Source organism: Pseudoalteromonas sp. TB51 (genome assembly GCF_000498055.1).
Lineage (GTDB): Bacteria > Pseudomonadota > Gammaproteobacteria > Enterobacterales > Alteromonadaceae > Pseudoalteromonas > Pseudoalteromonas atlantica.
Genome location: NZ_AUTO01000281.1, coordinates 1 through 51,605 on the forward strand (window position 1 = coordinate 1; position 51,605 = coordinate 51,605).

At 41.4% G+C, this 51,605-nt stretch carries 45 protein-coding genes and 2 pseudogenes; 36 read left to right on the forward strand and 11 right to left on the reverse strand.

Going from position 1 to position 51,605, the window contains the following annotated elements; translation table 11 throughout:
- The 25 genes and pseudogenes from fliI to L650_RS0116685 all read left to right on the forward strand — a co-directional run.
- Positions 1–424, forward strand: a pseudogene (fliI, locus tag L650_RS0116565) (flagellum-specific ATP synthase FliI); the annotation flags it as partial.
- Positions 424–870 (forward strand): flagellar export protein FliJ, encoded by a 447-nt coding sequence (fliJ, locus tag L650_RS0116570; protein WP_029773801.1) that lies wholly within the window; start codon positions 424–426, stop codon positions 868–870. The pseudogene fliI and the gene fliJ, both read left to right, overlap by 1 nt.
- An 89-nt stretch (positions 871–959) precedes the next feature.
- On the forward strand, positions 960–2,945 hold the full coding sequence (locus L650_RS0116575) for a flagellar hook-length control protein FliK (RefSeq protein ID WP_029773802.1): 1,986 nt from the start codon (positions 960–962) through the stop codon (positions 2,943–2,945).
- A gap of 57 nt (positions 2,946–3,002) precedes the next feature.
- Entirely contained in the window at positions 3,003–3,536 is a 534-nt protein-coding gene (fliL, locus tag L650_RS0116580; protein WP_029773803.1) for a flagellar basal body-associated protein FliL, read from the forward strand.
- Between the two features lie 9 nt (positions 3,537–3,545).
- Positions 3,546–4,637, forward strand: coding sequence for a flagellar motor switch protein FliM (gene fliM / locus L650_RS0116585; RefSeq protein WP_029773804.1), 1,092 nt, complete (start codon positions 3,546–3,548; stop codon positions 4,635–4,637).
- A gap of 20 nt (positions 4,638–4,657) precedes the next feature.
- Positions 4,658–5,056: a flagellar motor switch protein FliN gene (gene fliN / locus L650_RS0116590; protein WP_004588298.1), complete on the forward strand. Its 399-nt coding sequence runs from the start codon at positions 4,658–4,660 to the stop codon at positions 5,054–5,056.
- Positions 5,053–5,436 carry a flagellar biosynthetic protein FliO gene (gene fliO / locus L650_RS0116595; protein ID WP_029773805.1) on the forward strand — a complete coding sequence of 128 codons (384 nt, stop codon included), beginning with the start codon at positions 5,053–5,055 and terminating at the stop codon, positions 5,434–5,436. The genes fliN and fliO overlap by 4 nt, the downstream gene beginning before the upstream one ends.
- Positions 5,437–5,440: 4 nt before the next feature.
- Positions 5,441–6,184, forward strand: a complete 744-nt coding sequence (gene fliP / locus L650_RS0116600) for a flagellar type III secretion system pore protein FliP (RefSeq protein WP_029773806.1) — start codon at positions 5,441–5,443, stop codon at positions 6,182–6,184.
- Positions 6,185–6,226: 42 nt separating this feature from the next.
- Positions 6,227–6,496, forward strand: coding sequence for a flagellar biosynthesis protein FliQ (gene fliQ, locus L650_RS0116605; protein WP_004588301.1), 270 nt, complete (start codon positions 6,227–6,229; stop codon positions 6,494–6,496).
- Positions 6,497–6,498: 2 nt separating this feature from the next.
- Positions 6,499–7,278, forward strand: a complete 780-nt coding sequence (fliR, locus tag L650_RS0116610) for a flagellar biosynthetic protein FliR (RefSeq protein ID WP_029773807.1) — start codon at positions 6,499–6,501, stop codon at positions 7,276–7,278.
- Positions 7,279–7,286: 8 nt separating this feature from the next.
- Positions 7,287–8,420, forward strand: a complete 1,134-nt coding sequence (flhB, locus tag L650_RS0116615) for a flagellar biosynthesis protein FlhB (RefSeq protein ID WP_029773808.1) — start codon at positions 7,287–7,289, stop codon at positions 8,418–8,420.
- Between the two features lie 205 nt (positions 8,421–8,625).
- Positions 8,626–10,737: a flagellar biosynthesis protein FlhA gene (gene flhA, locus L650_RS0116620; RefSeq protein WP_024032312.1), complete on the forward strand. Its 2,112-nt coding sequence runs from the start codon at positions 8,626–8,628 to the stop codon at positions 10,735–10,737.
- A gap of 22 nt (positions 10,738–10,759) precedes the next feature.
- Positions 10,760–12,235: a flagellar biosynthesis protein FlhF gene (gene flhF, locus L650_RS0116625; RefSeq protein WP_029773809.1), complete on the forward strand. Its 1,476-nt coding sequence runs from the start codon at positions 10,760–10,762 to the stop codon at positions 12,233–12,235.
- Complete coding sequence (locus L650_RS0116630; RefSeq protein WP_029773810.1) at positions 12,228–13,088, forward strand: MinD/ParA family protein; 861 nt, start codon at positions 12,228–12,230, stop codon at positions 13,086–13,088. Before flhF ends, L650_RS0116630 begins: the two co-directional genes overlap by 8 nt.
- Before the next feature lie 26 nt (positions 13,089–13,114).
- Positions 13,115–13,825 carry an RNA polymerase sigma factor FliA gene (locus L650_RS0116635; RefSeq protein WP_024032309.1) on the forward strand — a complete coding sequence of 237 codons (711 nt, stop codon included), beginning with the start codon at positions 13,115–13,117 and terminating at the stop codon, positions 13,823–13,825.
- Positions 13,826–13,866: 41 nt separating this feature from the next.
- Positions 13,867–14,253 carry a chemotaxis response regulator CheY gene (gene cheY, locus L650_RS0116640; protein ID WP_085065516.1) on the forward strand — a complete coding sequence of 129 codons (387 nt, stop codon included), beginning with the start codon at positions 13,867–13,869 and terminating at the stop codon, positions 14,251–14,253.
- Positions 14,254–14,268: 15 nt separating this feature from the next.
- On the forward strand, positions 14,269–15,036 hold the full coding sequence (locus L650_RS0116645; RefSeq protein ID WP_004588309.1) for a protein phosphatase CheZ: 768 nt from the start codon (positions 14,269–14,271) through the stop codon (positions 15,034–15,036).
- Positions 15,037–15,051: 15 nt separating this feature from the next.
- Positions 15,052–17,259: a chemotaxis protein CheA gene (locus L650_RS0116650; protein ID WP_029773812.1), complete on the forward strand. Its 2,208-nt coding sequence runs from the start codon at positions 15,052–15,054 to the stop codon at positions 17,257–17,259.
- 51 nt (positions 17,260–17,310) lie between these two features.
- A complete protein-coding gene (locus L650_RS0116655; RefSeq protein WP_029773813.1) occupies positions 17,311–18,456 on the forward strand; it encodes a chemotaxis response regulator protein-glutamate methylesterase in 1,146 nt (381 codons plus the stop codon).
- Positions 18,449–19,213, forward strand: coding sequence for a flagellar motor protein (locus L650_RS0116660; RefSeq protein WP_029773814.1), 765 nt, complete (start codon positions 18,449–18,451; stop codon positions 19,211–19,213). The genes L650_RS0116655 and L650_RS0116660 overlap by 8 nt, the downstream gene beginning before the upstream one ends.
- A gap of 5 nt (positions 19,214–19,218) precedes the next feature.
- Complete coding sequence (locus L650_RS0116665) at positions 19,219–20,184, forward strand: flagellar motor protein MotB (RefSeq protein ID WP_029773815.1); 966 nt, start codon at positions 19,219–19,221, stop codon at positions 20,182–20,184.
- Between the two features lie 12 nt (positions 20,185–20,196).
- The gene (locus tag L650_RS0116670) at positions 20,197–20,967 is read left to right on the forward strand and encodes a ParA family protein (protein ID WP_004588314.1); all 771 of its coding nucleotides are present in this window, start codon (positions 20,197–20,199) and stop codon (positions 20,965–20,967) included.
- A gap of 3 nt (positions 20,968–20,970) precedes the next feature.
- The gene (locus tag L650_RS0116675; protein WP_029773816.1) at positions 20,971–21,753 is read left to right on the forward strand and encodes a chemotaxis protein CheW; all 783 of its coding nucleotides are present in this window, start codon (positions 20,971–20,973) and stop codon (positions 21,751–21,753) included.
- Between the two features lie 24 nt (positions 21,754–21,777).
- Positions 21,778–22,275: a chemotaxis protein CheW gene (locus L650_RS0116680; protein ID WP_004588316.1), complete on the forward strand. Its 498-nt coding sequence runs from the start codon at positions 21,778–21,780 to the stop codon at positions 22,273–22,275.
- A 17-nt stretch (positions 22,276–22,292) separates the two neighbouring features.
- Complete coding sequence (locus L650_RS0116685) at positions 22,293–22,694, forward strand: DUF2802 domain-containing protein (RefSeq protein WP_004588317.1); 402 nt, start codon at positions 22,293–22,295, stop codon at positions 22,692–22,694.
- Between the two features lie 82 nt (positions 22,695–22,776).
- Here L650_RS0116685 and L650_RS0116690 read toward each other — a convergent pair whose 3' ends face one another.
- Together L650_RS0116690 and L650_RS0116695 are read right to left on the reverse strand one after the other, a co-directional pair.
- Complete coding sequence (locus L650_RS0116690; protein WP_029773817.1) at positions 22,777–23,097, reverse strand: EscU/YscU/HrcU family type III secretion system export apparatus switch protein; 321 nt, start codon at positions 23,095–23,097, stop codon at positions 22,777–22,779.
- Position 23,098: 1 nt separating this feature from the next.
- A pseudogene (locus L650_RS0116695) lies at positions 23,099–25,404 on the reverse strand (flagellar hook-length control protein FliK).
- A gap of 113 nt (positions 25,405–25,517) precedes the next feature.
- Here L650_RS0116695 and ccmA point away from each other — a divergent pair.
- Genes ccmA through L650_RS0116745 form a run of 10 tightly spaced genes read left to right on the forward strand, consistent with a single transcriptional unit; the run spans position 25,518 to position 33,233 of the window.
- Positions 25,518–26,138 carry a cytochrome c biogenesis heme-transporting ATPase CcmA gene (gene ccmA / locus L650_RS0116700; RefSeq protein WP_128081071.1) on the forward strand — a complete coding sequence of 207 codons (621 nt, stop codon included), beginning with the start codon at positions 25,518–25,520 and terminating at the stop codon, positions 26,136–26,138.
- A complete protein-coding gene (gene ccmB, locus L650_RS0116705; protein ID WP_004588321.1) occupies positions 26,138–26,824 on the forward strand; it encodes a heme exporter protein CcmB in 687 nt (228 codons plus the stop codon). The genes ccmA and ccmB overlap by 1 nt, the downstream gene beginning before the upstream one ends.
- Before the next feature lies 1 nt (position 26,825).
- A complete protein-coding gene (locus tag L650_RS0116710; protein ID WP_004588322.1) occupies positions 26,826–27,563 on the forward strand; it encodes a heme ABC transporter permease in 738 nt (245 codons plus the stop codon).
- 3 nt (positions 27,564–27,566) lie between these two features.
- Positions 27,567–27,770 carry a heme exporter protein CcmD gene (gene ccmD, locus L650_RS0116715; protein ID WP_004588323.1) on the forward strand — a complete coding sequence of 68 codons (204 nt, stop codon included), beginning with the start codon at positions 27,567–27,569 and terminating at the stop codon, positions 27,768–27,770.
- Positions 27,767–28,246, forward strand: coding sequence for a cytochrome c maturation protein CcmE (gene ccmE / locus L650_RS0116720; RefSeq protein WP_004588324.1), 480 nt, complete (start codon positions 27,767–27,769; stop codon positions 28,244–28,246). The genes ccmD and ccmE overlap by 4 nt, the downstream gene beginning before the upstream one ends.
- 1 nt (position 28,247) lies before the next feature.
- Positions 28,248–30,212, forward strand: coding sequence for a heme lyase CcmF/NrfE family subunit (locus tag L650_RS0116725; RefSeq protein ID WP_029773819.1), 1,965 nt, complete (start codon positions 28,248–28,250; stop codon positions 30,210–30,212).
- On the forward strand, positions 30,212–30,781 hold the full coding sequence (locus L650_RS0116730) for a redoxin family protein (RefSeq protein WP_029773820.1): 570 nt from the start codon (positions 30,212–30,214) through the stop codon (positions 30,779–30,781). The genes L650_RS0116725 and L650_RS0116730 overlap by 1 nt, the downstream gene beginning before the upstream one ends.
- Positions 30,781–31,242: a cytochrome c-type biogenesis protein CcmH gene (locus L650_RS0116735; RefSeq protein ID WP_004588327.1), complete on the forward strand. Its 462-nt coding sequence runs from the start codon at positions 30,781–30,783 to the stop codon at positions 31,240–31,242. The genes L650_RS0116730 and L650_RS0116735 overlap by 1 nt, the downstream gene beginning before the upstream one ends.
- Complete coding sequence (gene ccmI / locus L650_RS0116740; RefSeq protein WP_029773821.1) at positions 31,242–32,492, forward strand: c-type cytochrome biogenesis protein CcmI; 1,251 nt, start codon at positions 31,242–31,244, stop codon at positions 32,490–32,492. The genes L650_RS0116735 and ccmI overlap by 1 nt, the downstream gene beginning before the upstream one ends.
- 9 nt (positions 32,493–32,501) lie before the next feature.
- A complete protein-coding gene (locus L650_RS0116745) occupies positions 32,502–33,233 on the forward strand; it encodes a VacJ family lipoprotein (protein WP_004588329.1) in 732 nt (243 codons plus the stop codon).
- 77 nt (positions 33,234–33,310) lie between these two features.
- On the opposite strand, the gene L650_RS0116750 is transcribed toward L650_RS0116745, so the two are convergent.
- Positions 33,311–34,534 (reverse strand): EAL and HDOD domain-containing protein, encoded by a 1,224-nt coding sequence (locus L650_RS0116750; RefSeq protein ID WP_029773822.1) that lies wholly within the window; start codon positions 34,532–34,534, stop codon positions 33,311–33,313.
- 334 nt (positions 34,535–34,868) lie between these two features.
- On the opposite strand from L650_RS0116750, the gene putP reads away from it, so the two are divergent.
- Positions 34,869–36,347, forward strand: a complete 1,479-nt coding sequence (putP, locus tag L650_RS0116755; protein ID WP_004588331.1) for a sodium/proline symporter PutP — start codon at positions 34,869–34,871, stop codon at positions 36,345–36,347.
- A gap of 116 nt (positions 36,348–36,463) precedes the next feature.
- Here the strand turns inward: putP and fahA are convergent, their stop codons facing one another.
- The 8 genes from fahA to L650_RS0116795 all read right to left on the reverse strand — a co-directional run.
- Positions 36,464–37,777 carry a fumarylacetoacetase gene (fahA, locus tag L650_RS0116760; RefSeq protein WP_024032298.1) on the reverse strand — a complete coding sequence of 438 codons (1,314 nt, stop codon included), beginning with the start codon at positions 37,775–37,777 and terminating at the stop codon, positions 36,464–36,466.
- Between the two features lie 130 nt (positions 37,778–37,907).
- Positions 37,908–38,954, reverse strand: a complete 1,047-nt coding sequence (hppD, locus tag L650_RS0116765; protein WP_004588333.1) for a 4-hydroxyphenylpyruvate dioxygenase — start codon at positions 38,952–38,954, stop codon at positions 37,908–37,910.
- Between the two features lie 308 nt (positions 38,955–39,262).
- Positions 39,263–42,010 (reverse strand): metallophosphoesterase, encoded by a 2,748-nt coding sequence (locus L650_RS0116770; protein WP_029773823.1) that lies wholly within the window; start codon positions 42,008–42,010, stop codon positions 39,263–39,265.
- A gap of 145 nt (positions 42,011–42,155) precedes the next feature.
- On the reverse strand, positions 42,156–43,649 hold the full coding sequence (locus L650_RS0116775; protein ID WP_029773824.1) for a peptide MFS transporter: 1,494 nt from the start codon (positions 43,647–43,649) through the stop codon (positions 42,156–42,158).
- 245 nt (positions 43,650–43,894) lie between these two features.
- Positions 43,895–47,713 carry a cellulose synthase subunit BcsC-related outer membrane protein gene (locus L650_RS0116780; RefSeq protein WP_029773825.1) on the reverse strand — a complete coding sequence of 1,273 codons (3,819 nt, stop codon included), beginning with the start codon at positions 47,711–47,713 and terminating at the stop codon, positions 43,895–43,897.
- Positions 47,704–48,831, reverse strand: coding sequence for a cellulose synthase complex periplasmic endoglucanase BcsZ (gene bcsZ, locus L650_RS0116785; protein ID WP_128081072.1), 1,128 nt, complete (start codon positions 48,829–48,831; stop codon positions 47,704–47,706). Before bcsZ ends, L650_RS0116780 begins: the two co-directional genes overlap by 10 nt.
- Positions 48,831–51,077: a cellulose biosynthesis cyclic di-GMP-binding regulatory protein BcsB gene (gene bcsB, locus L650_RS0116790; protein WP_029773827.1), complete on the reverse strand. Its 2,247-nt coding sequence runs from the start codon at positions 51,075–51,077 to the stop codon at positions 48,831–48,833. The genes bcsZ and bcsB overlap by 1 nt, the downstream gene beginning before the upstream one ends.
- Positions 51,070–51,605, reverse strand: a 536-nt coding sequence (locus tag L650_RS0116795; RefSeq protein ID WP_029773828.1) for a PilZ domain-containing protein, incomplete at its 5' end; no start/stop codon positions are given. The genes L650_RS0116795 and bcsB, both read right to left, overlap by 8 nt.

A 51,605-nucleotide genomic window follows, 5' to 3' on the forward strand; every position in this document is an offset into this window, starting at 1 on the left:
CGAAGGGCAAGGGTCTATCACTGCGTTTTTTACAGTGCTCAGTGAAGGCGATGATATGCAAGACCCAATAGCCGATGCTGCACGTGCTATTTTAGATGGGCATATTGTACTTTCGCGTGACTTAGCCGATAGCGGTCATTACCCCGCGATAGATATCGAAAAATCAATTTCTCGTGTTATGCCGCAAGTGGTGTCTGAGCCTCATATGCAGCAGGCCCGCGTATTAAAACAAGTGTATTCAATGTATCAGCAAAATAAAGATATGATCACCTTAGGTGCGTATCAAAAAGGGGCTGACCAAATGCTTGACCAAGCTATTAATATGATGCCGCGCGTTAATGCGTTTTTACAGCAAGGTATGCGTGATGTAATAAGTTACGACGATGGTTTACACGGCCTAGCTCAATTACTAGGACAAGCATAATGGCAAAAAATAAGCTCGATTTACTGCTTAAGCTCGAAAACGACAAAGAAGAAAATCTGCGCATGAGCTACTTACAAGCCAATCAAAATTTACAAGCTAACCAACAAAAGCTGCAAGGGTTAAATAACTTTAGATTAGAATACTCTCAGCAATTACATGTGAAAGGAAAGTCCGGTTTATCAAGCGCGGGCTTTGGCCAGTACCATGCCTTTATAGCAAAAATTGAAGAAGCAATTCGCCAGCAAGCCAGTACGGTAAATACTGCTAAGCAAGTTGTATCACAGCGTAAAGCTTTATGGTTAAAGCAGCAGGTAAAAGCAAAAGCCGTGGCAAAACTAATTGAAAAACAAAACCTAAAAGCAGCGGCGTTAATGGCAAAAAGTGAGCAAAAAATGCTGGACGAGTTTTCTGCTAATCAGTTTTTTCAGCGCCGTAAAAGTTTATAACTCTGGCGCGTTTATTGCTTTATTGGTAGGTGGTAATTAATTTTGGCAATGTGCGGTGGCAACTTGCCGCAGTGCTGTGTAGGTGAATTATGGCAATAAACGATATTTCAATGTTGGCAACAGCTGAAAAAGACTCTTTTTTAGCATTTAAAGACAATAACTTACCTGCAGGTAACGAATCTGGTGATGCTTTTTTAAGCCAGCTACAAGATGCAGACAAACCCCTTGTGTTGCCTGCTAATTCTGAGGCTCCTAACCAAACAGGTGCTTTATTGCCATCTGATGATAAGCAGCTAGCCAATGGCAAAAAACCGACAGATTCATCGAGTGATGACACACAAGATACGCTATTATCTGGCGACAGCGTTTTAGCACAAATAAACTCCTCGCAAGTGATTGACGTAAGTGTAAAAAAACACGGCAGTAGCGATAGTGACTTTAGCGAATTAAGTGCACAAAAGAGTGATAAAAGTGTTAGCTTTTTAGCTTCGCAATTAGGTGAAACTAATGAAGCCGATGCCATAACGACTAAAGCCGATGATACTCTTTTAACTGATAATAGTAGCAACGGCAAAAAAGGCGCGTTTACAAACGCTGAGCTTGAACCTAAAGCGACTAAGCAAAGCGCTGTAGAAAATTTAGCTCCTTCGTTAAAAAATGAGAGCCTAGCAAGTAGTGCTGCTAAAAACCCAATAGCAGAAGCAGTGCAAACACAAATCAATAAAACTAATAGCAACGCGGCTCTTGTAAATAGTGACGGTGAAGGTGCTGAAAATACAAAAGCGCCAGGCACTGCGTCAAATGCTGAAGGTGCGCTGCCTATAAGCGACGCAGACATAGAGCAATTAGCCAAAGAACTGACTCGTACATCTACGCAATCAGAGCTATCAACGACATCTAAAGTACTGAACTCATTAAGCGAAGCGCAACGTGCACAGTTAAACGAGCAAGTTAAAAACTCATTTACTGAAACCACGCCAAGTGAAGGTGATGATCGCGCAAGCGCTATTAAACAATTACTTACAGAGTTTGTTGTACAAAACGAAAAACAGACAAGTACGCGCGGTGAGCTAATTCAATCTCAGTTAAAAAGCTTAAATAGCGATGAAAAGCAGGCACTACTTAGTCAATTAAAAAGCTATGTGAGTAACGAGCAACCGACAGGTGATACGCTCAAAAAAGTAAATGAAACAATAAGCAACTTACAAACTATGCTTGATACGCAGCTTAGTGAGAGTAAAGCGCAAAGTGTCTCAAGCTCTGCAAATGCGGCTTTAAATGCACAGCAAGCTAGTAATGCTGCAATGAGTGCGAGTACACCGCAAAATAAAGCCATGATTAATGCTGAACCCCCTTCTAGTATTGAACAAGACGCTGTAATTCCAAAAGAGTTAGACACCTTAGAAGCCGAGCAGGAAAGCTTACTTAAAGAGACTAAAACAAGTACTAGTTTGCCCCGTGTAGCTCAAGTGTTTACGCTGATAACCGATGCAATGAATAACACGCAGGCACAAATAAATGCTCAGTACGACAGCGCTCGTTATGAGCAGTCTATTTTAGAGAGCCAAGCTATACAGTCGCAGCAATTACAAAGTAGTACCGCGCAGGTTAAGCAGGTGAATATAGATGCAAGTATGATGCAGGCTATTAATATTGTTAAAAGTGATGCAGCTAAAATGCTTCAAGAGCGTGTATCTTCAATGCTAAGTATTAGCAATAAAGAAGCTGAAATTCGCTTAGATCCACCAGAAATGGGTAGTATGCAAATTCGTATCAGAAGTGATGCAGAGCAAGCACAAATAAATTTTGTGGTGCAAAATCAGCAAGCTAAAGATGCACTCGAGCAATCAATGCCGCGTTTACGTGAAATGTTAGCCGAGCAGGGCATTGATTTAGGGGAAAGCTCTATTTCTTATGGGCAATCAGGTAATGAGCAAAGCGATGAAGGCGAGGGGCACTCGCAAGGTCAATCGGCTAATAAAAATACACAGCACGATAAAAATGATGAGCAAGATGGGGGTAACCCACAAAGTTCTCGACAACAAACTTCATCATCAATAGATTACTATGCCTAAGTACTGCTATTATAATAACTAAAACAAGCAAGTACCTTTGCTAAAAAAGGAATCACAATGGCCGAAGAAACAAGTTTAGAAATAGAAGAAACCGGTAAAAGCAAAAAAAAGCTGATCATAATCATAGTGGCAGTGCTGCTTGTTGTTGGCGGTGGTGCTGGCTATTTTTTTATGGCGGGCGATGATGCACCCGTTGAAACATTAGATGAAGAGACAACAAGCGCAGCACAAAGCGACTCGGCCGCTCCTTCTGGCTCTTCAGCTGAAATGGGCAGTGCGTTGTATGTTGCTATGCCAAGACCCTTCGTATTTAATGTACCTGGGTCAAGCAGAGATAGAATTGTACAAATTAAAGTGCAGTTACTTGTGCGTGGCGATGTAAATGAAGAAACCGCTAAAAAGCACATCCCTTTAATTGAAGGCACCTTATTAAGCGTGTTTTCAACCACCACCGCTGATGAGCTCAGCACAAGTGTTGGTAAAGAAACACTACGCTTTACAGCGCTTGAAAAAGTGCAAGCCGCACTAAATGATGTTGAAGGCACGAAAGTAATTGAGCGGGTATTATTTACCGGCTTTGTGATGCAATAAGGGGCTAGCGTGAGCGATTTATTATCCCAAGACGAAATTGATGCACTCTTACACGGCGTTGATGAAGTCGAAGAGGAAGATATACACGAAGGTGAAGACAGCGAAGGCAGTACACTACAGTACGACTTTTCTTCGCAAGATCGGATCGTGCGTGGTCGCATGCCGACCCTGGAAATTGTTAACGAGCGGTTTGCTCGTCATATGCGAATAAGCTTATTTAACATGATGCGCCGCACCGCAGAGGTGTCGATTAATGGCGTACAAATGATTAAATTTGGCGAATATATTCATACCTTATTTGTGCCAACAAGTTTAAATATGGTGCGTTTTAGACCGCTAAAAGGCACTGGCCTCATTACCATGGAAGCACGACTTGTGTTTATTTTGGTAGATAACTTTTTTGGTGGTGATGGACGTTACCATGCAAAAATTGAAGGCCGCGAATTTACCCCTACCGAACGCCGAATTGTGCAAATGCTACTAAAAATTATCTTTGAAGATTACAAAGAAGCATGGGCGCCAGTTATGGACGTATCGTTTGAATACCTCGATTCTGAAGTAAACCCAGCAATGGCTAATATTGTGAGCCCTACTGAGGTTGTGGTTATTAGCTCTTTTCATATTGAATTAGATGGCGGTGGTGGCGATTTTCACATCGCTTTGCCGTATTCAATGCTTGAACCCATTAGAGAGCTATTAGATGCGGGTGTACAATCGGATACAGAAGACACCGATTTGCGCTGGAGCAAAGCTTTACGCGATGAAATTATGGACGTTGAGGTGGATATGTCGACTCAACTTCTTGAGGTGGATTTGTCTCTTAAACAAATAATGGAACTTAAAGCGGGCGATATTATACCGGTAGAAATGCCAGAGCATATTACGGTATTTGTTGAGGAGTTACCTACATTTAGAGCTAAAATGGGTCGTTCTCGCGATAACGTTGCGCTACAAATTAGTGAAAAAATTAAACGCCCTGATTCAGTTAAATCTGAGCTGCATGTATTTACCAAAGGCGGCAAGAAAATTGATTCAGATGCAGAATTAGCAGAACTAGAAGATGATTTACACCTTTCTGACGGTGTAGACTTAGACTGGTAATTGATTAAAAGGTTAAAAGTATGAGCGATGATCAAGACACAATGGACGAATGGGCAGCAGCCCTAGCTGAAGCCGAAGGCGGTGATGAGAGCGCCGAAGCGCATGTAGCAGAGCTTGATGAACTAAGTGATGCTAAACATGAGCTTAGCGGTGACGAAAAGCGTAAACTCGATACAATTTTAGATATTCCTGTGACTATTTCTATGGAAGTAGGGCGCTCTAAAATAAATATTCGTAACTTACTGCAGCTAAACCAAGGCTCTGTTGTTGAACTAGACCGCGTAGCCGGAGAACCACTGGATGTATTAGTAAATGGTACGCTCATTGCCCATGGCGAAGTGGTTGTAGTGAATGATAAATTTGGTATTCGTTTAACGGATGTTATTAGCCAGGTAGAGCGGATCAAAAAATTACGATGAGCTCCCTTGCTGTTTTAACAAACTCAGTATTTACAAAGGCAGAAACGTTAACACCTACGGCCGACATTTTGTCTATGGTGTTGTCGTTGGTTGCGGTGCTAGTACTGATTGTAGTGCTGGCATTTTTTGTTAAAAAACTTAATCCAAATTTAGCTAATAGCGAAGAATTTAAAGTGGTACGAAGCTTACCGCTTGGCTCACGAGAGCGCTTAATGGTGGTTGAAATAGATAATGCACAGCATTTATTAGGGGTCACCCCGCACAGTATTAACTACTTACATAAATTAGACACGCCGTTAAGTGAAAAAGAACTGCCAGAACTTGCTAAGCGATTTAGCAAACTACTAAACCCGCAAACGAATCAAAATAAAAAGAATTAACCCTATGATAAAGTGGCTGCTGATTATTTTAGCTGTGTTATTTGTACCTGTTGCAAGCAGTGCAGAGGGCATAGACGCTCTAACCATTACAACCAATGCCGACGGGACGCAAGATTACTCTGTAACCTTGCAAGTACTGGCAATTATGACGGCGCTGAGCTTTATTCCTGCCGCCATAATTATGATGACTTCGTTTACCCGTATTATTGTTGTACTGGCTATTTTGCGCCAAGCCATTGGTTTACAATCAACACCTTCAAACCAAGTTTTATTAGGGATGTCGCTTTTTTTAAGTATTTTTATTATGGCGCCTATTTATCAGCAAGTTAACGAGCGTGCGATAGAACCTTATTTAAATGAACAAGTTACTTCGGTACAAGCATTAGAGCTTGCAAAGGAGCCCATGAAGGCCTTTATGCTCTCGCAGGTACGATTAAAAGACTTAGAAACGTTTGCCAAAATAGCAGGTTATGAGCAGCTTGATTCGCCAGAGGCCACACCGCTTATTGTGTTAATACCTGCATTTGTGACCAGTGAACTACAAACCGCCTTTATTATTGGTTTTATGTTTTTTATACCGTTTTTAATTGTGGATTTAGTGGTTGCCTCGGTATTAATGGCCATGGGTATGATGATGCTCTCGCCCATGATAGTGTCCTTGCCTTTTAAAATAATGTTATTTGTACTGGTCGATGGCTGGAGCCTAGTAATGGGCACGTTAGCTAAAAGCTTTGGACTAGGTACATAAACCATGTTTTACATTCGCACTTTTAAACATTAGGAGTACAACATGGAACCAGAAATTTTTGTTGATATTCTTAGCGATGCACTGTTTTTAGTTATTAAGCTGGTATCAGCTATTGTGGTACCTGGTTTACTTGTTGGTTTAGTGGTGGCGGTGTTCCAAGCGGCAACCTCAATTAATGAACAAACCCTAAGTTTTTTACCGCGCTTATTAATTACCATTGGAGCACTTATTGTAGGTGGGCATTGGCTTACTCAAGAGCTAATGGACTTTTTTACCCGCCTAGTGTTACTCATTCCTGAAATTGCAGGCTAATTGTGGAATTTCCTTTTTCTTTTGTTATTCAATGGTTAAGTGATTTTTTACTGCCTTTAGTTCGCATAAGCTCTATGATCATGATTATGGCGGGCTTAGGCGCACAAAACGTACCTACCCGCATTAAAATGGGATTGGCGGTAGTGGTAACGTTTTTAGTGGTGCCAGCGCTGCCTCCTGCAACATTTACTAATTTATTTTCTTTTGAAATGGTGCTGGTGGTTATTCAGCAAATGTTGATAGGTGTTGCGATAGGGTTTGCCTCTACGCTAATGCTAAATACCTTTGTGCTTGCTGGGCAAATACTGGCAATGCAAACCGGTTTGGGCTTTGCCTCTGTTATAGACCCTTCAAATGGTGCGAGTGTGCCTGCAGTTGGCCAGTTTTACTTAATTTTAGCGACCTTGTTATTTTTTGTTTTTAATGGCCATTTAATGATGATTCAAATGGTGGTGCATAGTTTTTCGGTGTTGCCTATAAACGGCCAGTGGTGGGCTGTTGATCATTACTGGGACATAGTAACGTGGGGCAGCTGGATGTTTACCACTGCACTGGTATTGGCTTTAGCCCCCCTTACGGCCATGCTCATTATTAATATTTCATTTGGTATTATGACCCGCGCAGCACCGCAATTAAACATTTTCTCAATAGGTTTTCCGTTTACATTAGTTGCCGGTTTAATTATTATTTGGGCTACCTTAGGTAATTTTGTAACCCAATTTGAATTTCAGTGGTTAAAAATGATTGAGCTAATGTGTAGCCTTGTTGGCTGTACGGTGTAGGAGGGGCAATGGCTGAAGATTCAGGACAAGAAAAAACAGAAGAACCCACCTCCAAAAAGCTCGAAGATGCTAAAAAGAAAGGTCAAATAGCACGCTCAAAAGAGCTAGGGACTATGTTTGTACTTATTTTTTCTGCAATTTCGTTGCTGTTATATGGGCCCGAAATAGGCAAAGGCTTATACAATATTATGGGTAGGATGCTGTCTTTAAATCGCAGTGAAACCTACGACACCACTAAAATGTTTGCGGTGTGGAGTGAGGTGGCCAGTGCGCTGCTGTTTCCAGTGGCGATGTTTGTTTTAATTATTGTTATTGCAGCATTTATAGGAAATACCTTACTCGGCGGCTTTAATTTTAGTTGGGAAGCTGCAGCACCTAAGCCCAGTAAAATGTCGCCAATAAAGGGTTTTAAACGCATGTTTGGCCCACAAGCAGCGATAGAGCTTGTAAAGTCTATATTAAAGTTTGCGCTGGTGGCTATTTTTGCGGTGTTTTTGATTCAAACTTTTTTTGATGAAATTTTGCATTTAAGTATTGAAAGCGCACCTAGTAATATAATTCATGCCCTTGAAATGCTCTCGTGGATGTTTTTAGGGTTGTCGTGCACTTTGGTGATTATTGCCGCAATAGATGCGCCTTATCAAAGTTATAACCACAACAAACAACTTAAAATGACCATGCAGGAGATCAAAGACGAGTACAAAAACTCAGAGGGTGATCCGCAAATTAAAGCGCGCATTAGGCAAACACAAAGGCAAATGTCGCAGCGAAGGATGATGCAAGATGTCCCCGATGCCGACGTAATTGTAACCAATCCTACTCACTATTCTGTGGCGCTAAAATACGATACTGAGCGAGCAGGTGCACCGATTGTACTTGCCAAAGGGATAGATGAAATGGCTATGCAAATTCGTAAAATAGCCAAAGGTAACGAAGTACCGATTGTAGAATCTCCTATGCTTACGCGGGCGCTTTATCATACTGCTGAAATAGGCCAACAGATCCCAGATCAGCTATTTACCGCTGTAGCGCAAGTTTTAGCCTATGTATTTCAGCTTAAACGCTTTAAAAAAGGTCGCGGAAAGCGCCCCATCCCTCTTAAGTCTAAACTGCCTATTCCGGATGATTTTAAATACGATTAGGGTAAGCTGAGCTAACCACACTTTACAGGGGCGCCTTGCCTAAATATCAACACGGGGCTGAAAATTCAAACCATAAAGCCCATACGCTCTTGTCTCTCACTTGCTTTAAATTTTGCATCAATACTCAATGAATCTATTGCTGACTCTATACTTGGAATAGTTATTGCTATTTCAGGCTAGTGTCAATTTATTGAATTGTAGAGTTATGGATTTTAAAGCGGTATTACAACAACTTAACAAAGATAAAAAAGAGTATGCCAAAGGTGTTGGCACACCGCTATTAGTACTTGCAGCGCTGGGTATGGTTATTTTACCGCTGCCACCATTTCTTCTTGATATATTATTTTCATTTAATATTGCTCTTGCCTTGGTTGTTTTACTGGTGACTGTTTACACCATGAAACCTCTCGAATTTGGCATGTTTCCGGCGGTACTGTTAATCGCTACAATTATGCGTTTAGCCCTAAATGTTGCCAGCACACGCGTGGTGCTCCTTGAGGGTCACAACGGGGGCGATGCGGCTGGTAAGGTAATTGAAGCGTTTGGCTCAGTGGTTATTGGCGGAAACTACGCGGTAGGTTTAGTGGTGTTTTTAATTTTGATCATTATAAACTTTGTAGTAATAACCAAAGGTGCAGGGCGTATTTCTGAAGTATCGGCTCGTTTCACGCTAGACGCTATGCCGGGTAAACAAATGGCGATAGATGCCGACTTAAACGCTGGCTTTATTAGTGCAGAGCAAGCACGTGAGCGCCGCAGTGAAGTAACCCGCGAAGCTGACTTTTACGGCTCTATGGATGGGGCGAGTAAGTTTGTAAAAGGCGATGCCATTGCCGGTATCGTGATATTAATTATTAATATTGTTGGCGGCTTATTTGTGGGCATGATCCAACACGACTTGAGCTTTAGCCGCGCAATGGAAGTATATACTTTACTTACCATTGGTGACGGCCTTGTGGCGCAGCTTCCTTCATTATTACTCTCTATTGGTACTGCTATTGTTGTTACTCGCCAAAACGAATCACATAACATGGGTGAGCAATTTAAAGCCCAATTAGGTAACGAAAAATCATTATTTATCGCCTCAGGTATTTTAATCATTATGGGGTTGGTTCCGGGTATGCCTCATATTGCTTTTTTAAGTTTAGGCGCACTACTTGGCTACTTAGCTTATTTTACTCAGCAGCAAAAATTAAAAGCCGCTGCTCTAGCAGCCCAAGAGGCTGAAAGTGGTGCCGTTGCCGGTACTGGCGTTGCAAACAAGCAAGAGCAAAAAGAGCTTGGATGGGACGATGTACAACAAATTGACGTTATTGGCTTAGAAGTTGGCTACAGGCTTATTCCGCTTGTTGACCAATCTCAAGGTGGTGAGCTGCTCAACCGAATTAAAGGGGTGCGTAAAAAGTTATCTCAGGAGCTTGGCTTTTTAGTACCGCCTGTACATATTCGCGATAACTTAGAGTTAGACCCTAATGCGTACCGTATTACCATGATGGGTGTTTCAAGTGGTGAAGGCGAGCTCAAACATGGCGATGAACTGGCCATCAACCCAGGGCAAGTATTTGGCCCTATTAAAGGGGTTGAAACCAAAGACCCTGCATTTGGCTTAGATGCGGTGTGGATAAAGCCTGATCAAAAAGACGAAGCACAGTCACTAGGTTACACCGTGGTTGATTCAGCCACTGTGGTCGCCACCCACATTAGCCAGTTATTAACTAACAGTGCCGCATTATTGCTAGGGCATGAGGAGGTTCAAAACCTGCTTGATATGTTAGCAAAAAGCCATCCACGTTTAGTAGAAGGGTTAGTGCCAGAAGTACTACCACTGACAACCGTTGTAAAAGTACTGCAAAATTTATTAAACGAAGGTGTGGCTATTCGTGATATGCGCTCTATTGTTCAAACCCTTGTAGAGTACGGCCCACGTAGCCAAGATGCCGATGTTTTAACAGCTGCAGTGCGTATTTCGCTGCGCCGTTTAATAGTTCAAGACGCTGTGGGAATGTCATCAGAAATCCCTGTCATAACCTTGGCGCCTGAGTTGGAACAGATGTTGCATCAGTCATTACAAAATGCAGGCGACGAAGGTGCCGGAATAGAACCAAGCCTTGCTGAGCGACTTCAAACATCATTAAACGAAGCGCATCAGAATCAAGAAATGGCCGGAGAACCTTCAATATTGCTAACGTCAGGAATGTTACGCACTGTGTTATCTCGCTTTGTTAAGTACACCATACCGGGTTTAAGGGTGATGTCTTATCAAGAGGTACCAGATGAAAGACAGATCAAGATTGTCAGCTCAGTAGGCCAACAATAAAGATTTTAACAGGGGTTGAACCATGAAGATTAAACGTTTTTTTGCCAAAGATATGCGCACCGCACTGAAAGAAGTTAAAGATGAGCTAGGTGTTGATGCCGTTATTATGTCGAACAAAAAACTCGCTAATGGTGTAGAAATTGTTGCCGCAGTAGATTACGACAAAGCAGCCCCTAAAGCCGCAGCGCAACAACAGGCAGCGCCTGCTCCGCAAAGAGCCGTGCAACAGCCTACTCATAACTTTGTAAAGCCAGAGCCTAAGCGTGCGCAACCTGAGCCACAAGCAAAAGTAGCTGATAGCTTACAAGCTTTATTAGAGCGTCAGTCGCCACGCCCTCGCTCTCCTGAGCTAGCCTCTATGTTTTCGCAATCAGGTATTGATACGTCTGAGCATTACCAAGAGCCAGCACAGCCACGTACGACAAATATGTTTGCTCGCGAAAATGAAGCGCCAAAACGCATGCAAACCCAAGCAGACAGCCTAGGCTTTGATGATTTAGATCAAGACTTTGACGATTTAGATGCGCCGGTTGCACCACGTAGCCAAACTAATAACAACGAAAGCGCCCAAATGAGCGCGATGCGTTATGAAATGAACGCAATTCGCCAGTTACTAGAACACCAAGTATCGGGTTTAATGCAGCAAGATATGGCACGTCGCGACCCTACACGTGCATGCATGATTGACCGTTTAGTTGGCATGGGAATAGATAAAGACGTTGCAGAGCAAATGGCGTGTTTTATTCCAGATGACGTATCGCGACAGCAAGGTTGGAAAGCATTATTGCAAATGGTTGAAGATCAAATGCAAACCACCAATAACGAAATTCTTCGCCAAGGGGGTGTGTATGCACTTGTTGGGCCTACTGGTGTAGGTAAAACAACCACAGTTGCTAAACTTGCCGCATTAGGCGCACAAAAGTATGGCGCCGACAAAGTTGCCCTAATCACCACTGATACATACAGAATTGGTGCGTATGAGCAGCTTGCAACGTATGGTCGTATTATTGGTTGTGGTGTTAAACAAGTAAAAGATGCCAATGAATTAGCTGAAGTTTTATATCATTTACGCAATAAGCGTCTAGTATTAATTGATACAGCGGGTATGAGCCAACGTGATTTACGCCTTACAGAGCAATTAAATACGTTAATGCGCAACCAGCGAGTAGATATACGTAGTTATTTAGTATTAAGTGCCACAGCACAAATAAATGTACTGCAAGAAACCGTAAGACATTTTAAAAAGGTTCAGCTAAGCGGTTGTATTTTCACTAAGTTAGATGAATCATTAAGTTTAGGTGAGATTATTAGTATAGCGATTCAAAATCGTCTTCCAATAGGGTATCTTACTAATGGTCAGCGTGTACCAGAAGATATTCGCGTTGCAAATGCTGAAAAACTAGTAAAAAAAGCTGAGCAATTGTATTTAAAAAGAGCAAAAGCACAACATTCAAGGCACCAAGCAGTGGCGCCAAGCACAGTAGGGATGTATGATTAACACAGTATTAGATCAAGCAAGCGGCCTGCGCAAAATGAGTCAAAACAACAACAACGGCGTAAAAGTTATCGCTGTCACTGGCGGTAAAGGAGGGGTGGGTAAAACCAACGTCTCTTTAAATACTGCTATTGCTTTAGGGCAGCAGGGTAATCGTGTATTAGTATTAGATGCCGATTTAGGCCTAGCTAATTGTGATGTAATGCTAGGACTACGTGTTGAAAAAAACTTATCTCATGTCCTTTCAGGCGAGTGCGAACTTGACGAGATTTTAGTTGAAGGCCCAGACGGTATTAAAATCGTGCCTGCTACATCAGGCTCGCAAAGTATGGTGGAGCTAACCCCATCTGAGCATGCTGGGTTAATTCGTGCCTTTAGTGAGCTTAATACCGAATTTGATATTTTAATTGTAGATACCGCCGCTGGTATTTCTGACATGGTGCTGAGTTTTTCTCGTGCAGCGCAAGATGTCATGGTGGTGGTGTGTGACGAGCCGACCTCTATTACTGATGCCTACGCGCTTATTAAAGTACTTAGCCGCGAGCATGGCGTTTATAAATTTAAAATTGTTGCAAACATGGTGCGCAGTATGCGCGAGGGCCAAGAGCTTTTTGCAAAGCTCTCTAAAGTAACAGACCGCTTTTTAGATGTGTCTATGGAGCTTGTTGCGACTATTCCATATGATGAAAATATGCGTAAATCTACGCGCAAACAAAAAGTAATTGTCGATCTTTTCCCTAATTCACCAGCAGCAGTCGCGTTTAAAACATTAGCGACAAAAGCAGTAAAATGGCCTATACCTAATCAACCTTCAGGACATTTAGAGTTTTTCATTGAGAAGCTAGTAAACGGCTGATTATGACAACATCGGTGAAAAGAGCTATGGGATATCAATCAACACAAAATTTAAATGTGATTGTTGAAAAGCACGCGTCGCTTGTCAAAAAAGTGGCGTGCCATTTAATAGCTCGTCTTCCTCCTAGCGTTCAGCTTGATGACTTAATCCAATCGGGAATGATTGGCCTTATCGAGGCCTCAAAAAACTTTGATGCCAGTAAAGGGGCAAGCTTTGAAACGTTTGCTGGTATTCGTATTCGCGGCGCTATGCTTGATGAAATGCGCAGAGGGGATTGGGCACCACGTTCGGTGCACCGCAAAAGCCGATTAGTAGCCGAAACCATCACAGAATTAGAAAATAGCTTAAATAGAGAACCAAAAGATACTGAAGTAGCTGAAAAACTTGATATTTCGCTAGAAGAATACCATCATATTTTAAATGATGTTAATTCCAGTAAAGTGCTTGGTATAGAAGACCTAGGGGTAGATGAAGATGTTATTAGCCCTGCAGGTCAAGATTTAGCGCTAGACAAACCATTTAATAATGTTAAAAATGAACGGTTTAATAATTCATTGTTAGAGGCAATAAAGTCTTTACCAGAGCGAGATGCAATGGTGCTTTCTTTGTATTACAACGATGAAATGAATTTAAAAGAAATTGGGCATATACTCGATGTAAGTGAATCGCGTGTAAGTCAGATACATGGTCAGGCGATGATTAAGCTCAAAGCAAAAATCAATGACTGGATAAACTAGTAGTAAGTAAATTATAGGTTAAGACCTCACCGGAGGATGTTTTGGATAAAAACATGAAAATTCTTGTTGTTGATGATTTCTCTACAATGAGACGTATTATAAAAAATCTGTTGCGTGACCTAGGGTTCACGAATGTTCAAGAAGCTGACGATGGTTCTACAGCATTACCTATGTTGCAAAATCAGGTTTTTGACTTTGTTGTAACCGATTGGAACATGCCAGGCATGCAGGGTATTGACTTGCTAAGAGCCATTAGAGCTGACGAAAAATTAAAACATATTCCGGTTTTAATGGTGACGGCAGAAGCTAAAAAAGAACAAATAATAGCGGCAGNAGCGCAAGCAGGTGTTAATGGCTATATTGTTAAGCCATTTACTGCTGGTACTTTGAAAACTAAATTAGAAAAAGTGTTTGAACGCTTAGGTTAATGAGAGGAGAGGCTTATGTCAGCACCAGCTGCGCCTCAAATTACTTTAGAACAAGCTCGTCAGCTCGTCGTTTTTTTAGAAAACGGTGAGCAAGATAAAGCAGATCAATTAATTTTAGATACTGCCTCTCAAGAGCAATCGCAGCTTTTTGCTGAAGTAGGTAAGTTAACACGTCAATTACACGAAGCCCTTAAAAGCTTTGAACTTGATACGCGTTTAACCGATTTAACCACTGATGCAATACCGGATGCGAAAAAGCGCTTAAACTATGTCATGGAAATGACAGAAAATGCAGCTAATAAGACAATGGATGCGGTCGAAGCAAGCCTTCCTATTGCGCAGCAGCTAGCAGATGAAATTGCACATATTAAGCCTACTTGGGATAGGCTTATGAACCGCGAGATAGAGCTGGGCGAGTTTAAAACCTTATGCCACAGCATCGACAAGTTTATGAACAGCTCTCATCATAAAACCGATGAGTTGCAAACGTTAATGACTAATGTATTAATGGCGCAGGATTTTCAAGATTTAACCGGCCAGGTTATCCGCCGTGTAATTGAATTAGTCAGAGAAGTAGAAGAAAGTTTAATCCACCTTTTAACAGCATTTGCTGCACAAGATGACAGCATTGCTGAAAGTAAAGAACAACAAGAAACAGAAGAACTGGTTGCCGCACAAACATTAGCAGGTCCTGAAGGCCCTATTATTGATAAAGAGTCGCGAAATGATGTTGTATCTGACCAAGACGAGGTCGATGACCTATTATCAAGTTTGGGCTTCTAAGAGGAGAGTAACTGCATGAGCTTTGAAGTCGATGAAGATATTTTACAAGACTTTCTTGTAGAGGCTGGAGAAATCCTAGAGCTTTTATCTGAACAGTTAGTTGAGCTAGAAAATAACCCAGAAGATACTGAGTTACTAAATGCTATTTTTAGGGGCTTTCATACCGTAAAAGGGGGAGCAGGCTTTTTAGCTATGACTGAGCTTGTCGATGCCTGTCATGGTGCTGAAAACGTATTTGATCTCTTACGCCAAGGGGTTAGAACCGTTAATTCAGAATTAATGGATGTGATTTTACAAGCACTAGATACCATTAATGAAATGTTTGCCACTATTCAAAACCGCGAACAGCCAGACCCAGCAGACCCTCAATTACTAGAAACCCTTCACAAACTTGGTCAACCGCCTACGGATGACGAGCTTACTGAAACAGCCCCCGAAGTTGTTGAACAAGAACCCGCAGCTCCCGTTAGCGCAACAGATGATGAAGACCCATTTGCATTTGATGAACTATTTGATGTGGCAGGTTCAAGCCCTTCAGCAGATAGCACGCAAATTGACGAAATTACAGAAGATGAATTTGAAAGCTTACTCGATGAGCTACACGGCAAAGGGCAAAGCCCAGTGTCGCAACCAAGTGCAGAGCCAGATTCAAGTTCAGATATAACCGATGATGAATTTGACAGTTTATTAGATGAATTACACGGTGTAGGTAGTTTTGGTCCGGTTGCAGGAGATACTTCAAGCAGTGAGCCAGAAGTAAAACACACAGCACCACCAGCGGCTGTTACAAATGATAGCGGTGATGATGAAATCAGCGATGATGAATTTGAAGCACTGCTTGATGAATTGCATGGTAAAGGTGCCGCACCAGAATCAAAAGAAGCTGACACACCTGCACCGCAGCCACCTAAGGCTGCACCTGTAGCACAAACGCCAGCAAAACCTACGCCAGCACCTGCAGTAAAACAAGCTCCGGCGGCAAAAGCCGCTGCGCCTACACCTAAAGTGGTTGAAAAACCAGCGAGTAGCGCTGCACCTAAAAAAGCTACGCCTCCACCTGCTGAAACCACAGTACGTGTTGATACAAAGCGTTTAGATCAAATAATGAATATGGTTGGCGAGTTGGTATTAGTACGAAATAGGTTGGTCAGTTTAGCGACCAATACAGACAGTGAAGCGATGGGTAAGGCGATATCAAATCTTGATGTGGTCACTGCTGATATTCAAGGTGCAGTAATGCAAACGCGAATGCAGCCTATCAAAAAAGTGTTTGGCCGATTCCCTCGCGTAGTACGTGACTTAGCCCGTAGCTTAAATAAAGAAATTGATTTACAGCTTGTAGGTGAAGAAACCGATTTAGATAAAAACTTAGTTGAGGCACTGGCCGATCCGTTGGTGCATTTAGTACGAAACTCAGTTGACCACGGAATTGAAATGCCAGCAGCGCGTGAAGCTGCGGGTAAGCCTAGAACTGGTAACGTTACATTATCGGCTTCGCAAGAAGGCGACCATATTTTGTTAACCATTAAAGATGATGGTGCAGGTATGGATGCAGAAAAACTGAAAAAAATAGCGATCAGTAAAGGCGTTATTGATCATGATCAGGCAAGTCGCTTAACAGATACAGAAGCGTATAACTTAATATTTGCACCAGGCTTTTCGACCAAAGAAGAGATATCTGATATTTCTGGTCGTGGCGTAGGCATGGATGTAGTAAAAACTAAAATTACGCAGCTTAATGGCTCTGTGAGTATACAGTCAGAGTTGGGCGTAGGGACTATTTTAGAGATAAAAGTACCATTAACACTGGCTATTTTACCTACGCTGATGGTTATTGTTGGTGAGCAAACGTTTGCGTTACCACTTGCTGGTGTGAGTGAAATATTCCACTTAGATTTAACCAAAACCAATGTGGTAGATGGTCAGCTTACAATTATTGTTCGTAAAAAAGCGATACCGCTATTTTACTTAGAGCATTGGCTAGTTAAAGGTGCTGATTGTTCTCAGCGAAAAGCGCAAGGTCATGTGGTAATTGTACAAATAGGTACTCAGCAAGTTGGCTTTGTGGTTGATTCATTAATTGGCCAAGAAGAAGTTGTTATTAAGCCTCTTGATGCGTTATTACAAGGTACGCCTGGAATGGCTGGTGCAACAATTACATCTGACGGTGGTATTGCGCTGATTCTGGATGTACCTAATATGCTTAAGCATTACGCAGGATAAAATGTAGGCATACCTGTGTATGCCTACACATAAATTTAATAAGAGAGCGCAATGGCCGTAAAAGTTTTAGTTGTTGACGATTCCAGTTTTTTTCGCCGTCGAGTAAGCGAAATTCTTGAACAAGACAGCGGTATTGAAGTAATAGGTTTTGCTGTTAACGGTAGAGAAGCCGTAGAAAAAACAGCGCAGTTACGTCCAGATATGATCACCATGGATGTAGAAATGCCTGTGCTTGATGGTATTAGCGCAGTAAAAGAAATTATGGCGAGTAACCCAACGCCAATACTTATGTTTTCTTCATTAACCCGCGACGGTGCAACCGCAACTTTAGATGCACTTGATGCCGGAGCTATGGACTTTTTACCGAAAAAGTTTGAAGACATTGCACGAAATAACGAAGATGCAATCAAGTTATTGCAAGCCAAAGTGAAGGAAATTGGTCGCAGGCGTGCACCACGCCCTGTTAGGCCATTAACATCAAGTAAGACTACTGCTCCACCTGCAAGCAAACTAGCCACAACAAGCTCTTCGCTTAAACAACCTGATAGAAGCTTTCAACGTGCTGCCCCAGTGCAGACAACAACTACACCCAGTATGCCCACGCGTGCCAGCGGTAAACATTATCAAATAGTGGCTATTGGCACTTCAACTGGCGGGCCAGTTGCTTTACAAACCATATTAACCCAATTACCTGCTAACTTTGCACACCCTATTTTGTTAATTCAGCACATGCCGGCGGCATTTACGCCTGCGTTTGCGGCACGTTTAAATAGCCTTTGCAAAATACGCGTTAAAGAAGCGCAACAAGGTGACAGGCTAGAAGCCGGCACAGCCTACTTAGCACCTGGTGGACAGCAAATGATGGTAGAGGGGCGAAGTGGTAACAAAACGTTGCGTGTATTTGAAGATAATAGTGAACGTATAAGCTACAAACCAAGCGTTGATGTGACTTTTGCAAGTGTTGCCAAAAGCTATCAAGGAGATGTACTTGCTATTGTTTTAACCGGCATGGGCGCTGATGGACGTGATGGCGCGCGAATGCTTAAGCAATCTGGCGCAACAATTTGGGCGCAAGATGAAAAAAGCTGTGTGGTATACGGTATGCCTCAAGCTATTGCCAACGCTGGGCTTGCCTCTGAGCATTTAGCGTTAAACGACGTAGCAGCAAGAATAAAAAGAGAGACTGGTTGTGGATAAGCTCTCTGTTTTAGGGTTAATCATTGCGCTGGGCGCTATAGCGATTGGTTACTCTTTAGAGGGGGGCGTTGTCACGGCGTTATTTAATGGCCCTGCACTTATTATTGTACTTGGCGGCACCTTAGGGGCTGTTATGTTGCAAACGGCGACAAGCACCTTTAAAAAAACGCTAAGCATGAGCCATTGGGTATTTTTTTCACCCCAGTACAATATTGAGCAAGCCATAGAGCAAATTAAAACGTGGTCGCATAAAGCTCGTCAGGAAGGGTACTTAGCGCTTGAAAAAGAGGCACTTAGTCACCCAGATCCTTATGCAGCAAAAGGGCTTAGCTTACTAGTAGATGGGTGTTCGGAGCAAAAGCTACGCGACACCTTAGAAATAGATTTAATGCTTGAACGAGACCGCTTACTTGAAGCAAGTAAAGTGTACGAAGCCATGGGCGGATATAGCCCAACTATAGGTATTTTAGGGGCTGTACTTGGTCTTATTCAAGCAATGTCATTTATTACCGACCCTCAAAAGCTAGGTGCAGGGGTCGCCACCGCATTTATTGCAACAATATATGGGGTGGGTTTAGCTAACTTATTATTTTTACCTATGGCCAATAAGCTTAAGCAGCGAGTAGAGCAAAAAATGCTTTACCATGAAATGATGGCCGAAGGGGTGATTGCTATAAGCCTTGGCGAAAGTCCTATAAACATAGAATTAAAGCTTGAAGCTTATCGCACAGAGCGCCCTAATGTCGTGGTAGAGTAACTTTTATGTTACGCCGGCGCTTACGTCAATCAGCTGAAAAAAATCAACATACAGAACGTTGGTTAGTCTCTTATGCTGATTACATGACCATTATGTTTGCCTTTTTTGTGGTTATGTATGCCATTGCCATAAATAAAGAAGAAAGTTTTCAAATCCTCTCAGACTCCCTAGAACAGGTTTTTGACAAATCAGCAAGGCAGCAATCGCAACAAGGTGAGGGCGTTACTGGTGAAGGGCTACTTACTGACCGTGTTACCCCAGAGCAAGAGTTATTGTACGGTGAGAGCATTCAAAAACAGGAGTCTGGCCCAGAGCTGCTAGATGGACATAGTGATACCAGCAATATAAAACAAAAACATTTAGGTAAACCACTCGATAGTTTGTTAACTAAATTACATTCAGCACTTATTGATGAAATTCGTGATGGAGAAGCAAGTTTAGAGCTCAACCAAGATTGGCTTATTATTGAGCTAAGTTCAGGAATGCTGTTCTCAAGTGGTAGCTCTGTGGCCCATGCGCGAGCTAAGCAAGTCGTAAAAATTGTAAAAGATATTATTGCCCCAGTAGATAACTACATAAGGGTAAGAGGTTACACAGATAACGAAAGTATTCGCAATGAAATGTTTCGCTCTAACTGGGAGTTGTCAGTTGCACGGGCGACCTCTATTTTAGTTGAATTAGAAACGTTAGGAATTAACCCAGCTAGAATGGCAATCGAGGGGTATGGGCAATACTCACCTTTTGCCGAAAACGACACCGCAGCGGGTCGAGCAGAGAATCGTAAAGTTGTTATTGCGCTTTCTAAGTATGGCTTAGTACAAAAAACCACCGAAAATGAAGCTGAGCCTGATGAGCAAGTGCAACAAGCTGCGCCTGAGCCAGAGGTGGAACTTCCCTCTGATGATAACTCTATTAAAATAATTCGTTTACCTCATGGTGGCATCAGAATCACCACGCGCAATGAACAGTAATTAGGACTTAATGTGAAGATTTGGACAGTAGCAAATCAAAAGGGCGGTGTAGGTAAAACCACAACGGCTGTCAGTCTTGCTGGTATTTTGGCCTTGCAAGGTAAACGCGTATTACTCATTGATACCGACCCTCACGCCTCACTAACGTACTATTTTGGTATTGATTCTGAAGATTTAGAAGTCAGTGTGTACGATATTTTTGCCCGCGGCACCTCAATGCAAAGTGAAGAAATACTTCAAGCATTGTGCCCCTCTACCATGGAAAACCTGGATATATTGCCCGCGACGATGGCTATAGCAACCCTCGATAGAAGCATGGGCAATAAAACGGGAATGGGCTTAATTTTAAAAAAAACACTTGCAAAAATTAGTGAACATTACGATTATGCGCTGCTTGATTGCCCGCCCGTTTTAGGTGTTTTAATGGTGAACGCATTAGCCGCCAGCGAACGTATTTTAGTGCCTGTGCAAACGGAGTTTTTGGCGCTCAAAGGGCTTGATAGAATGATGCGCACTATGGAATTAATGCAAAGCTCTCAAGCGAAACAGTACCAATATACTATAATCCCTACTATGTATGATAAGCGCACAAAAGCGTCGCTTGAAGCCTACAAAACGTTACAAAATACATATAAAGATAAAGTATGGCCAGGGGTGATCCCCGTTGATACAAAGTTTAGAGATGCAAGCCTTGCACAAAAGGTACCCATAGAGTTTTGCCCACGTTCGCGTGGGGTCTACGCTTATAAAGCGTTATTAGATTATTTAATTGGACAAGGTTAATGAATGAGTAAGCAATTATTTGCTAATGAAAAAGTAATGACTCAATACTTAGGGGCGCTATTATGCGAAGACGAACCTGAGGAAAACCTTGAGCCTGTAGCAAAGCTACTTGAGCAAGTACCTAGTGCCTTACAAAACGACGAAGTACTTTTAAAGCCCAAAGCGCAATTAAAAGTAACCGAGCAGCTTTATTCTGAGCAAGTAAAAGAGAGTAATAGCGAGGCTGACGCCACTATTTCGCCACCGGCACCTATTGAGCCTGAGCCAGTAGAGACACCTGAGGTGCAAACCCAGTTAAGTACAGAACCTGCCCCTTTATTACATAGCCAAGAAGATTACTTTGAAGGTGAATTTCAGGCTCTGTTTTTTGAAGTGGCTGGTTTAACATTGGCTGTTCCTTTGAAAGCGCTTGGAGGAATTCATCAATTAGGTGAAGTAAATCATTTATTTGGTAAGCCAAAGTGGTTTAAAGGCGTTATGCTTAATAGAGATGAAAAGCTAAACGTAGTTGATACTGCCCGTTGGGTAATGCCTGAAAAGTACGATGAAAAGTTAGAGGCGTCTCTTAATTATCAGTATTTAATAACCTTAGGCGATAGCAACTGGGGTTTATTGGCTGAAAAGTTAATAAATAACATTACATTGAGTAAAGAAGATGTAAAATGGCGAAAAAACAGTGGCAAACGCCCTTGGCTTGCCGGTGTTATTAAAGAAAAAATGTGTGCTTTAATAGATGTAGATAATTTAAATGCACTATTAGAAAAAGGCTTAGATAGCCGTCAGTAGTAACGACCATTACGGGGTAACAGCATGAGCGAAGATAGACTATTATCAGCGAATAAAAACGCAGATAACAACGATGAAATTTTACAGTGGGTAACGTTTAAGCTTGAAGAAGAAACGTATGGCGTCAACGTAATGCAGGTGCAAGAAATTTTACGTTATACCGAAATTGCCCCAGTACCTGGAGCACCTTCATACGTTATTGGCATTATAAATTTACGTGGTAACGTAGTCACTGTTATTGATACTCGTGCACGCTTTGGTTTGCCTGCTGCAGATGCAACTGATAACTCTCGCATTTTAATTATTGAAGCAGAAGAGCAAGTAATTGGTATTTTAGCTGATAGTGTTTCTGAAGTTGTGTATTTACGCAGCTCTGAAATAGACAGCGCCCCAAATGTTGGTACCGAAGAAAGCGCTAAGTTTATCCAAGGTGTATGTAACCGCGATAACGAATTACTTATTTTAGTCGATTTAAATAAATTACTTAGCGATGACGAATGGGATGAGTTAAGCGATATTTAAGCTTTACCACTAAAATTATGTTGTTACTCAGTATCGCAATAGCAGCGCTAGGGATAGGTTTAATATCCCTAGCGCTAATTGTTGCATTAAAAAATAAACAGTCGGCGGAGCTTAATGCGGTATCACAGCAATTAAAAGATACCTCAGAGCAAACACATATATTACGCAGTGAAGTGTCTGAGCTCAGAACAGGGCTTTTAAGTATTGGTAAGCGCGTACTTGAAGTTGAGCAACAAAATCAAGAGTTGATGCAACAACAAGCTGCCCAAAAATATGATGACCCAGACGCAAAAATATATTCTCGTGCTGTTAAAATGGTTGAGCTTGGCGCAGATTTAGATGAGGTGATACGCGAGTGCGAGCTTCCTAGGGCTGAGGCTGAACTATTATTTTCGTTACATAAACAAAAAGACGCCTAGCGTCTTTTTTGCTTTTAACTACACGTAATACCAATGTGCAGTAATACTTAATAAAGGGGGTAGGTATAATTCATCCACCTAGTTAGGCCTTTACATTTAGCTTACCTTGAAAGTCTTGCCAGCCAGGTGGGAACTGCCCACGAAGCACGTACGAAAAAGCAATCAATTCAGCAATAACATAATAAAGCTCTTTAGGTATTTCCTCTCCCAATCCTAAGTGTGAGAGTGTTTTAGCAAGTGCTTCATCTTGGTGGATCATAATGCCTTTTTGTTTTGCTGCTGCGATTATTTCATCGGCCAACTCGCCAAACCCTTTTACACTTACCGCGGGGGTACTTCCTGCTTCATACAACAGGCCAATCGCAGATTTATTATTTGCTGCTAAATTAGAGGTGTCAGTCATGTTAAACCTTAATATTTATAATGGCATGCGATTGATAAAACGCTTGATGACTAGCATCTGCGCGTTTTAAGTTTAGCTCGCCTACTTGCAAGCCATGCTGAGCTAATTTAGCCCTGAGGCTATCTAAGTGAGGGTGTGCAATTGCACTTACTTCTTGGCTAGAGGCAAGCAGCTGGCAATCGAGCGCTTTGTCCATAAGCTCAGCCACTATTTGTAATTGCCCTTGCTGTGCATAATCAAAATTTAATCTAACAAACCACACGTTTTTTTCGGTTTTATCTACACTGGCTTTTTTATATTGCCCTAAGGTTATCTCTGTTTGTCCCGCTTCAGGCGGAAGTTTCATCGGAAATAAAAACTGTGCTAGCGGGTTTGTGTCGCTTTGTTGGTTTGGCGTAGTTACTTGTACTTGGCTAAGGGTATTTTTAACTTGTAGCAGCTCTGGGGCAAGCTCTTGTATTTGTGTTAGTTGAAGTTGCTCTAATAGTTTTTCCGCGCCATTACCTACTTTAAAAGTAGGTAAAAGCACATTAAGTAGGGCATCCACGCCTGTGTGGTTATTAAACGTTAGCGAAGTACTTGGTTGGCTTATTATTGGCGCCGCTAAAATAGTAACCGCAAGTTGCTCAAGCCCTTTTGTAAAGCTACTTTGTAGTGTGTCGTTTGGCGTAGTAAGCGGTTGTAAGGTACTTAAAAGCTCTCGTTGTATGGTGGCTGGGTGCACATTAGTACTGGAGACCATTCTATTAAAAGCTTGATTCACTAAACGCGTAAGATCAGGTGTATTTTGTGTAGCTTTACTTGCTATGTCAGTAATTTGGCTACTCAACAATGTCTTAGGGTTGGAAGCACTATTTGGGCGCTCACTCTCTGTTGGCAAATTTAAAAGCGAGGTTAAAAGTTTAGCTTCTGTTGGTTGTAACTGCTGACTTACAGCTGTGTTAAAAAGCGAGTGAGACAAACTGGGTTGATTGGGAGTATTTACCTGTGAAGTTGTGGCATGTAGTGTTTTTAAACTCAGCGGCGCAGAAGCGTTGCCTTGCGTACTTACATTTGTTGGTTGGGCGCTCACTGCTTGGGGCTGAGCTGTGTTGTTTGCTGATTGCCATAACGACACACTCGCTTTTAATTGCTGGGTTATTTGCACTAAAGGAGGCAGCTGCGCAAAGTGTTTAGCTAAAAGGCTGTTAGGAGTAAAAGAATGATTAGCAACTTCTGCGGTTATATTTAGCTTGCTTAAATTAGGGTTTGTTAGCGTGTTTATTGGTGTCGGCGTTTTATTTACATCAAGCTTAGCTTGTTGAGCCTGCAAAGGTGACGTTTTACTCGCAAAGGGTTTGTTTTCAAAGTATTTAACGGCATCGTTAATTCGCGTTTTTAAATCGCTAAAGCTACTTTGTAACCATGACTTTATAGGGCTTTGTGCACTTAACTGCGGGCTTGTTTTATCAGCGGGGGGGCTGGTTGCATTTTGCTGCAGTGATAAAACCAAGTCGGTAAAGGGTTTACTAAATGAGTTATTAAGTGCGACCTGCATTTTAGGTAAGTTAGTTTTAATGAGCAGCTTATCTGCTTGATTAGTAATATTTACTGCCACGGGCTTGCTAGGCAATTCACTAAGCTGTTTATTGGTTACCGGGGNGAGCCGCTATGCTGAGGGTGCGAAATAATAGCTAATTTAGGCGTTGCTTGTAGTTGCGCGCTGGGCAGTAAGTTAGTTAATAGCTGCGAAATTTTATGCTGGCTGAGAGTTTGAGTATGGACGGTGTCAGCAAAGCGGTTAATAACATTTATTTGTGCGCCTTTATTGGTTGTATTAATAAGTACCTGTAATAGCTGCTCGGTATTTAACAGCTGTGCGGTTTCTTTGTTAATTGCAATACTGGCATTAAGGCTAGGTATCAAAAGCTGCGGTGACGGCGAAAGCTGTACATTGACTGGCAAAGGTTTACTTTGTATTTCACTACCGGTACTAACATAATTTAAAAAACGCTGCAGTTGTGATGCGTTGTTAAGTGTAATATTGGTATTGTTGGGAGTAATACTTAGCTGCTTTCCATCAGCGCTGAGCTGTATGTTAGCACTTGCTATTTTGTCTGTATTTTGTGGGGCATGCGTTATGCCTAAGCGTAGAGTTTGCCAGTGTTTATCTATTAAAACATCGAGTGTAATTGAGCCTTTTGAAAACTGAATCTTTTTAGCCGCAAGTACCTGCTCGGGTAATTGTACTAATTCGTGCGAAGTGCTCGGGGCGCTTTGGTTATTAACCAATGAATTAGATAATGTGATTTGCGTTGGATTATTCATTATTTTAAATCAAGTTTTCGCTAATTTTCGTGAATCGATTTTAAAGCAATATTCGTATTACCCTATCATTATGGTAGACTAACGCCTAATTTTTGGCATAGAGAAACGTCATCTTGTTACACATTAAGTCCGTCACCTGCATCAAGCAAGAACGTTGTTTGTTTGCGGATCTTAATTTTAGCCTAAATAGCGGTCAAATCATGCAATTAGCAGGTCCTAACGGGGCTGGCAAAACATCATTATTGCGTATTGTCGCAGGCTTTAGTGTGCCTGATGAAGGCGCTATTTTTTATAACCAGCAAGCTATTACCAAGCATTATGAAGAGTACGCCACAGACCTGCTATTTATAGGCCATAAAACCGGTGTCAATGTGCAGCTCAGCGCACTGGAAAACGTACGCCATTGGTTACACATTAACGGCTATACAAATGAGCCCGACTTATATCCAATTTTAGCTAAGCTTGGCTTAGTGGGCCTTGAAGATGTGCCGGTAAGGATGCTCTCTGCAGGGCAGCAGCGTCGTGTCGCTTTAGTGCGATTATGGTTAAGCGATGCAAAACTATGGGTGCTTGATGAACCCTTTACTGCACTTGATAAAAATGGCGTTGCTTTTTTACAAAAACGTTTTTCTGAGCACTTAAAAAGTGGTGGCGCTATTTTACTAACAACCCATCAAGATTTAACAACACAGTTTGAAAACCTACAAACGGTGACCTTGGAGTATCGTTACTGATGACTCGTCAACATTCATATTGGCTGCTGTTTAGTGCGGTATTTAGTAAAGATGTAAAGCTTGCGTTTCGCCAGCGTGCTGAAATTATCAATCCTATCTTGTTTTTTCTCATTGTTATTTCTTTATTTCCGTTAGCAATTGGCCCAGAGCCCGGTCTATTAAACAGAATGGCGCCAGGTATTATTTGGGTAGCAGCTTTGCTCTCTACCATGCTTGGACTCGATAAATTATTCAGAGACGACTATAACGATGGCTCGTTAGAGCAGTTAATTGCTTCATCGTACCCGCTATCACTCACCGTGTTGGCTAAAGTCGCGGCGCATTGGGTTGTTACCGGTTTACCATTAGTATTAATGACACCGTTATTTGCTTTATTGCTTAATTTAGAGAGCTCTGCGCTGTTAGCGACCGTATTAACATTATTATTAGGCACGCCATTATTAAGCTTTATTGGTGCAATTGGGGCTGGCCTTACTGTGGGATTACAAAAAGGCGGCATTTTAATGAGCCTATTAGTGTTGCCTTTGTATATTCCTGTTTTAATTTTTGCAACGTCAGCCATTGATACCAGTACTATGTCGCTGGATTATAGCGGGCAGCTTGCCATTCTTGGGGCCATGTTAGTAGTTGCTATTATGTGCGCACCCATCGCCATATCGTCAGCATTAAAAGTGAGTGTAAGTTAATATGTGGAAGTGGTTACATCCCTACGCAAAAGCAGAGCGCGCATATCAATTATGTAATACGTTACTGCCTTATTTTGCCGTTGTTACGGTTATAAGTATGCTTGTTGGTTGGATTTGGGGCTTAGGTTTTGCACCGGCTGATTATCAACAAAAAGACAGCTACCGTATTATTTTCATTCATGTTCCATCGGCTATTTTGTCTATGGGCGCATACTCTTCTATGGCTATAGCAGCTATTGTCGCTTTAGTGTGGCAATTACGTAACGCTGAACTTGCTGTAATTGCTATTGCCCCGGTGGGAGCTTGTGTTACAGCTATTGCCTTAATTACCGGCGCTGCATGGGGTAAACCTATGTGGGGTGCTTGGTGGGTATGGGATGCACGTTTAACCTCTGAACTTATTTTATTGTTTTTATACTTAGGCGTGCTGTCGCTTTACCATGCCTTTGAAGATAAAAAATCAGCAGGGCGCGCAGCGTCTATTTTAGCCATTGTAGGGGTAATTAATTTACCTGTTATTCACTACTCCGTAGAGTGGTGGAACACTCTGCACCAAGGCGCAACAATCACAAAGCTTGATACAAAAGCCATTGACCCAAGTATGTTTTGGCCGCTTATGGTAAATATTTTAGCGTTTGCAGCGTTTGTGGGCACTGTAACGTTAATTCGCCTTAAAAATGAAATATTACAACGTGAAAAGCATCGACCTTGGGTTCGAGCCTTGTTAAGTAAGGGGTAAATTATGCAGTTTGACTCTTTTTCTGATTTTATTGCAATGGGAGGCTACGGGTTTTACGTGTGGCTTTCATTTGGTACATGCGCCTTAATTTTGTTGGGCATTTTATTTAGCTCTTTACGTGATACAAAACGTATTATGGCCTCAGTAGAGCAGCAAGTTGCGCGCGAAGCGCGAATTAAAAAAGCGAAGCAGGAACAAATCTCATGAACCCAAGACGTAAAAAACGCCTATTGGTAATTATTGCAGTACTGTTTGGTATTGGTGCCTCTGTAGGCCTAGTGCTTTATGCGCTACAAGAAAACATAAACTTATTTTATACACCAAGCGAGCTAATAGACGGCAAAGGCCCAGATAAAGAAAAACCGCAAATAGGGCAAAAGTTGCGTATTGGCGGTATGGTTGTGCCGGGTTCTGTCATTCGTAACGAACAAAGTTTACAAGTCAGCTTTAAATTGATTGATACCGGGCCATTGGTAACAATTAAATACCAAGGCATTTTGCCTGACTTATTTCGCGAAGGCCAAGGTATTGTAGCGCAAGGTGTGCTTGTAGAACCAAACGTGATTGAAGCTTTTGAAGTACTGGCTAAGCATGATGAAGAATACATGCCAGCAGAAGTAGCAGAAGCCGTAAAAGGAATTAAACACGAAAAACCAAAATACAACCTAGATAGCGGTAGCTAATATGATCCCAGAACTTGGTTATTTTTCTTTAACGCTTGCCATGGTGCTAAGCGTTTTACTGTGTATTTTTCCGCTGTGGGGCGCGCATACCGGTAATCTTCGTTTAATGCGTGCGGCCCCGTCTTTAGCCGTTGGGCAATTTGCTTTTGTACTTCTCTCGTTTGCTGCGCTTATCTATGCCAGCTTAACAGATGACTTTACGGTATCTTATGTGGCGTACCATTCAAGTAGTACGTTGCCTTGGTATTATAAAATTACCTCTACGTGGGGTGGGCACGAAGGCGCTATTTTACTGTGGCTTGTAATGCAAGCAGGGTGGACCGCCGTGGTTGCTATGCGTTCTAAATCGCTACCTTGGGTGTTGCGTGCACGTGTTTTAGGTGTGCTTGGCTTTTTAGGTGTCGGTTTTATGATGTACACACTACTGCTTTCAAGCCCGTTTGAACGCTTACTGCCGTATTTCCCTGTTGAAGGGCGTGATTTAAATCCGCTACTACAAGACCCAGGTATGATCATTCATCCGCCATTACTGTATATGGGATATGTGGGGTTATCGGTTGCGTTTTCATTTGCTATTGCAGCACTTTTAACAGGTAAACTTGATAACACCTGGGCTAAATGGTCTCGCCCATGGACGATGACTGCTTGGGGCTTTTTAAGTTTAGGAATAACCATAGGCAGCTGGTGGGCTTACTCTGAGCTTGGCTGGGGTGGCTGGTGGTTTTGGGATCCGGTAGAAAACGCATCGCTTATGCCCTGGCTAGTCGCTACGGCTTTATTGCACTCTTTGAGCGTGACAGAAAAGCGCGGTGTATTTAAATCGTGGACTGTGCTGCTTGCCATCGCTGCATTCTCCCTAAGCTTATTAGGCACCTTTATTGTTCGCTCAGGTATTATTGTATCGGTGCATGCATTTGCCACTGACCCCGATAGAGGTTTATTTATTCTAGCCTTTTTAGGCATTGTTGTTGGCGGCGGTTTATCGTTGTATGCGCTGCGCGTATCACAAGTTAAAAGCGAAGGCCGTTACAAGTTTGTATCACGCGAAGTGGCCTTATGGCTTAACAACATCTTTTTAGTGGTAGCCACATTAATTGTTCTTTTAGGTACTTTGTTACCTATGGTGCATAAAGAAATGGGCCTAGGCAGTATTTCTATTGGCGAACCGTTCTTTAATAAAATGTTTGCCATTTTATTAGTACCATTTGCCATATTAATGGGAATAGGGCCTTTTCTTCGTTGGAAACAAAACAAGTGGGCTGTACTACAAAATAAAGTATTAATAGGTGTGTTAATAAGTGTTGTTATTACCTGTGCGTGGTTGTTCTCAAGCTACGATGTCGTAAAACCACTTACATTATTAGCCACCACATTAGGTGTATGGGTTGCAGTCTCTACTGCCATAGATTTATACGCCAAGGCGTCGGTTCACGGGACGCTAAAAGAAGGCATTAAACGTTTAGGCATTAGCTACTGGGCTATGGTGCTAGGTCACGTTGGTTTAGCATTTGTTATTGCTGGCGTAACACTTACTTCGGCGTACTCGGTGGAGCGTGATGTTTCTATGAAGCAAGGCGATATTGTCACGCTTAACCAATACGAATACCGATTTGATGGCGTTAAATCAATACGCGGCCCTAACTACAGTGGGCATGCTGGTGTAGTGTCGGTATTCAATAACGATAAGCTAGTGACTGAGTTACATGCAGAAAAACGCAAATACGATATTGGTATGCAATTTATGACCGAAGCGGCAATTGATGCCGGCTTTACTCGCGACCTATATTTAGCGCTCGGTGAGCAATTAAGTAAAGGGGCATGGTCACTGCGTATTTATCACAAACCGTTCGTGCGTTGGATGTGGATAGGCGGTGTACTTATATCGCTTGCAGGGTTTATGATTTTATTTGATAAACGCTACCGTACATCAGCAAGTACACGCAAAAAAGCGTTGGAGAATGCGTAATGAACCGTAAAATTTTAGCTTTAGCACCGTTATTAATATTTATATTTTTATGTGTATTTTTGTATCAAGGTTTGTTTGCCAACCCGCGTGAAATTCAAACCGGTCGACTAGGCCAAACGATGCCTGCGTTTAACCTGCCTGATTTAATGCAAGATGATAAGCGCTGGACAGATGAAAGCCTAAAAGGCGAAGTTTATTTACTTAATGTATGGGGGACTTGGTGCCCTACATGTTTAGTTGAACTTGGGTATTTAACCAAGCTGCGTGAGCAAGGCGTAAAAATTATTGGTTTGTACTATGTACAAGGCTACGATGCCGATTTTGATGGTCCATTTGATATGCAAGCTTTGCGTACCGATGTGAGTGATATGCTCAGCCGTGCTGGCGACCCATACCAGTTTAATATTTTAGACTTGCACCGTACCTTGTCACTTGATTTAGGTGTATCAGGTGCCCCTGAAACATTTTTAGTGGATAAAACGGGTAAAATTTTATTACACCATACAGGGGATCTAAACCCGCGCGTATGGCGTGCTAAATTTGCCCCTGTTATGCAGGAGCTAAATTAATGCGAGTGTTTTTATTAACCCTGAGCTTTTTTATAAGTATGGCAGTGTATGCCGAGCAAGATCGCTACCAGTTTGACAATAACCAACAAGCTGTGCGCTTTGAAGAGTTAACCAAAGAGCTCAGGTGCCCTAAATGTCAAAACCAAAATATTGCAGACTCTGATGCCATTGTTGCAAAAGATTTACGCGACAAGGTACTCGCGTTGGTAAAAGAAGGTAAAACAAAAGACGAAGTAATCGATTACATGATAGACAGATACGGTTATTTTGTTCATTACGATCCGCCTGTAACACCAGCCACATTAGTACTTTGGGTTTTACCTGTACTTATTGTTATTTTGGGTTTTGGTTTTATTGTAATTCGCCAGCGTAAGGCGTCAGTTAAGCAAACCTGGAACAGCGATGATGAAGCAAAACTTGCTAAGTTAATTGCAGAAAATAAACGTCAGGAGCAAAATTAATGATTTTAATGTGGGCGTGTTTTACTTTACTCACACTAATTGCACTGGCTTTTATTATGTTGCCTTTTTTAAAAAAAGAGCGCGTGCAAACCATTACTCACAATGCTAATGCAGAATTGATCAGCATTTACGAGCAGCGTTTAGTTGAGCTGCAAAACGACTTAGAAAATCAACGTATTGATGCGCAAAGCCACAGTGAATCGGTTATTGAGCTAAAACGTCGTTTATTGAACGAGCTTTCACCAGAAAAATCGCTTAATAGCAAAGGTAATAACCGTATTTTTGCTTTAACAGGCGCAGCATTTTTATTAGCCCTCACCGGTGTTTTTTACACCTTTACAGGGAGCCAGCAGCAAATAGCAGCGTGGTATGATGCAATGGATAACCTTGCAGATTATGGCGAGCGTGCGGTAATGCAAAAAGGTGAGCCTCTAACTCAAAACGAGTTGCAAGCGTTTGCTCTAGCGCTGCGCACTAAGCTTAGTGAGTCAGGCGATGACGAAGTTGCGTGGATGCTGCTTGGACGTGTGGCTATGTCGTTAAACGAATTTGATATGGCGCAGCAATCGTTTGATAAAGCCCTTCGAATGAACCCAGACAACATGCAAGTACTCATTAGCTACAGCCAAGTTTTACTGCTTGAAGGCAGTGAAGAGAACATGACGCGTGCAGCGGGTATGCTATCTAAAGTGCTAAAGGTTGAACCAACAAACCTTGATGCTATTTCTTTATTAGCGCTTATTGCCTATGAGCGCAAGGACTGGCCGCAAGCCAAAGCGGCGTTTGAAGTATTACTGGCAAGCATGGATAAAAGCGATACGCGTTATTCAATGATAGCGCAGCGTATTTCCGATATAGAGCAACAAATGCAAAATGAGGGCTCTGTAATGCCGGTCTCTGCTAATAGTGCTATTAGTGTTACGGTGAGCTTAGCGAATGAGCTTTTCGATAAGCAGCCACAGCAGGGGACTTTATTTATTTTTGCCAAGGCTGCTCAAGGCTCTCCTATGCCATTAGCGGTTGTTAAACTAAATGAATACAGCTTTCCGCTAACGGTGCAACTCACTGATGCTAATGCGATGGTTGATGGGTTAAACTTATCAAGTGCTAAAGATATTGTGATCACAGCGCGGATCTCAATCGATGAGTCAGTTATGCCAAGTAGTGGTGAGTTAGAGGGTCACTCTGAGACACTACAACGTGAAAACGTAAGTGACTACCAACTTAAAATTGATACATTAATACCTTAAGGACATTAGATGTTAAAGCATAGTTTTACTTTTTTATGTTTATTGGTGCTAGCCGGATGTGCACAAGTACCAGAAAACAAAGTTGATGAGCGCGACCCGCTACAAAGCATTAATCGTCCATTGTACGACTTTAATATGGATATTCTTGATGCTTATATTTTACGCCCTGTGGCTGTAGGGTATGTAGAAGTGACCCCTGTACCTGTACGCAATGGGATTGTTAACTTTACCGATAATATTAGTGCGCCTGTTGATATGATAAACGCAGGGCTACAAGGTAAAGCGGGCAACGCAGGCGTGAGTTTAGCGCGTTTTTTAGTTAACTCTACGGTAGGTGTGTTTGGTATTTTTGATGTTGCAAGTTCACTTGGACTTGAGCTGGTAGATGAAGACTTTGGCCAAACATTGGGCGTGTGGGGCGTTGGCGATGGCGCATATATTATGCTGCCGGCAATGGGACCAACTACAGCGCGTAACTTAACAGGCGATGTCGTTGATAACTTTGTGTTACCAGAAATCGCTCTGACTACGCCTCAAACTATTTTAGTTTTTGCGCTTAAAGCGGTTGAAGCTCGTGCTTCACTTATCCCGCAAGAAGGCCTACTTAATGACTCTCTTGACCCGTATTTGTTTGTTAAAGACATATACTTTCAGCGTCAGCTTTATGAGCTATACGACGGCAACCCACCAATCAAAGAAGAGCCTGAAGACTTTGATGAAGACTTCTTAGAAAGCTTATAAATAACAGCTATAAAAAATGCCAGCAATTGCTGGCATTTTTTATGTGTATTTTGAGCTTAAATAAGCCCTAATGTTTATTATTCTTTAACCATCAGCTGCATTTGCTCATTAACCCACGTTAAGGCGTCATGGTATGCATTGGTAACTTCTTCTCCTAAGTTTAACTGTTTAGCAATTTCGTTGGCGGCTTCCCAATCTGCGTGCTCATAAAACTTAACCAAGTTTAGATACTGAGCAAGCAGGCCTTCGTCATTCAATAGCGCAGCTTTTATCTCTGCAGACAGCGGGAGCTTTTGCATAACGCTTTCCATGGTTTCATCTAAAATAGCGTCCATAAGCGACATCATGCCAGTTAAAAAGGCCATGCCGGTATCTTTAAACTGCCCGTGTGAAATAGCAAGTAGTTCGCCAAATCGTGCACGTGTTAGCGAAAGCCTAATTAGCTCAACAGGTTTATCGGCAGAAACTTGCGCTGCAAATAACAAAGATAACAGCTTTTTAATTTCGTTAGCGCCAAGGACGATGAGTGCTTGTTTGATTGTGTTTATTTCGGCTCTGCGCGCAAACGCAGCTGAGTTTGAATAACGCAATAACTTGTATGATAGATTTACGTCACGTTCAAACACATCGGTTATCTTTTTAAGATCCATTTCAACAGATGAGGTTTCGTAAAGCAGCTCTGCTAATGCCATTTCTGATGGCGGCAGTGCTTTACTTTGTACCATTTCAGGCTTTGAAAAAAAGAACCCCTGAAAATATTCAAACCCAAGCTCAAGAGCTAAATTATAAGCTTCATAGGTTTCTACTTTTTCAGCTAAAAGCTTGACGTGTGGATAGGCTTTAATATCGTTAATTATGGTTTTTATTGCACTTTCATCAGTAGTTAAAAAGTCTATTTTTATAATATCGATAAATGGGTAAAAATGGCGCCATACTGGTTGGTGAATGTAATCATCAAGCGCTAGGGTGTAGCCTTTTTCTTTTAAATCTTTAACAATAGCCAGTAAGCGCTTACCTGGTTGCACTGTTTCAAGGATTTCTACAACGACCGTCTCTTTCCCTAACATAGTAGGGTAACCTTTAAGTAAGGTTTCTAGGGTAAAGTTAATATAGGCGGGTTTGTTGCCAGTTAAATCTTCTAAGCCAAAATTAAACTGACTCCCTTCGATTAGCTTCGTTGTTGCTTCGTCACCGTCTATGTCTGGAAATACATTATCAACGCCATCACGAAATAATAACTCGTATCCAACAAGCTCCTTTTCGCGGTCTAAAATAGGTTGGCGTGCAGCATAAAAATACATAAATAGTTCCGTACAAAATAATAATTATTAGTAATGGTTATAATATATGGCAAAACGTTCGAAATAGCATTAGGTAATTATTATTGATTTAATGAATTGTTATTAAATATTAGCTATATATGTAAATAAATTTACCGTATATCGGGTGTTTGAGGGTTAAATAGTCAATCCGGCTGTTTTTTGTTCACTTCAGTGTAACAAGTTGGAGTTATCACCTTTAAGCATGGTATAGTCAAGACGGATGGTTTTTACCCCAATAGTGTCTTTATTATAATATTTTAAGAGTCATTATTAGGATTAAAAGCCTGTTTTATACAACTTTGTGGAGGCGAATTTGGAAACAGGAATGATTATTTCACTGGCATTGTATTTTATAGTCATGCTTGGCATTGGACTTTATGCATACAAACAGTCTACAAGTGATGTTTCGGGTTATATGCTAGGTGGACGTAGCTTATCTCCAAGTGTTGCAGCATTATCTGCTGGCGCATCGGATATGAGCGGTTGGATTTTAATGGGCTTACCTGGCGCTATGTTCGTTACTGGCTTTAGTAGCACATGGATAGCAATAGGCTTGGTTATTGGTGCGTGGTTAAACTACTTTTTAGTTGCGCCTCGTTTGCGTGTTTACACTGAAAAAGCGAACGACTCAATCACAATCCCAGACTACTTCTCTAATCGTTTTAATGATAAATCAAACCTTTTACGTGTAGTTTCTGCGGTAGTAATTATTGTGTTCTTTACGCTTTATACATCATCAGGTGTTGTAGCAGGCGGTAAATTGTTTGAAAGCTCATTTGGCTTAAGTTACGAAATGGGTTTATACATCACCACTGGTGTTGTTGTTTTATATACCTTATTTGGTGGCTTCTTAGCAGTTAGCTTAACTGACTTTGTGCAAGGCTGTATTATGTTTATTGCCTTGATACTGGTACCGACCGTTGCTTACTCTTTATTAGATCAACCGCTAGAGTCAACACTTCATAGCGTAAACCCCGATATGCTTAATTGGATAGGTGCAGGCTCTGCATTAGGGATTATTTCGGCAATGGCATGGGGCTTAGGCTACTTTGGTCAACCTCATATTATTGTACGTTTTATGTCGGTGCGTAGCGTAAAAGATATGCCAACGGCTCGCCGTATTGGTATGACATGGATGATAGTTGCAGCCATTGGTGCTGTGGGTACTGGTTTATTTGGTGCCGCGTACACTTACGAAAACAACATTGTTGTTGAAGACCCAGAAACCATTTTCTTAATTCTTTCTGAGTTATTATTCCACCCATTAATTGCTGGTTTCTTATTGGCGGCTATTTTAGCTGCAATCATGAGTACAATTTCTTCGCAGTTACTTGTTAGCTCAAGTTCGTTAACTGAAGATTTTTACAAAACGTTTTTACGCAAAGAAGCAAGCGACACAGAGCTTGTTACTGTAGGACGCATTAGTGTAGCAGCAGTTGCTCTATGTGCTATTTACTTAGCGTACGATAGAGACAGCTCAATATTAAGCTTAGTAAGTAATGCATGGGCAGGTTTTGGTGCGGCATTTGGCCCACTGGTTTTATTTAGCCTGTACTGGAAACGCATGAACTTTGAAGGCGCACTAGCAGGTATGGTTGTAGGTGCTGGTACGGTTCTGTTTTGGATTTACTCACCATTTATGATTGATGGGCAAAGCTTAAGCAGTTACATGTACGAAATTGTACCAGGCTTTATTTTAGCAAGTATTGCAATTGTCGTTGTAAGCTTAGCGACGAAAGAGCCAGCGCAAAATATTACTGCGCTATTTGATGAGGTTGAAAAAGACCTTTAATCAACCCGTACTTTAGATACGAAAAAGCCACCTAGTTTAACTAGGTGGCTTTTTTATTTGCTATGTGTTGTCCTCAAATGTGTTTGCTTATTTAGGACATATCAATAACCAATAAGTTATTTAGCAGGTAATACTGTGCTTTCTACACTACCAAAGCCAATACGGGCATAGCCTGGCTTTTCGCACCAGCCGCGCATAATTACGTTATCGCCATCTTCTAAAAAGCTGCGCTGCTCACCATTACTCAGGGTTATTTTTTCTTTACCACCACGAGAAAGCTCTAATAAAGAACCCGCTTCTTCATGTGTAGGGCCTGACTGGGTGCCAGAGCCGAGCATATCACCTGGCATAAAGTTACAGCCATTTACAGTGTGATGGGTCACCATTTGCGCCACAGTCCAATATGAATGTTTGAAGCTTGAGGCAGAGACCTGCGTAGGTTGGTGGTTTTCATCACGCATTTTTTGAGTCTGAATTTTAACATCCATTTGAATATCAAATGCTCCTTGCTCGCGGTTAGCGGCAGATTCTAGGTACGGCATTGGTTGTGGATCGTTTTCATCACGTGTCCAGCTAGTTCTAAAAGGTGCAAGTGCTTCAGTGGTGACAATCCAAGGCGATACGGTTGATGCAAAGTTTTTAGCTAAAAACGGGCCTAATGGTTGGTATTCCCATGCTTGTAAATCTCGTGCTGACCAATCGTTAAATACACAAAAACCAAATACATGGTTTTCAGCGTTTTCAATGGCGATAGCATCACCCAGCGCATTGCCTTTGCCTAAGTAAATACCAAGCTCTAACTCGTAATCTAGGCGTTTACATGGGCCAAATGATGGGGTATCTGCATCGGGCGCTTTAGTTTGCCCTTTAGGGCGGTGAAATGTTTGCCCCGATACATCAATAGATGAAGAGCGGCCATGATAGCCAATCGGCACCCATTTATAGTTTGGTAAAAGCGGGTTGTCTGGTCTAAACAAGCTACCAACGGCTGTTGCATGGTAAATTGAGGTATAAAAGTCGGTGTAATCACCAATACGACACGGCAGTGAAAACTCTATATCAGCTTGAGGAATAAGGGTACTTTGCATTTCTTTTTGTTGCTGTGCGCCTTCACGCAATGCTTTTGAAAGCGCTAAGCGCAGTGCTGACCAGTATTGCCCCCCTAAACCCATAAATGTATTTAGTGTTGATTCGCTTGCTGCATCCAGGGCTGTTTTAGCATCACCGGTAAAAATGTTTAAGTGGCTCAATTTTGCTAAATCAATAACCTGATCGCCAATAGCAACCCCGCCTCTAAATTTTTCATTTGTGTTTTTAGTACGAAATTCTGCAAAAGGTAAATTTTGAATCGGGAAGTCACAGCCTTTAATATTGGCCGACTCTACCCAGCTAGTTAAATTAATGTTGTGGGTTTCGTTAATTTGGCTCATTACTTATCCTTTAGGTTTGATGTTGGGTGCATGCATTTATTTAAGCATACTTGTATCTTGCACCCTACTTTTTAAATATTAAAACGACAAAAAGCAGCGAAGATCGCTGCTTTTAATTTACTCAAAAAAGTTATAAAACGCCGCGGCGCTCTTGGTCTCGCTCAATTGACTCAAACAATGCTTGGAAATTACCTTCACCAAAACCACCATCATCTACACGTTGGATCATTTCTATAAAAATAGGTCCAAATAGGTTTTTAGAGAAAATTTGTAATAGGTAGCAGTTTTCACTTTGGCTATCGACTAATATTTGATGCTCGCGAATTTTTTCTTTATCTTCTGCAACCCACGGCACACGGTCAAAAATAGTGTCGTAATACTCAGGAATAATGTCTAAAGTAGCAATGGTCGATTTATCAAGCTTATCAAGCGAGCTAACTAAATCGTCAGTTAAAAACGCGAGATGTTGTACACCAGGGCCATTATACTCGCCTAAATACTCGTCAATTTGGTTGTTGTTATTGCCTTTACCTTCATTAATAGGAATTGAGAAGGTGCCACAGGGTGATTTTAATGCATACGATAGCAACGCTGTTTTTTGACCTTTAATATCGAAATAGCGTACTTCTGTAAAACCAAACACGTCTTTGTAAAAGTTTGCCCATGTTTCCATAGTGCCTTTGTAAACGTTATTAGTTAAGTGATCTATACGTATAAAGCCTTTATCTTCAACTACATTAGGTGATGATAAATCTTCAAAGTCAGACTCATAAATAGACCCTTTATCACCAAATTGCTCAATAAAGTAAATCAGGCTATCGCCAATACCGTAAATGGCGGGGTAAGGTAAGTCTTTATGGGTTGAGTCGGTTGCGGGTTTTGCACCACGTGCTACAGCTGTTTCAAATGCATGCTGTGCATCCTCAACGCGCCAACCCATAGAGCAAATTGCTGGGCCATGACTTTTTGCAAATTCAGCAGAAAAACCATCGCGTTCGTTATTTAGTAAAAAGTGAATGTCGTTTTGGTTGTAATAGACAATATCCTTGCCTTTAAATTTTTTTAATTTTGAAAAACCAAAATCAGTAAACACTTTATCCATGTAGTCTGCATCAGGTGTTGCGTATTCAGTAAACTCAATACCAACTAAACCTAGTGGATTATTTGCTTCACTCATTTTTATTACTCCTGCAATAAATATTGCTACTGCGATTATGTGTTGTTGTCGTGTTGAGCTAGATAATCAACTAGATTTTAAGTTTGGGGAAGAGGGGGAGCAGATTTAGCATTTGAGCAAACTGTAAATTTAATAAGACGTTTACTTAGTCAATAGGTTTATACCTTACGCTTTAGGGTAAGCGAGCATGTATTAGCTTGATGCTTTTAGTTTATTAAAGTTTAAGATATTGATATAAATAAATAAAAAAGAGGTTTTATAAAAATAAAACCTCTTTTAAAAATGTAGTTACGTAATGTTTTTTGTATTTAATTGTTTACACTTTGTGTCCGGTTGTTAAAAAAAGTGTTGCGCTGCTCGAGCCAAAGGTTAGGTTTTACGGTTGGAGCTGCTTGGTAATGGCGCTTAATAGCTTGGTTTAATACCCGTGTTGTAGGGGTAAATGTCAGCTTTGATTGTGCACTGCCTATGCTTTTAATTTCGTCTCGAGTCAGGGCGCGCCCAGCATATAAAAGTGAATTTAAATAACCTGGCTCTGTTTCATAGTTATTATCAGCAAACAGTAGTGCGGCTTGAGTAAGTGCCCAGCGACTATTTATTTCGCCATCTTCTTTAACTCCTACAAGCTCACCATCAATGTATATTTCATATGCGCCATTAACTGGAGCTGTATAAAAAACAAATGCTACGCGATGCCATGTTTCAGGCTCTGTTTGTCCAAAGTAACCACTGTCGCTAGTTGCTTGTCCGTAGCCTCCAGAGGGGTCAATAAAAATATCAGCATCATCAGTTAAGTAATCAGTGGTATTTGCTTGAATAATTGGACGATATATGTCTTTCCCTTCAATGGGCCAGTATAAGTCCATAATTATCGTGTAGTCTGACACCATCTCTTGATCGGCGTAATCACCATTAGCTTGAGTATTTAAAGTTAATAAGAGCCCTTCTGTAGGTGAATGATCAGTAAAGGCCATGACACCAGAAGGTCCATCATTTAAATCTGCAATAGAAAATGCTGTTGTTGTTTTATATTGGGTTTTATCTGCTCCCCATAGAGTATTTTCAGGATCAAAATAGCTCAGTACTGAAGGGCCATAATCTGCAGTTAAAGGGTTATTTTCATCGTCAAAATTCCACACTGTGATGTTGTTTTGCTCTTTACATGAAAATAATTGATTATCGGTATCTAGGTATAAGCATTGGCTTGTTCTAAAACGCGCATATTGATCGAGTAACCACCATGCTTCGTCAATGGCTTCTACGTTTGAAAAGGTAACACCGCTAAAAAATAGCTCAGGATTAAGTGCTGCGCCTTTAAATAAAGCAACCTGATAAGTGTTCGCAGCTTGTATATCATCTGGTTTGAGTAAAAACCAATCTGGCTGACTGGCAAACATGGTGTTTAAATCGCTACCTGTAACCGTTACGCTATATAACGAATTAAAGCCAGGAGTGTTAGAGGGCTGGCGCTCAACATAGTAGGCTTTATGAAAGTCTTCTTGTGTTAAGGTCCCTGGTGTCCACCTTGTTTGTACTAATTCTGGGTTAAGCAGGGCCGCCGTTATATCACTTGCATGGGCTGCAGCTAAAGCCGTTATTTCTGCAAGTTCCAAACTACTTGGGTAGTTTTCAGAAATAGCAATTTCTGTGTTTGCATCAGGCGCATAGCGGCCCATAATTTCATCAATTGCCAGCTTAGTTGGTTCATCACGTTCGCTGATGCTGTCAGTTTCAATGGTGCTGTAATCTATTGTTGGCGATGTATTATCTTGCAAGTTAAACGTAAGAGTAACATCGGTGATGCCTTTGGCGTAAAAATCTGGCTGAATAACCACAGCGCCGTTCTCGAGCGTATTATAACTTTCACCGCCATGAGTATGGCCGCCTAACACTAAATCAATACCGCTTACATCGGTTGCCATATCAATGTCTAAGCCTTCACCTAAATGGCTTAGCATTACCATGTAGTCAACATCGCCTTGGTATTGGTTTACTATACTTTGTGCTATTTGTTGCCACTGCCAGCTCATTTTAAATTGTTTGATAAAATCAGGTATAGGCTCATCATCTATCGGTTCGTCTAGCTCGTTCCAAGGTACTGAGGTCATACCAAATACACCTAAGGTCACACAGCCTACTTGTACTTTAGCAAAGCCTACAGCGGCAAAATCTTGTAATTGTTCGCCTTCATAGCGTGTATTACTGGCAAGTACTATGGCGTTATCATCTTGCGAGTAGCTTAATAATTTTTCTGGCCCCCATGCATAGTCGTGATTTCCTACCACACGTAAATCAAACTGCATGGCTTTAATGGCTTCTTCTGTAGCGCTACCTTGTGATAGTTGCTCAGCAACAGTGCCTTTTTCGTAGTCATCACCCCCGTTGGTAAAAAGGGTATGCGGCGTTTGTGCAAGTACTTGGTTGTAGTAGGCTTTTATGCGGCTAAAGTATTGCTCCTCATAACCGAATCGCGCATGTAGGTCGGCAACATGAACAAATCTAACCGATTGCTCTGTGGCTGTGGCATCACACGTTGGGCCTATAGCAGCAAAGGCCTCATTGCGCTGCATCATAATAGCGAAGGTTCCTAGTGTTGTTACTTGCGCACTTACAAACCCATCTGCAACAAAAGAGTTATCAATAACTTCCCAGCCATCGCCAGATTGTCTAGCAATAAATAGCTGGCCTCCTAATTGGTAATCATCAGGTATTTTTATGCTGATAGTAATTGGATCACTAAAAGAAAGCGTACTTGGGGTGAGTAGGTGTATATCTGAGATAATATTTAGTAGTGCGTTGGCATCATCTAATACTGTTTTTTCGTGTGTAAGTTCAGTGTTTTGAGAGACGGCATTGGCAGGTACAGTCAGTAAAAAGCTTCCTTCATCAAGGCTGACATCTAAACCTGTAGTTGTAGAGACGGTTAACTCGCTAGGCTCAGGCTCAACGGGATCATTAGGGTTAGTTGTAACTTGATCGTCTGAACCACCACAGGCTGATAAAAAAACAATGCTTAAGGTTAAAAATAGGGTGTGAGATAAAGTTAAAAAGCGCATGTACTGCGTCCCTGAGACTAGTTAAAAATTAATCAGCAGATGATACCAGTTTACAGCGAGGTGATATAGAAATTTGAGAAAATTTCCCCCATAGCGGCTATGGGGGAAATTATAATTAGTATTACGCGTAATTAAACGTGCAATATTATGCAGCTTTTTCTTCTAGGCCTTGTTTTTCCCATACTTTCGCTTTAAAGCTCATAAGCACTAAAACAATACCTACGCCAATGCTAAATAAGGCAATTTGTAAGTATAAGTTAGGGATTTCTTCAACGTTATTTGGATCAAAGTTACCAGCCAGTAAGCCAGCAATAATGTTACCAATTGAATAAGTTAATACAAATACACCCATCATTTGGCCTGTGTAACGACGCGGCGAAAGTTTACTTACCGCACTTAATGCTACAGGGCTTAAACAAAGCTCACCCACTGTATGTAAAAAGTAGGTTGTTACTAGCCAGTATGGCGCTACTTTTAAGCCTTCAGCTGCGTAGTGAGCGGCCATAAACATAACTAAAAAGCCAGAAGCCATAATAATTAAGCCCATTGCACATTTTACGCTGTAAGTCGGCGATACCATCTTTTTAGATAAGTTAATCCAAAGCGCGGCAAAAAATGGCGATAAAGCAATAATAAATAGTGAGTTTAAAGATTGGAACCACGTAGTCGGAATTTCAAAAGTACCTATAAGGCGATCTGTGTAATCACGGGCAAATAGGTTAAGTGATGAACCCGCTTGCTCAAAGCCAGACCAAAAACACGCAGAGGCAACACATACTAAAAATAGTGCCCACATTCTTTGTTTTTCGCCCGCTGTTAATTTACCTGTAAAGTAAATAACCCCGAAATAAATAAAGAATATAATAGTAAACACAATAGCTGTGTAGCCTGCAACAACGGTTGGGTTAATAATAATTGCGCCCGTCATTGCTGCAGCGGTCACACCAGCGGCAATAATAACAAAAGCAGCAATACCAAACCATGCACGAGATGCACCTTTAGCGCTTAATGGGTTAGCAGGCAAAGCGCTGTGCTCTGGTAGATTGTTAAGCGTGCGCTTATATTGGATTAAGCCAATAGCCATACCCACAGCAGCTGCACCAAATGCCCAGTGCCAACCTACGTTTTCCATAAAGTAACCACATACGTAGTAACCAATTAAAGAACCTAAGTTAATACCCATGTAGTATATAGCGTAACCGCCATCACGGCGCTCATCAGCATCGCTGTATAACTGGCCTACCATTGCGCTGATATTTGGTTTTAGCAAACCAGTACCTGTAGCAACAAAGATCAAACCAATAAAAAACGAATACTCATGAGGCACGGCCAAAATAATATGGCCACACATGATGATGATACCGCCGTACCATACGGCCTTTTGACCACCGAATAATCTATCCGCTAGCCAACCACCCGGTAAGCCTAAGAAATAAACGGCACCTGTGTATAAACCGTAAATTGCAGCAGCTGATGCAACAGTAAAGGCAAGGCCTTCTTCTTGTAGGCTTGCTGTCATGAACAATACGAGCATCGCTCGCATGCCGTAGTAACTCATTCGTTCCCACATCTCAGTGAAGAACAATGTCGAAAGTCCTTTAGGGTGGCCAAACCAACCACTATCTGGAGCTGAACTCATATTTACTTCCTAACTTTAAGAATTGTTGTAATGGCCTTATAATTTTTTGCTTTAGCTGTTTTGTGCCATGGGGCACTAAAACGCTCGACCATCTGTATATTATTTGTAGCTAAGATAATGATTTGCTAAATGGTAGTAACACCACAAGGTAAGAGACACACCCTTATCCTAGTTACAATTGCGCTCAAGTATACATATACCTTAGTGCGAGGGGAAGCATTCGCGATGTATCACCTTGCACTGCGTTAAAAGTCTGCATAGGGAATAATTGGGGTGCCAGGAAACTCTAACGTCCCGTACACAGGATTGAAGTAATAGCGAATATAGAGCTGGCCAAAGTTTGGTTCGTAAAAGTCAGCGCGATCGATGGCTAAATAACCACCAAAAAACCAATGCGGCGTTATACGGTACTCAAAGCTCCCTTCAAGATTGTATGACACGCCAGAGCTGTCATCACTCTCAAATACTGGGTCTACCCCGGTAATCGATTCTCTATCGTAGGCTTGTAGCTGCAAGTCAGTGTCGTTAGGATAAAAATCAATGGCTTGGGTTTTTGTTTGCGAATACGAAATCCCCGTTTTTAAGCGATAAACAAAATCATCGCCCCAGCGCGCATCGTAGCTTAAAGGCACCGACAACCCAACGTAGTTTTGTGGGCTATAGTAACCGCCGTGGCCCCATGTTTCTTCACTTAAATTATACTGATATGCCCAATGTAATAGACTTGCGCCGACGGTAAATTCGCGTTCTTGATTACTAATAACGCGATAATAAGACCCGCCCATTACTCTATAGCGTTGGTTATCTTTAACATTTTGCCCTTTATAGAGCGTAAAGTCGGCGCTTGACCAAAAGCCCCAATCGCCACCTAAGTCATGAGATAGGTTGGCAGTTAGGCCTGTTGAGCGCACGCCGCCCCAAATTTCACCGGTATTTACATCTTCAAGCCCAGCATAAGAAAGCACGGAGCTTGTTACAGGGCGTTTTTCGAGCTCTAGGCTATAACCAAAGTCGCCAATACTGTTGGCGTAATTTACACCCCATACTATGTCTTCAATTAAAAAGCCAAGTGGGGTCGTGCCTACATCAACACGCCAATTTTCATTTTGCCATCCAATACCTATGTCGACCCCATCTTGCTCAGGGCTTACTTCATCAATAGCACAGGTAAATATACAAAGTGCACCTTGACCGTAGCGGCTACCAGCAAATTGCTCATCAAAGCGAGTTGTTTGTGCGCTAATAGTGGTTGGGTCTATTTTAATAAACCCTTGGCCTTGCCAAAGTGGAAAGTAGGCTTCAATAGGTACTAAGCCTGCGCCAAGAGTCGCCTCGCTTTCGGTGCTTGTTTGGCCACTAAAGTTTACCCCAATAGCAATGTATGCTTGGTTTTTGCTTTGCTCATTTATAAGCTCGCGCTTAGCGCCATTAATATACCACGCATCATTTTCATCTATGCGAGCAATTTGTTTGTAAAACGATTCATCGTTTAGGCGTTGCTCGCTTGATAGCGTTTTTAAATACCATTGCTTAGCTTGGTCTTGTTCATTAAAATTTCGAGCAACTTCAGCGCCTAAATAACTAAGCTCTTTATCATTGGGTGATTTAGCAATTAATTGATTGGCTAAAACTAAAGCATCACCTGCGTAATTAAAGTCATTTAACGAGGCCATTATTTGGCGTTGTAAGTAGGTTTGCTGATCATCTGTTTGCGTTATTGCGCGCTCAGTAACTTCTTTTGCCTGAAAGTCGTTACCTAATTCTCTGTAAGCTTTTGCTATTGCAAGCATTGCTTGAGGTTCAATTGGCTGATTGTTTTTCAGTTTTTGCTGATAAACAATAATTGCTGACTCTTGTTGCCCCAGAGCTAAATTAGCATTTATTAATGCCGTGGTGATGGCGGGTGTACTTTGGTACTTTTGATCAAGCTGGTTCAGCTTTGCTAATAATTCCCCACCTTCGTAATACTGATTAATATACGTGGTGTATAAATTGACGTACTGTTCTACTTCGCCAGCACTTGCATTATTTGGCAAGCTGTAATGAGAAAACCATTGTTCTACAGCAGGGCGCTCGTTTTGTTCTAATAGCCACTGCGCGTAAAGCATATGCCAATAAGGTGATAAAGTAGGCTCAGTATTTAATGCGTTATTAATTAACTTTAGAGCGTGTTTTTTCTCATCTATTTGATACCAGCTACGCGATAGCTCGGCTTTCATTACTGGAGTTAAATTTTGCGCTTCTAAATTACTTAAATGAAAAATAGCCGTGGTTCTATTTTTAGTATTTAAGTGTCGCTCGCTTTGTCGAAGAGACTCGTTGAGCCTAAGTTGTTGCTCAAGAGAGATTATGTCGTCATTTCGATCATTAACCGGCACATATTCTAAGGTGTTTAAAGCGCCTTGATAATCATCAATTGAGCGTAAAAATAAAGCATGGCTATATCTTATTTGGGGATTTAGTGGGAATTGCCACAATGCATTATTAAATAAATTACGTGCTTGTTGAGGAAGACCTTTTTGCTGGAATATAAAGGCTAAATCGTAGTATAACCATGGTTGCTCCGGTGAAAGTTCAATCGCCTGTTTAAGTAACTCTTCTGCTTTCTCTAAATTGCCCTCATTAGTATACTCATTTGCCTTACCTCTTAGATTGTTGCTAATTGCAGCTGCATAAGAGGGATAGATTAAATTTCGCTGCTTAGCATTTAATGAATTATAAAAATTGCGAATAGATTTTTGATTTTTATCAAGCTGCGTAATATCCAATAAGCCAAGTAAGGCATTTTCATATAAAGGGTTGGTTTTTAGGGCTGCGTAATAGGCGGCTGCTGCTTGAGTGTAGTTTCCTTGAGCGACTAACAATAAGCCTTTGTTATAGAGAAAAGCTTCTTGATCATAATTTAATTGCTCAGCTAGGTTTAGTTTTAACTGTGCAGTCTTGAAGTCATATTGCTCGATAGCGTCTTCCATTTCAGTCATGTACAGCCAAAACTTCGCAACTGTTGCGAGTTCTTTAAGTTCTTCACGCTCATCAAAGTTAGGTGTATATTTTTGAGCGGCAAAAAAGTAGTAATACGATTTTTTATAGTCGCTTCTGCCTAAATACAAATATCCTAAGCTACGCATAATTTCTTTATCGGTTGGCCGACCTTTTAAAGCGTTTAATAGTATTGGCTCAGCTTCATTTAATTTTTTCGCATTGACTAAACGATCTCCTTTAAGCCAAAGTTGATATGCAGGATCGGCAAGTAAGGTTTGCCTTACTTGTAAATCTTTTTGGAAGTCTTCATATTGTAACTTGCCCTTACTACTAAATGGATAAACGGAGAAATAGCGTTGATACTGTTCTACTGTCTCTTGAGAAAGATCCATACTCTTTAAGGCTGCAAGCCAAATAAACTCTACCTCATTGATAAAAGATGGGTTATTTCCATATTTACTTAAAATAGTTAGCGCGGTGCTATCAGTGGGGTTATTTCTGAGTAAGTGGCGCGCATATGCAATATCTACCGCGCCGATGTTTTCGTAACTGCGTAGTAGCCTTTCGTAGCCTTTTTTTACATTTTTCCATTGGCTTTGCTCTTGTGCATACCAACTTAAGTGCTCGAGCTCAAACGCTAAGCTTGGATAGGTGTTTTTAAAAAGCCTGTTGTAAATTAATCGCGCTTGTTCGTAACGTCCCGCACGGGCAATTAATTTAGCTTGCTGTATATCTGCTTTGTCTTCGTTTTCTAATCTAGCAATTAATCGTAACTGTTCTACACAAGGGTGGGTACGTGTGTTGTTACCGTCAATTTTTCTTAAAATTTGATTTGCTTGTATAGCCTTACCATTGGCAAACTCAAAACGAGCAAGCGCACACTGGCTTTCTATTCGATTAGGGGCAATAGCCAATAGCTTTTGTAAGCTATCGGCAATTAAATCTTTATTTTCTTGCACTTCACCAATATTGATTTGGCTTAAAAGCCACTCAACAGAGTGTGTATCAATGTCATTATTTGTTTTAGCATGCACACTTGCGCTGACTGCTAACGTACAAACAACAGCCCATTTTAACGACATTCAGTGCTCCACCTTGGCTTGATCGTCCCGTCTGCTGTTATTGAAAAGCGCTTATTAAGCGCACTACTACCAAACAGATTTAATACACTGTCGTAATAGCGTGTTTGTGTGAATGACTTATCGACCATTAACTTTTGTTGAATGGCCATAACCAAAGAATCATCGCCTTTTTCTTTTAGCATGGGCAGTAGGGCAGCATTAAAGCCTAATGGGCCACGCTTTTGGGTTTTGCCAGAGCGCGCATAGGTATTTAAAGGGACGTATCCACGGCTGTTTATAGCCTCTACAAAAGGGGTAAACTGCTCGCTTAGTTGTGCTTTGTATGGCGCATCGTTCGCCATCATGCTGGCCCATAAGTAAACCCTAATGGCGTTAAAACTGCCTAAATCGGTTGCTTTTTTATCGTAATAAAAACCTTTTGCTGGGCTATACATCACCCAGTCAGGGCTAACTCCGTTTTTAGCGGTATCCAAAATAAGCTTTGCAGACGCTTCATGTAATTGCTGCCAAGGTGAGTGCGGGTATAATTTGCTAAATTGCTGATAAATAAATAACGGTGAATAACTTGGGTTGAGTTTATAGGTGTTATTTTCAAATTCAAACCCAGCAGGGGCGGGTAATAAAGTAAGCCCTAAGCCTGAAATATAGGCGGTTTCTTCTCGCATAATACGCTGCGCTAATACAGCAGCTAAAATACTATAGCGGCGGTCGTCCCATAAAATAGCTGCTTGCGATAAACTATATGCTATCCACAAATCAGAATCTGATGCTGGGTTTGAGTCTATAATCCCATAGGTATCATTACCTGTTTCACCCCATTGCCAAGCAGGCAAACGTGTACTTAAATCGCCTTCAGAGAGATGGTCTTGCGTCCAATCTAAAATGGTATCAAACGCGGCTTTGTCGTTTGCTACTAGCGCAAAAAATAGTGCGTATGATTGCCCCTCTGAGGTGGTAATATTTTGTTTTGAACCTAGGTCTATTACGCGGCCTTCATCACTAATAAAGTGATTTTTAAATACTTGCCACCCCTGCCAAGGCTCGCACTGCTGCGTTTGCGCTGACACAGAAAAACTTAAAAAAGCGGCTACTAATAATGCTCGGTTAAGTAATGTCATTATTCATCTCCTTCAGCTAAACGCTTATGGGTGAGTGCTTGTAGTAATCGCCATAAAATAAATGAAATTAGTAACAGCGTTAATATTGAAAGCAGAGCTAAAATAAATGGATGGTCAGATAAATGGAACCACACCAGCGTATGTACAGGAATATGACCAACAAAGTATTGCTCTTCAGTTTTTATTGTTTTAACGCCTTGTGAGTTTATAACCGCAGCACTGCCTTTTAATTGGCTTAATGTTTGCGAGTCCATAAGGGTTTTATCAATTAAGCCAAATGCTTTTTCAGTGGTGGCATTAAGTGATACAACAGAGCGCTCAGAATCAAAAGGAGATTGATAAGCTGTAATTACCGCCATATCTCCGCTACTTTTTACACTTACTTGTATTTTATCTGTGGCTTGCTCATCGTATGCACCGTTGTAAATTGCTTGCTTTATTTCACGTTGGTTATTCGTTAAAAGTACGTTTGTATGCGCATCTTCATCTAGTTGCTGAGCTGTGCTGCCAGGCTTTGCAACAACTAAAATATCTTTGTCGTCTAAATCAACATTTTCATTTAAATGGGCCACTGTCATTCTGTGGGTTGGATACCCCGTTATTGCGCCAAAATGACCGGTAAGATTAAACAGCAAAGTTAACGCTTTTGCAGAAGGCTGCTGGTCAATTAGTACAAGTGTTTGCTGTAAATCGGCATATTTGGTGTACGGGAAGCCACTGTTCGCGAATACATTTAAATCTGGCAGGGCAATGTAATGATCAAAGCCACTTACATCAATATTAGAATTACCATCAATAACACCAAACTCACCACCAGGTGGTGCTATTGCACACTCACCTTTTTTCATCGCATCAAATCTAAAATCAAAGTTTAGCTCGTTCCGAGTGGCTAAGTTTATGCCATTAAGTGAAAAGTTTTCTGTGTTTTGTGTAGTATCAGTATTGGCAATAAGTGGCAATAATGTTTTTGTAGTATTGAGTGTAGAGTCGTCGTTATCTAACAAATATCCACTAATAAACTTTTGATTAATCAACATATTTAACCGAGAGTCCAAAGACTCGCTCTCGGGTGTGCTGCGATATTGCAATGTAATGGGGATGCCTTTTTCTCGCCAAGTAAATAAATCTGGAGCAAAACGCACGTTTAATTTTACGGGTCCGTTATTTAACCCTTGTGCTTGTAGCTGATTGTCAAAATCAATTAATTCGTCAAAGTGTACTGCTCTATCAGCGCGTAACCAGCGCGGGGCATCGTACGCCTTGCGAAGCGGTAGTTGGTTAATTGCTTCTATGCTAGCTGTTCTGCCGGTCATGACTTTATGGCCAAAGGCCAATCCCGTGACGGCGGTTTTTAAATCGTCTTCATCACGCCCTAAAATAAGCAACATTTTGCTGTATCTATGTAGTGGGTTTGAAATAATCTCAACGGTTGGCTTTTCCACATCGGGATAGTCTTTTAAAAAGTCAGGCTTTGAATCGTTGGTAATAAAAACCACGCTGTGCGTATCTAATGATTTGTTAATCACCACCGGAAAATCAGCACCACGCCAGTCAGCTTGCGCGCCAAACCAGCTTGAAAGAGTCGCAGCCGCTTCAATTGTTTTGGTGTTAGGTGTTTTTGCAAACACAAACGGTAAGCTTAACTTATTGTAATCTTTGGCATCAAAAAAGGGCTCTGGTAAATATTCTAAACGGCTATCTATTGCCAGTTGCTTTTGATTGAGCGTGATATTGCTCGATTTATTAATTTCGGTCCAAATAGAGCGGCTAAAGTAATCTTGGCAACGTAAATCATAATAACCAACAAGCTCAAACCGTACTTGGTTGTAGTCTTGTACATACTTAGCATTGAGTTTTAGGCTATGGTTAACGGTATTTTTAACCACACTTAGTTGCTCATTTATGGGCAGTACAGTGACTAAGTTTTCATTAAAATACACTTTTAAATGCGACACGTTAGCAATCAATGAGGGCGAGTTTGTGTACGAAAAATTAAGCTGTAAATCGGTGCTTAATTTATCAATGCGGTTGGTAAAATCCACTCTTGAGTTGTTGTTTATGCCATCAAGCTTGTAGCCATCAAAGCCTAAAGCAGCAAAGTCTAATCTTAAACTAGACACGTTGGCGCTTTCTGGGTAGCCATTTATAAACACAGATTTATCGTGCATTGGCTCAATAGCACATGCTTTGTAAGCACTGCATGTTAAAAACAGTATTAGAAATGTATTAAGCAAATTTTTAATCATAATTATAATGCACTATTGGTTTTTTAGGGGTGAAAGAGTTTATATATACAACAATTTTTGTCATTAGTTTTACAAAGGGCTGTAATGGCTTAGGAGCATGAAACAATAAATTGCTAAATCCTCTTAAACTTGTTTTTTGTACTTCTTTAAAGCTATATGAAGGGCGGTCATGACGAAAATTATTTTGCCAGTCAAGCCACGCATCCGCTCTTGAAAAGGTGCACTGTATAAATGCTTTTTGCTTTTCGAGCGAGAGATCTTTTAACGTTAAGCCTATTTGTTTGTTTCGGGTGTTACATACATACGTTGTAAACGAAAACTGTTTATTTCCGCGGCTCATTAATAGCTCTATTTTGTCGTTTACTCGGCATAAATGAGCGTGCTCTGTTTCAATACCCACTCCATTATCAGAGTAATCGGTAATTTTAACTTTTAACGTATGCCCATTTGCTAAGCGCACGCCGGCCGGAAAGTTTGCCTTAATACGGTGTGACTGCCTTACTTGCCTAGCTTCTGCAGCAACGGCTA

Excerpts from the sequence above, each read along its gene's own strand:
- fliJ (WP_029773801.1), top strand. The coding sequence starts at position 424 with ATGGCAAAAAATAAGCTCGATTTACTGCTTAAGCTCGAAAACGACAAA.
- L650_RS0116575 (WP_029773802.1), top strand. The coding sequence starts at position 960 with ATGGCAATAAACGATATTTCAATGTTGGCAACAGCTGAAAAAGACTCT.
- fliL (WP_029773803.1), top strand. The coding sequence starts at position 3,003 with ATGGCCGAAGAAACAAGTTTAGAAATAGAAGAAACCGGTAAAAGCAAA.
- fliN (WP_004588298.1), top strand. The coding sequence starts at position 4,658 with ATGAGCGATGATCAAGACACAATGGACGAATGGGCAGCAGCCCTAGCT.
- fliO (WP_029773805.1), top strand. The coding sequence starts at position 5,053 with ATGAGCTCCCTTGCTGTTTTAACAAACTCAGTATTTACAAAGGCAGAA.
- fliP (WP_029773806.1), top strand. The coding sequence starts at position 5,441 with ATGATAAAGTGGCTGCTGATTATTTTAGCTGTGTTATTTGTACCTGTT.
- fliQ (WP_004588301.1), top strand. The coding sequence starts at position 6,227 with ATGGAACCAGAAATTTTTGTTGATATTCTTAGCGATGCACTGTTTTTA.
- flhB (WP_029773808.1), top strand. The coding sequence starts at position 7,287 with ATGGCTGAAGATTCAGGACAAGAAAAAACAGAAGAACCCACCTCCAAA.
- flhA (WP_024032312.1), top strand. The coding sequence starts at position 8,626 with ATGGATTTTAAAGCGGTATTACAACAACTTAACAAAGATAAAAAAGAG.
- flhF (WP_029773809.1), top strand. The coding sequence starts at position 10,760 with ATGAAGATTAAACGTTTTTTTGCCAAAGATATGCGCACCGCACTGAAA.
- L650_RS0116630 (WP_029773810.1), top strand. The coding sequence starts at position 12,228 with ATGATTAACACAGTATTAGATCAAGCAAGCGGCCTGCGCAAAATGAGT.
- L650_RS0116635 (WP_024032309.1), top strand. The coding sequence starts at position 13,115 with ATGGGATATCAATCAACACAAAATTTAAATGTGATTGTTGAAAAGCAC.
- L650_RS0116645 (WP_004588309.1), top strand. The coding sequence starts at position 14,269 with ATGTCAGCACCAGCTGCGCCTCAAATTACTTTAGAACAAGCTCGTCAG.
- L650_RS0116650 (WP_029773812.1), top strand. The coding sequence starts at position 15,052 with ATGAGCTTTGAAGTCGATGAAGATATTTTACAAGACTTTCTTGTAGAG.
- L650_RS0116655 (WP_029773813.1), top strand. The coding sequence starts at position 17,311 with ATGGCCGTAAAAGTTTTAGTTGTTGACGATTCCAGTTTTTTTCGCCGT.
- L650_RS0116665 (WP_029773815.1), top strand. The coding sequence starts at position 19,219 with ATGTTACGCCGGCGCTTACGTCAATCAGCTGAAAAAAATCAACATACA.
- L650_RS0116675 (WP_029773816.1), top strand. The coding sequence starts at position 20,971 with ATGAGTAAGCAATTATTTGCTAATGAAAAAGTAATGACTCAATACTTA.
- L650_RS0116680 (WP_004588316.1), top strand. The coding sequence starts at position 21,778 with ATGAGCGAAGATAGACTATTATCAGCGAATAAAAACGCAGATAACAAC.
- L650_RS0116685 (WP_004588317.1), top strand. The coding sequence starts at position 22,293 with ATGTTGTTACTCAGTATCGCAATAGCAGCGCTAGGGATAGGTTTAATA.
- L650_RS0116690 (WP_029773817.1), bottom strand. The coding sequence starts at position 23,097 with ATGACTGACACCTCTAATTTAGCAGCAAATAATAAATCTGCGATTGGC.
- ccmB (WP_004588321.1), top strand. The coding sequence starts at position 26,138 with ATGACTCGTCAACATTCATATTGGCTGCTGTTTAGTGCGGTATTTAGT.
- L650_RS0116710 (WP_004588322.1), top strand. The coding sequence starts at position 26,826 with ATGTGGAAGTGGTTACATCCCTACGCAAAAGCAGAGCGCGCATATCAA.
- ccmD (WP_004588323.1), top strand. The coding sequence starts at position 27,567 with ATGCAGTTTGACTCTTTTTCTGATTTTATTGCAATGGGAGGCTACGGG.
- ccmE (WP_004588324.1), top strand. The coding sequence starts at position 27,767 with ATGAACCCAAGACGTAAAAAACGCCTATTGGTAATTATTGCAGTACTG.
- L650_RS0116725 (WP_029773819.1), top strand. The coding sequence starts at position 28,248 with ATGATCCCAGAACTTGGTTATTTTTCTTTAACGCTTGCCATGGTGCTA.
- L650_RS0116730 (WP_029773820.1), top strand. The coding sequence starts at position 30,212 with ATGAACCGTAAAATTTTAGCTTTAGCACCGTTATTAATATTTATATTT.
- L650_RS0116735 (WP_004588327.1), top strand. The coding sequence starts at position 30,781 with ATGCGAGTGTTTTTATTAACCCTGAGCTTTTTTATAAGTATGGCAGTG.
- ccmI (WP_029773821.1), top strand. The coding sequence starts at position 31,242 with ATGATTTTAATGTGGGCGTGTTTTACTTTACTCACACTAATTGCACTG.
- L650_RS0116745 (WP_004588329.1), top strand. The coding sequence starts at position 32,502 with ATGTTAAAGCATAGTTTTACTTTTTTATGTTTATTGGTGCTAGCCGGA.
- L650_RS0116750 (WP_029773822.1), bottom strand. The coding sequence starts at position 34,534 with ATGTATTTTTATGCTGCACGCCAACCTATTTTAGACCGCGAAAAGGAG.
- fahA (WP_024032298.1), bottom strand. The coding sequence starts at position 37,777 with ATGAGCCAAATTAACGAAACCCACAACATTAATTTAACTAGCTGGGTA.
- hppD (WP_004588333.1), bottom strand. The coding sequence starts at position 38,954 with ATGAGTGAAGCAAATAATCCACTAGGTTTAGTTGGTATTGAGTTTACT.
- L650_RS0116770 (WP_029773823.1), bottom strand. The coding sequence starts at position 42,010 with ATGCGCTTTTTAACTTTATCTCACACCCTATTTTTAACCTTAAGCATT.
- L650_RS0116775 (WP_029773824.1), bottom strand. The coding sequence starts at position 43,649 with ATGAGTTCAGCTCCAGATAGTGGTTGGTTTGGCCACCCTAAAGGACTT.
- L650_RS0116780 (WP_029773825.1), bottom strand. The coding sequence starts at position 47,713 with ATGTCGTTAAAATGGGCTGTTGTTTGTACGTTAGCAGTCAGCGCAAGT.
- bcsZ (WP_128081072.1), bottom strand. The coding sequence starts at position 48,831 with ATGACATTACTTAACCGAGCATTATTAGTAGCCGCTTTTTTAAGTTTT.
- bcsB (WP_029773827.1), bottom strand. The coding sequence starts at position 51,077 with ATGATTAAAAATTTGCTTAATACATTTCTAATACTGTTTTTAACATGC.